The organism is Gilliamella sp. Pas-s27, from assembly GCF_009795865.1.
Lineage (GTDB): Bacteria > Pseudomonadota > Gammaproteobacteria > Enterobacterales > Orbaceae > Gilliamella.
The window spans coordinates 1-57,671 of record NZ_WTEW01000012.1 but is presented as its reverse complement, the minus strand read 5'-3'; the positions used below and the strand labels follow the sequence as shown (position 1 = coordinate 57,671).

Here is a 57,671-nt window from a genome sequence, read left to right as displayed (position 1 = left end):
TTCTTTTTCTTCATGAATGAAGTTAAAAATTTGGCTAAATTACTTGCGATATAAAGGTGACTTAATAAAAAAAATAACTCTATTCATTTTATTACTATTTTTAATAACTGGATGTGTAAAAAGTAGTAACGATCTTGTTCATTTAGAGAATAATCAATTGCAGGCAGTTAACAATGGTTATCTAAAAAATGAAGTCACGAAAAACATAGGGCATATAATAGATGACAAAAAGTAACTCTCAAGTTATCGATGCATTAACAAAAGAAATCAGAACTTTCGAAAAAGACATGTTTAATAATCTATCGACACTTATTTTACTCTAGCCACCTTGCTGTGGCAGAGTATATCCATTTATACTAACATCACACCATTATTTATTAGAATGATTATACTTTTATGAACATTACACAATTCCATACCCTGACCGACCAATTATTTAATAAAATTGAGCTATTTTTAGATAATTATGCAGATGAACATGATATTGATTTGGACTATGAAACCAATGGTAATGTCATTACTGTTAGTTTTCCTAATGGCAGCAAAATCATTGTTAACACTCAAGAACCCCTATTCCAAATTTGGTTAGCTACACGAAAGCAAGGTTATCATTTTGATTATATAAATGATAATTGGCTTTGTAACCGAACCGATCAATCATTCGACCTGATTTTTTCTGAATCAGTAAAAGATCAAGCAGATCAATAAAACAGATAAAAATGGGAATTTAACTACCAATTCCCGTTTAATCACTTAATAGTACAATAGCTTAATAGCGTCTACAATAAAGTTAAATTTGCTAATTTAATAACTAACCACTTAATTCCTTCATTAACGAAAGCAATTTGTGCTCGCTTATGATCACCTTCACCATCAATATTAACAATAGCTCCTTCACCAAAACGGCTATGTAATACTTTACGACCTAATCTATAACCATCATCATTTTGATTTGATTTTTTAGAGTAAACCTTTTTACTGTCATTATATTCTTTTCGATCGGATGCTCTGATAAAGTTTTGATGACTGATTTCGTTTAATACATCAACCGGTAATTCATTTAAAAAACGTGAAGGTAAATTGCGTTCTTCACGTCCATATAAACGCCTTATCTGAGCTAATGATAGTGTTAGGCGTTGACGTGCTCGAGTAATGCCGACATAAGCAAGACGCCGTTCTTCTTCCATTTTTTCAGTATCTTGTGCTGAACGTTGGTCTGGGAATAACCCTTCTTCTAGTCCAACAATAAACACATTATCAAACTCAAGACCTTTCGCTGAATGTAATGTCATTAATTGAATTGAATCTTGTTCATTAATTACATCTCCGCTTTCTAGCGAAGTGTATGCCAAAAATGATTCTAGAATAGTCAATGGCTTACCTGTTTCACTATCTTGAATAACCGTATTTTCATTAGAATGATAAAATTGCTCAGCCGCTGATACTAATTCTTCAAGATTTTCTAGCCTTGATTGTCCTTTTATACCGGGTTCTTGTTCATACATTTGCAATATACCCGATAATTTAATAATCATATCAAGTTGCTTATAAATTGGTTGCGATTCCACTTTATCAAAGATAAATTCCATCAAATCCAAAAAACGACTTAAACCAGAGCATTGCCTTTCGCTCAATGCATTGGTTTGGATCAACATTAAACAAGCATCCCACAATGAAATACCATGTTGCTTAGCGACAGTTCTAACTCTATCTAGCGTAATACTACCAATTCCACGCGTTGGAGTATTAACCGTCGCTTCAAATGCCATATCATTATTGTGATCATGCAATAATCGTAAATAAGCAAGCGCTAATTTAACTTCTTGACGTTCATAAAAGCGAATTGAGCCATAAATTTGGTAAGGTAATCCAGCTTGTAATAATGTATCTTCAAATATACGTGATTGTGCATTACTTCGGTACAAAATAGCACAGCTTGAGTAATTATCACCTTCTTGATGACGCTTTTTAATTTGACCTGTAACAAACCTTGCTTCATCAATATCATTATAACCAATATAAAGCAAAATCTGTTCGCCATCGCCTCTATCTGTCCATAAATTTTTACCCAACCGTTTGGTATTTTGTGCTATCAACTTATTTGCAGCATCTAAAATATTATTGGTTGAACGGTAATTTTGTTCTAATCGAATAATTTCAGTTTCAGGGTAATCATTGATAAACAATTGAAGATTATCTGCATTCGCTCCACGCCAACTATAGATAGATTGGTCATCATCCCCCACAATCATCACATTAGCGGTATTACCTGCCAATTTTTTTACCAATCGGTACTGGATTTTGTTAGTATCTTGAAATTCATCAATTAAAATATTACAAAAACGGCGGTGACAGTAATTTAAAACTTCTTCATTTTGACAAAGGAGTTCATAGGTTCTTAGAATTAACTCCGAAAAATCGAGATAACCAAGCTTATCACAAATAACTTGATAGTCGTGATAAATTCTTTGCCACATAACTTGTTTAGGATCTTCAGGAACAATATCATCGGCACGAAATCCCTTTTCTTTCTGAGCAGAAATAAAAGCGGCACACTGCTTAGCTGACCACTGTTTTTCATCGATTTTCAGCTCACGAAAAATTCTTTTAATGAGGCGAACTTGGTCTTCTGTATCAATCAGTTGAAAATTAGGTGGCAATTTAGCCTGCTCTGAAAACATACGCAATAAGCGATGAGCCAAACCATGAAAAGTGCCCACCCACATACCATTAAAATACCCTTCACCAACTAATGCTTGAATACGTTCTTGCATTTCGGCAGCGGCTTTATTGGTAAAAGTAACCGCAAAAATAGAACCCGGGGAATATTGCTTTTCAATACAAAGCCAAGCAATACGATGAACTAAAACCCGAGTTTTACCACTCCCTGCACCAGCAAGAACAATAGTATATTGATTATCAGTAGTAGTAGCATTTCGTTGTTCGGTGTTTAGATCTTCTAATAATGATTGATTAATTTCCATTATATCCAAACCTATTTTGATAACCAAAAACACTAACCAGCATTAATGTTGAAAATGTTAAGATTTTTATCATATTTAAAGATATTTTGTTGACTGTAATCAAACAGGAATATAAAAACAAAGCTATTAAGCGCAATACAGCATTACACTTAGCACAATTTATTGTTATACAGGTTTACTGTCCATCTATACAGTTAAAAGTAAGATTATAGCAGATTATCCAATTCTAGCAATTGCGTTATTTCAATGTGAGGTAAACATCTTGTATCATCAATTTGAAAAATATCATGTTTATAGATATTAATAAAACAAGCCAAGAAGCCATTATTTATAGCACCATTAACATCAGTCAATAAATTATCACCTACATGTAAAATATGATGCGGTGAGATAGACAACTTGTCAGAAGCCAACTCAAAAATCTCAGGAAAGGGTTTTGAGCGCCCGTGTTCACCACCTCGTAGTGAAAATTGAAAATAATCCCCTAAACCTATTTGATGAACATCTACATTACCATTAGTAATTACAGCTAAAGGGTATTTAGTGGCTAGTTTTGTCAATAACATATGTGTTGACTCTGGGACTTGCATTTTGTGCCGCCAAAAATTAAAACATGTCATTGATTCATCAATAACATCTGCAAATTTTTGTACTGGAATATCAGTTTTATTTAACAGCGATTTGATAGTTTGAGATCGCCAGACATTAACATCGTGATAAATTTCTGGCTCCGATACAAGTACAGTGTGCTTTTCGGACAAATACTCGGATATTGTAAGTGTGTGCAATTGTTCATAACTTTGAAGTGTTTTGAGCATTTCTTCTTCTGCTTTTTCAACGATCATGCTGTTATCGTATAACGTGTCATCAAGATCGAAAGTCAATGCTTTAATCGTATTCATCGTTCGATAAAAGTGCATCGTTATTTTCTCCTTTTAGCTCGTGGATGAGCTGAATCGTAAACTTCAGATAGATGTGAAAAATCCAAGTGCGTATAAACTTGCGTCGTTGATAAATCAGCATGACCAAGCAGCTCTTGTACTGCTCGCAAATCTCCGCTTGATTCAAGCATATGAGTTGCAAATGAATGGCGTAATTTATGGGGATGAACATGACTGCTTAACCCTTGTTTAATACCCCATTGTGCAAATCGTTTTTCGACATTACGCGGTGAAATTCGTTTACCCAATTTTGAAATAAACAGCGCATCATCTTGAGGAACAAACAAATTTCGCATTGACAGCCAATGCTTAATCCATTTAATTGACTCTCGACCTAATGGTAATTTTCGTTCTTTATTACCCTTACCCATTACGCGAATTTCGCCATCGGTAAGGTTTAATTCACGACAATTCAATCCCACTAATTCGGAAAGACGCAATCCTGAACCATACATCACTTCAAGCATCGTTCTGTCACGAACAGAAAGCGGATCATTATATTCAATATCAAGAAGCTGGTTGATTTCATCAATATCAATATTTTTAGGAAGATGTTGCCCCAATTTAGGATTCAAAACCCCACGCGCTGGGTTTGCATTAATAAGATCATTTTTAACCATCCAATCGCAAAAGCTCCGCAATGCCGATAGTCTTAATGATAAACTTCTTGCCTGTAAACCGGTGCGTTTACTGCGACTAATCAATAATCTTACCGCTGATGAGTCTAAATCTTGCCATGTTGAAAGTTCTATTTCTTTCGCTAACGAAATGAGCGCATACAGTTGTCTTTGATAATTAATTTGAGTATTTAAGCTGAGCTGTCGTTCTGACTTTAAATAATTTAAAAACTGATCAACGGGTAATGTTAATGCAGTATTGTCAGTTTGATTAGGCTGTTCCATCGCGCTTCCTTATTTTTTCCGCATAATCCATCTGCTAATTAAAATAGGCAAAATTTCACTCATTTTTTCAAGTAATAATGTACCTTGCCCAGCTTGGTAATGTTGTGGATTAGTGCTAGTAAACATTAGCAATCCTAAATCACCAAATTGCCCCAATAGAGATAAAGCGACCGATCCAACATAACCGTGTTGAGGTAATAAAAAATCGAGTTCAGTTGAATTTAATGATCCTAAATATTGTTGGTTATACTGCAAATGCCTAACACGAATAAAATCAAACTGTGATGAATTTAACGCTAAGTGATGATAATTTGATGGCGCACTAAGCAACCATTTATCGTCAAAAAGATACAGATAAGCACCGCTAAGACCTAACGATTTTGCCCATGTGTTTAATAACGCTATCAATTGATTTAGATCCTGAGATTTAATCAACTCAATTTGTAGATCCATTAGTTGGTTAAACAGCAATTCGTTGGCGCTGGCATGTTCCATTAATAATGAGATTTCACACTCTAACTGATTAATTTTGTTACGCTGACGAGCCATATTCCATTCAGGTAACGAAATAATCCCCCGCACAGGATGAGGGACTCGCATGTATTCAACATGTCTAGCATTTCGTATAAAAAAATCTGGGTTATCAATAAGATATTGCGCCACAATTTCGTCATTTAATTTTACTGATGAAGGCTTTTGCCGAGCTCTTTTAGCGCTTAAACTTCGTGTATTTTTACCAACCATAATTAACGTCTATTATATTATCGTATTATCACATTACGTTATGTTTCTACTGCTTTTTTGCTTTAATTAAAACGCTAAAAACACAAATAAAAACTTCAATAAAATCAATACCTTTCCTGAACGATTTTTGCGTTGTTATTTCTACCAATTTAACCAACAAATGCAGGTGCTTATCAATGAATATGGAATTTAAATTGCAATAAAACCATCATAAACATGTGTTGCAGGTCCTGTCATATAAAGTGGCTGATTGTTGCCTTTCCATTCAATCAATAATTTACCACCTGGTAAATTAACATTAACACCTTCATTTAATAATCCTTGTTTGATGCCAACGGCAACTGCTGCACAGGCTCCTGTACCACAAGCTTGTGTTTCGCCAACGCCTCGTTCAAATACCCGTAAGTTAATATTATTGCGATCAATAATATGCATAAATCCGATATTAGCTCGTTCAGGAAAGCGTTCATGCTGCTCTAATAGTGGTCCTAGTGTTGCAACTTCTGCTGTTACAATATTATCAACTTGAATTACACAATGCGGATTCCCCATTGAGGCTACACCACATAAGACTGTCTGTTCTTGTGCACGGATGATATAGGTCTTTTCTTCTTTGATAGCTTTGAAAGGGATTTTACTGGGTTCAAAAATAGGTTCACCCATATTAACACGTACGGTTTCGTCATCATTTACTGTTAAAACAATATTACCTTTCATTGTGCTAACTTTTAATACCCGTTTTCGGGTCAATCCTTTTAAACGGACAAAGCGTGCAAAACAACGAGCACCATTACCGCATTGCTCAACTTCAGAACCATCAGAATTAAAAATACGATAATGAAAATCGCTATCTGGCACATAAGGTGGCTCAACAATAAGCAGTTGATCAAAGCCAATACCCGTATATCTGTCCGCCATACGTTTAATCATTTCAGTAGAAAGATGAACATTTTGCGTTACGGCATCAATAACCATAAAATCATTCCCGAGCCCATGCATTTTTGAAAAGTTCATCGTTAATTTACCTTCTATTGTCGAACATTTTTATTTCGTTACTTTTAGTTTTGACTGTTAACCAGCATCCACTTAAATCGGAAATACTATTATCATTAAGCATTCCCGATACAATTTACCAATATTATAAAACAGCCTCACCACGCCATAAATCATCAAAGGATTCTCGCTGACGAATTAATTTATGTTGTTGTTCGCCTACAAGCATCACTTCCGCTGGTCTTGGGTGACTATTGTAATTTGATGCCATACTAAAACCATAAGCGCCTGCGCTACAGATAACAAGTAAATCATCTTGCTTAACTGAAAGTTCTCGCTGATAAGCCAAAACATCGCTCGATTCACAAATCGGACCAACGACGTTATATACAAAAAGTTCATCGTCAGATTTTGGTTGTCTTTCAGGTAAAACATTCATCCAAGCATCGTAAAGTGCAGGTCGAATTAAGTCGTTCATACCAGCATCAACGATCGCAAAGTGGTTACCCTCTTGATGTTTGGTATACTCAACTTTAGTAATTAACACACCAGAATTAGCTACAATAGATCGCCCTGGTTCAAACAAAATTTCAATATCAGGGTAGTTGGCCAATTTGTTTTTTAATTCTGTCACAAGTTGCGATGGCGTTGGTGGTTGTTCGTTATCATAACAAACACCTAAACCGCCCCCAAGATCAATATGTTCAATTGCAATATTATCAGCTTGCAATTGGTCCACTAAAGCAAGTATACGATCAGTAGCATCAATAAACGGCGATAACTGTGTTAACTGCGAACCAATATGACAATCAATACCAACAATATTTATATTTATTAATGCGCGCGCCTTTTGATAAACTGATAATGCTAACGGATAGCTAATCCCAAATTTGTTTTCGCGTAGACCAGTTGAGATATATGGGTGTGTTTTAGCATCGACATCAGGGTTAATTCTTAATGAAATCGGTGCAATTTTACCTAATCTTTTAGCGACTTCATCAATTCGATACAATTCAGCCTCAGATTCAACATTAAAGCATTTAATACCCACTTCAAGTGCCCGCTCAATTTCAATGATTGATTTAGCAACACCAGAAAAGACTATTTTTTTAGGATCCGCACCGGCTTTTAATACTCGTTCTAATTCACCTTGTGAAACAATATCAAAACCTGCGCCGAGTTTTGCAAGCAAACTTAAAACAGCCAAATTACTATTCGCTTTAACGGCATAACAGATTAAGTGATTTGTATTAACCAAAGCCTGTTCATAGGCTAAAAACTGCTCACGAATATGCTCGGCTGAATAGACATATAAAGGGGTACCATACTGCTTAGCAAGATCAGCAATCGCTATTTGATTAGCAAATAAGCGATCATGTTGATAATCTAAAAAATCCATCGTTTTATTCCATTATGCAATTTTAATAAATAAATCAGATTGAATTGAGGCAGTTGTTGTTAGCTTGTTTTGTTGAGTTGCCGCTTTTTCATCTGGACGATAAAGTGGACCTTTTAATCCACATCCCTCTAATGCCAATATGACAAAAAAGACAAAGAGTAATTTTATAATTAATTTCATAAAATATTCACAATTTTTTCTATTTTTTAGAATGCCATCTATATTACACGATAGGCACAATGCTGCAAAGCGCAAATAATAACATGTAGGAAAACGTCGAATTGTTTACACTTCATGATTAAAATAATTGGCTAAAAAACACTGTAACGGTATACTTTTCTTGTAGACATTCTTAGCAGTATGATAAATCATCAACAAAGGAGATTACCTGATGACAAGACAACTAAGTAGTGAATTTAAACGAGAGTGTGCAGAATTAGTTCTGAATTATAGTTATGCACATAAAGATGCCACAAAAATAATGAATGTTAGTATGTAAATATCCCAAACTTAGTACACAACTCACGTAGAAAATTAAGCTGCTTGTTTTAGTGTTTTATACTCAATTGGTGTCATGTTATTTAATGCCTCATGCGGTCTTTCGGTGTTATAAATCGTTAACCATTCTTCGGTTATTCTCCTTACCTGTTCCAGATTATTAAAAAGATATAAATCCAATACCTCTGTACGGTACGAACGGTTAAATCGTTCAATATAGCCATTTTGATAAGGGCTACCGGGCTGGATATAATCAATGGCTATATCATGTGATTTAGCCCAGTTTATAAAGGGTTTTCCTGTAAATTCTGGCCCATTATCGACCCGTATTTTTAATGGATACCCATGATATTCGGCCAGTTTATCTAAGTAACGGGTGATCCTTCCTGCTGGTAAGCTTACTGCAATATCAATCCCTAACGCCTCACGATTAAAGTCATCGATGACATTGAATGTTCTAAAGCGACGTTGATTACGGCTACTGTCACTCATAAAATCCATTGACCAACATTCACCTTGTTTATTGGGGACGAATAACCTTTCCGGGCATCGTGGAGGAATACGTTTTTTACGCTTTACCCTGAGATTAAGCCTTAATTCACAATACACCCGATATACCCGTTTATGATTCCATTTATAGCCGAGCTTTCTGATACGATTAAAGCATTTAGGAAAGCCCCAGCGTAAAGGCCGGTCTGTGATAGCATTCAACACCGAAACAATCACCGAATCATCCTGTAACTTAGGTTTATAATAGTAAGCACAACGGCTTAAGCCAACAATGGCACAACTCATAGCAATAGTAACTAAATAATTTTGTTGTCGTTGCTGTGCCCACATTTTACGTGCCTTTGTGGGCACTAAAGCTTTTTTATGATTTCTTCCTGAAGCTGGGATTTTAAACTCAGTTCGGCAAACATCTGCTTAAACTTGCGGTTTTCAGCCTCCAGCTCCTTTAAGCGTTTGATATCCGAAGTTTCCATTCCGCCGTATTTTTCCCGCCATTTATAGAAAGTTGAATTACCCATGCCCTATTTACGGCACAGTTCTTTAACCGGAATACCCGCTTCAGCTTCTTTTAAAATAGCGACGATTTGATGTTCAGTCATTTTTTTCATAATTAAATCCCCTTTTCTTTTATCATAGAGAATTTTCTACTTTTTGCTGTACTATTTTAGGGGATAGTTACAAAAACTTTTATCAGACTTTTTTAGTATGTCATAAATGCTTTAGCCACTGACTATAAAGTGTTTAGCTAAATTGGTGATAATAATTTTTCTTTATGATATCAGCGCCCTATCACCTGTCTGTGGTAAGGCGTTAATTTTGTTTTTTAAGGATATTTATTACTGTGTTTCTTAAATTACTGTAAACAACGTGAGGAATTCCTACAAATAATATATTTTATTTACTAAAAATATTTTTTTACGTTTTCTTTTATTATTGTACCATTTTGTTCTTCATTAACTTGTTTTATAGCAACCTGTCCAATAGCGAGTGATTTTTCTAGTATTAATGAATCCCCTTGCTTAGCAAGCCATGCTTGTAATTTAGCAAAATCGCTACACCATAGTGTTTCTATATCTTTATCTCGTTGTCGATCTTCTTGTTGAGTAAATCTGACCGCTCTAATTTGCATCCGTTGGTTTTCAGCTTGTCCTGTAAATTCAATACCATATCCTGGCGTGGCAGGATTGCGAATGACTAATCGCCCGTCTTTAATCCATTGAGTTTGCATATCACTCCTTACTTCGTAACCTAGTTTAGATAAGCATTGAAGTAAAGTTTGCTGCCTGTAAGTTGCGGTTATGGTGTTGGTTACTTTTATAAGTTGCTGCTCACAATTTTCAACTAATGTTGTTAATTCATCTATAGTTAACTTATCCAATTGTTGAATATCTAACTTTAAAGGTTCTACTGATTTTTGTTTCAACTCCGCTACAATGAGTTCTAATTTAGCCAATAATTGGGTACGCTTTTTGGCTTCTTGTACGGTTTTTGATAAATCTAATAAAATACTATCTAGTAATAAATTTTGTTGTTGTTTTATTGTTTCTGTTTCTGCTATGTTTAATCGTTGCATAAAAGATTGATAGACATTTTTATTTTCTAATGCGAGTTCACTTAAGTAATGATCTATTCGGCTAAAGCGCGGATCCCTTTGTGAGGTTTGATGTTTAGTTAGCCAATCTGTATAAGTTTGTGTTGATTTATCTACATTCATGCTATTTAAGATTGCTTGTTGTTTTGCCGTCAACACATTCGTTTGTTGTTCAGGTACTAAATAACCAAAGACTTGGTTAAATACAGCTGTTGCTGAGCCTTGGTAGTTTCCTTGTATTATTTGTGTCAGTTCATTGTGTAATGCTTTTGGTAGGTGCAGCCCTTTTTGTGCTATTGCATTTATCAACAATTGAGCATTTTCTTTGGTTTGTCTTGCTTCTTCACGTTGCTTCGCTAATGTTGTTATTATGACTTGCTTACGTTCAATAATATCCGCTTGCAGCTGTTTAATTTCTATAGGTACTAGTCGTTGAATATCTGAAAATTTATCTTCAGCTAATAATTTATTAAATTTTTCTCGTGTGTTGATGATGCCTTGCAAAAACGTATCATCGGTAATTGCTAAGTTTTGCATCGCATGCTGCCATTGGTTAATGGCTTGATCAAGTTGGGCTAATATCCCTTGGCAAGTAGCTATTATTTCTTCTCGTGTCACTATGTGTACAACTTTAGGACCGCTCATGGGTTTCTCCTGTGGCAAGCGTTTCATTTATTAATTGCCTAAGCTTGGCTTTAATTTGTTCATTTTGTTCATACCATTCATGGGATGTGATACGAATGATATGAGGAATAGATCTTTTTAGCACCGCCGTACGCCAAATATCTCTAGCCCTAGCATTAGCCAATAAAGGATGTGTTGGAGCATCGCACTCAATGCCCACTATATAAAGTTGCGTTTTAGGATCTTCTATTGCGAAATCTAAAGCAAAAACGCCTGTTCCTGAATTTTTGGTATAAGACACTCCTAGTGATTGTATAAACATTTCTACATCATTTAAAAGCGCATCTTGTCGAGATTCGATTAATTTTGTTGCTTGAGTTTCAGTAGTGGCAATAATACCTTTTAAAAGGCTTTGTGCTGTAACGAAGTCTCCAGCCGACAAGGCTCTAGCATATGCCAGATAACATTGTAAGTAATCTCTTGGGCTTATTGGTTGATGCTGTGATGCTAACATATCTGATATATCTTCAATTGGCATAGAGCAAAGTAATATTACTTTTTTTCTTGCCCGTGTGATGGCAACATTGAGTCGACGTTCTCCTCCCAATTGTCCAAGCACGCCAAAGTTACGACGGAACACGCCTTCTTTGTTTCGACCAAATGTCGTAGAAAATATGATAATATCCCTCTCATCACCTTGTACATTTTCTACATTTTTAATAAAAAAAGACATGTTTTCACCCGACTCTACACGCTGAGTCTCTTCGAGATAAAGGGTTCGAAATATCTCATTTTCTCGGACTTTTTTATTAAATAAGTCTTCAATCAAATCAGCCTGCTTTTTATTAAATGTAACAACACCGAGTGAAGGACGTTGTTCTTTCGGTAATTGCCAAATCTCTGCAACCTTTTCCACCACTTGTTCTGCCTCAATGAGGTTTGTTTGATTGTGATAAATTCCATTAACCTGTAAAAATTCTATAGGTTGAACTTGTTTTATTGTCGATTTTGGATGACGTACTGGCACATTAAGCTGATTATTGTAAAAAGCTGCATTAGAATAAGCAATTAATTCACGATAATCAGAACGATAATGAATTTGTAAGCTTGTACTTGGTAATACTGAACGTGCTAATTGCAACAAATCAGGGCAATCCATAATTTCTTTACAATTCCATTGACCGGTTTGTAATTCTTCTTGTTCTTCATCGCTTAATTCATCATAGGACAGATTTAAATCAGCTTCTTCTATTTCTATTTGATTAGCAAAAAAATTACTAGGTGGCATTTGCTTTTCATCACCACTTACTACCAATACTTTACCACGGTAAAGGGTTGGGATAGCGTATTGTATCGGCATTTGAGAAGCTTCATCATAAATAACCGTATCAAATAAGCCTGCTTTTAAAGGTAATAAACGACTTGCCACATCAGGATTCATCAACCAGATAGATCTAAGTTTCATTAAGCCTAATTTTTCACCTTGTTCTATAAATTCTCTTAAACGCCTAGCTCTAACACCTGTTAGCCTTGTAATATCTTCCCACTGTTTTAATGATCCTAATTCTTTAATAGGAATATTTTGTTCAAGTAATACGCGGTTCAAAGCTCGCATTTCAAGGTCAGCTGCGGCTAATAATTTAATTCGTTTTTGTGTTTCTTCATCATTAATTAATAAGATTGGATAGGCTAATTCTATTCTTTCTTTCCATGCTTGATAAGCTTCTCCATTGACCAATTGCCTAAATACTTTTTCTAAATCGGTTACCGCTATTTGTTTCAATGGTTCTTGGTAACTACGCAATTTAGCTAGCAACTGTAAGGAAGTGGCTGAAAGTTGTTCGGCTCTTTTTCTAAAATATTGGTAGTCAGCCAAGCTAGGTAAAGCTTGCTTGATGTCTAATAGTTTAGGTTCCGTTGACACATTGTTTTCTATCGCTGTTTTACAGCTTTGATAAAGCGAAGGGCTTAAATAGTGTTCAATCCTAGCTAATTTTTCTAGTGCTTCTTTTCGAGCAAAGTAACGATTAAAAGCCGTTGTATAATCAGCTAAAAGTTGTTCAAAGACCAGTTTGCTATTTAATAACGCTGCTTCTACCTCTTCGGTTCTCGGGGCGATCATTATTTTGTTAAATAGTTGCATTACTTCTTCTAAAGCAACTATCGTTTCATTAATGAGTCCAGCCATTTTAATGCCAATTGTATTATCAGGTATCGGTAATTGTAATTGTTTAAAAATACACTGTAATTTATTACGAATAGGGCGATATTGTTGCTCTAAAATCAATGCGTGAAAAAGCATTGGGAAGCGTGTTTCATCACATATTTCACCTTGCTGCATTAAGAAATGTGTTAAATTTTTCTTTGCAGAATATCGCGTAATACTTAAAAAGCTATACCAAGAAGTTGGTGTCATCATGCGGCTAGCTTGCTTTGTTAATTTATCGAGCTGTTGCTGTTCTAACAAACATAGCTTAGGCGATAAATCACACCACGAAGCATTACTAATAACGGCCAATTGTTCTTCAAGCCGCTTTAGCTCTGTTATCAGTATATAACCTTCTGATGAACTTTGTTGTTTAGCAGCGTCGACTTTAAAAAGCGAAGACCATTTATTTAGTTGTATTCTTACACTGTCAGAAATTGCTAAAAACATCTGTCCATCAGTTTCTATCCAGTATTGATAGGGGGTAGGATCATTTAAATCAAATCGTGCTTGGTTAATGTTTAATACAACTGTACGATTATGTTCCGCTTCCATAAAATCAGTAAAGAAATGATTAAAATCACTGAGGGTTGCTGGCTCATGCGAAAAAGCACGCAACTCACTTAATGCCGTATGCTCGTAATTCGCTGGTAGCCAATAACGTATCAGTAATGCACATTCATCTTCTAGCTCGGCTAATTGTACTTTATTTAATGCACTTAATACGGATCTAAGTTGTGGTGCTACAAATGTACTCAGCTGCTTATTTAAACTGATCAATTCAGCTATTAATTCTCTATAAGTTAATCCTGTCTGTTCATCTACATGATGCAAAGCTTGGTGATAACTATCGAGTTGATGTTCTAACTGAGTAATTTGGTTTGCAATTTGTTCTCTTTTAGCTTCCCAGTGAGTATCTACTGGTGACTTAAATAGTCTATCAAGTTGCTCTCGGATACTACTAATCACTATATTGCGGTCAGCATTCACATCATTGATCATTATTGCGCGATTATTAAGCCCCTCAGCTACAAGTCTTTTATAAACAACTTCAAGCGCGGCTTTTTTCTGGCAGACAAGCAAAATTGTTTTATTACGACCAATCGCATCGGCTATCATATTGACAATGGTTTGGCTCTTTCCTGTGCCTGGAGGTCCTTCAATCAATAGTCCAGGATATTGTCTTGATTGAAGTACTGCATTTTCTTGAGAGGGATCGCTTGCAACGGTAAAATAGTGCTCTAGCTCAGGTGTTTTTTCAGGAATATCCGCTAAAGTTTGGTAAGGTTTTAATCGTAATGCGGTTTCTAATGCAGTGCCAATAGGAGATATTTTTTTCAATTTATTTAATTCTTCACCTATCGATTGCCCCATAAAATTAACATTAAAAAACACAGCTGAGCAACTTAAGTATAGCTTTCCTCGCTCTATCTCTTGCTTAAATGGTAAGGCTTGTACTTTTCTTGATAAAGGGTTCCCCAATATACTAAGAGCATCGATAATTTCCTGTGTAGATAAAGCGGAACGGGTTAATAATTCATCTAATGTATTTTTCCATGTTTGATATAAGCTCTTACCTAATATTCCTTCCAAAGCAGGATTAATTCTAATTTCTTCCCGATCATGATCGAAGGAAAAGGCAATATGATTTCTTGCACCAAGCTCGTAATGAAGTTTTATCGGCCATAACAGCAATGGTGCAATGCGAGGTAATCTATATGCTGTGGGTTCTTGATAAATTAAGAAAGGAAACCCCATATACAAATCATCAATGCCGGTATCTCTTTTGTACAAAGAAGATTGTCTATATAAATTACTTAATCTACGCTCTAAATATTGATCTTGTTGAAATGCCATCAGATCGATACTTATTTGACGGCTATTACGTGCAACAAGATGATCTAATAATGCTTCTGCTGGCTTACGCTCTGTACCTAGTAAATAAATATCGATTCGTGGCATGTACAGCCCTAAATGCATTCGAACTAAAGGTCCTTGCAATACTGAGGCAGAAACTTTTTTATGGAAGAAATCAATAATCTGTGAAATATATTGCTGTTTATGCGGTTTTATCCATTGCTCTGCCGGCACACTTAATAACAGTAACAACTGGTGAAAAGGCATTCTTTTTTCTAATCGGTATTGCTCAGTCCAAGCATCTAGCTGCTCATGTCCTATACAAGCAAAACCTTCAATACGCTCATTAAGCATTTGATAAAGTGCTAATCTAGGTTGGCGCATTAATTCTTTTAATTCTTGCTCATCCACCGTTACTACTGAATGCTGATCACTTAATTTTAAAACTTCTTGCGTTACATTATCTATCGATTTGAATTGCCCGATCTGAGCGCTTAGCAATACAATCAAATCTTCTTCACTGATTGCTCGTCGCTCAATTAATGATAAAATTCCAACATTATTGGCATCAGGAAAAATAGCTAATCGCTCCTCCCATAATGCAGTTAATTGAGCGCGCGATGTAGAAAGCAGATGAATTTTTAGCGTTTCTTCATCCAAACGAATTTGCAAATTATCTGCTCGTCTTCTAACTGTATTTGCTCTTTCTTGTAAACGCCACAGCCAAATCTCCAAATCTTGTAAAACATGGGGGATAAATCCCTCAATAAATAGACATCCTTGTAATGGATGCTGTAATAGCCAACTTGGTGTAATAATATCGCCTTTGAGTACCAATGGCATATCAGGATTTAATATCTTAAGTACTAACATCAATTTTAAATCGTTGCTTAAATCAAGTTGACGTAGAACTTCTCTTACTTTAGCTAGTATTTGCTCATCAAACTCAGCCTTTTCTAACCATGTTGTGACTAAACCTCTTACAAGGTGATCACATGCTTCTTGCCAATAAAGCGGATCAGCTGCAGCTAAGGCAAATAATTTAATATCAAAATAATGTCGCTCTCCTAGCTGAATTGTTGAACCTAATTCGTGTTGAGTGCTTGATAAGGCTTCTGGCACGGCAACCATTTTATCTTGTAGCCATGCCTGCACTTGTGGCCATTGCCAACGTTCATGGTGGTTTTTAGCCAATAACCCCTTTAATAATTGTTGTAATTGTGTTGGTAAGTTATCAGGAATTGTTACTCCATTGGTTAATATTTGTATTAAAAAAGCTTGATCATTCACACCAGCAAAGCATTGCCCTTGGGTTAATTGCTCTAATAGAATAATCCCCAGACTCCACCAATCCGATGCAACACTAACGCCACCAGCAATAACTTCAGGTGCCATATAGCGAGTTGTTTTTAAAGGCGATATAACCTCTAAATCAAATTCTGATAAACGAGCAGATCCAAAGCCTGTAATCACCAAATCTAAAGGATCTTTAGTTCTTACTAACAATGTTTCAGGTCTTAAATCACAGTGTCTTAATCCTACTTCGGTAAACGCCTGTAAAGCTTGACCTAACTCTGCCATAACATGCTTAATGCTAACAAGATCGGTCATAACAATACCAAGATCTGATAAGCTTCCTCCTGTTAGTTCTTCCGCCACCACATAAGCTTGAGCATTCCAACGACCTGCGGTAATAATTTCAGGAACGTGCTCTTTAGGTAGTTGTTTTAATACATCATAAATCGCCACGTCAGGCTCGGCACCGGCATGATAAAGTGTTAAGACGGCTCTTTTTTTATCTTCAATTCTCTCGGCTAAATAGCGCTCTCTAGTTCCATCTGTGGTACTTAATGTATTTAATATTCGCCAGTTATCAATTGTTGTTTCCAATGCTTGTGACGCAGATTCTAAGGTTTGAGTTGCCGCAGATATTACCTCTTGTTCTATAACATCTAACTCGGCTAAATCCCCACCGCACACCATGCACATCAAATCCCCCTCATCCATCCGGTGACCATTAACACAATGTGGCAATGAGCTTATTTGCTCGGTTAACTCCTCGGCTGTAACAATAGACAACGGTCGCCAACCTGATTCACGAATCGGTTCGTTCGACAAATCCCAACCGCAAACTTCTGTCTCAATAGTTCCTTCGCAAAAAATCTCATAAAGTGATCTTTCTGTTTCACAATGAGGACAAAAACGCATCATTGCCATAATTGTTTTTCCTTAATCTCGGGGTTTATCGATTGTTAATACTATACGGTGGCCTTGTTGTGCTAACATATCTTGTAATAGCTGCATGTCATTTCTTTTAGGAATGCCTGCCAACCAAACCGTTCCATCTTCATCAAACATTACATCCAGTGCTTTTTCTTGTTCGTTCACGGTGGCTTGATAAGATCTAAACCGTTTTTCTCCTAAAGGTGTGAAAAAGTGTAGCCGTTGATTGTCACTACCTCTAAGTTGTAACGTTTGCACTGTTTGGTATTGAAAGGGATCGGTTATCAATGCATCTATATAAGGTTTAATCGTAATTAAATGTTCGGTTATTTGCTCTAATGAATAACCGGTATACACTAAAATATCAATGGCCGTTTTTTGTTTAAGCAGTTGTAGTAAGGTAGATAAGGCATTCACTTGATCAAAAGGCTCGCCACCTGAAATAGTAATGCCATCAGCTTGTGCTAACCAAGGTGTTAGTTTATCGACTAATTCGTCAACATCAACAAACTCTTTGGCAGTACCCCATGTGTCAGCTGAAATACAACCTTTACACCTTAAACGACATCCTTGAAACCATATACCTATTCTATTACCTGGTCCTAGTGTCGTCACCGGAAAATGGATACGAGATAAACCTAATTTTACCATTCTACAACTCCAATGTTATTGCATTAGCTTGCACTGAGGTAATAGTTACATGCTGCCCAACTTGAGGATTTAAAGCAAACAACTCACGTGCCAGTGGATTTAAAAGATGTGCTTCTAATTGATTACGAATACCTCGCCCCCCATTAGAAAGATCAGTTAAAGCTAACATTTTTAGGCTATGCATGGCATTAGGGCTAAAGGTTAATGTCAGTCCTGTTTGCTTAAAATCATTTAAAATATTAGCCACCATTTGTTCAAAAATCTGTTCAGCAATTTCTGGGCGGATAAAATCAAATACCACAATATTTTCCCCGATCCTGTTCAAAATTTCAGGACGATTTAGTACCACCTTGAAATAATGATCTATCTCATTTTTTACTCTTAGTTGTACCACATCAAAAGAATCATCGGCACTAACATTCACCTCTCGTTTTCCGCTTTCTGTCATTTTATAAATGCCTAAGTTAGATGTAAAAATAATCAGCGCTTCAGAAAAATAAACTCTATCTCCTCTTCCTGAAGTCAACTCACCATCATCTAAAATCTGCAAAAATTTATCCAAAATACGGGGATGCGCTTTCTCAATTTCATCAAATAACACAACACTAAAAGGTTTTTCTCGAATTGCATTAGTCAGCTCGCCGCCTACGTCATACCCCACATAACCAGGAGGTGCACCAATTAAACGTTGATCTGAATGCTCTGAGCTAAACTCAGACATGTCAAACCGGATATATGCGCTTTCATCATTAAATAATAGACTGGTGATAGTTTTTGCTAACTCTGTTTTACCAACCCCTGTAGGCCCAGCTAAAAACACTACCCCTCGAGGTCGATTCCCCTTACGGTTAACTCCGATTCCCGTAATTGCACGCTTAACAATATCTAACATATGTGTCACAGCATGCATTTGCCCTTTTACGCGCTGCGAAATAAAGGTTTCTGCCTGCTGTATTTTTTCTCTATCTATTTTTTGCCAAGGATCCTCTGTCACCCCCACCTTATAACGCCGTACAGCATCAGCAATTACGTTAACACCTATATTTTCTACTCGTGCCAATGTAGCAATTGCGTTCATATCCAATAACAGCATACCTTCTGTACTATTTACGAATGTTTTTTCGGCTTGAGTTAAAATCTCATCTGGTAATTGTTGGGCATGAGCAATTCCCTTAATTAATGCACCTGCCAAAGCTCGGCGAGCAATATGATCTGGTTTAGCGACAGAAATAGATCTTACTTTAGGATTATTCACCAAGAACCAATCCGGTAAATCCCCCTCCTTTTCCACGACCCATAGCACTGTATTAAAAAAAGGTTGGCGATTTTCCCCTGCAGGACGTACTTTTGCCTGATGAGACAAAATCAATGCTCGTGTAAATAATTGATGTTCAGCTGGCGTTAAATTATCGGTGCGCACACTTAATTGAGAAGCAAAATCCACCAATAAAGCAATGGGATCTCCAACAAAATTAACAAGCCGTTCTAATACAGAACTCAATAAATCAACACCACCTGTGGCTTTGCCATTTTCTGGTGTTAAACCTAACTTTTGTAATAATTGATCGGTATTATTGGCAGGAAAGTCGGCTGTTTGTAAACATCGAAAGCCCGACAAGGGATCCCATATCACAACATGCTCATAACCGACTTGTTTTAAGCAACGATAAACGGTTAATTCAAAAGATTGTGGTGTAATAACAGAAGGGACTATCTCGCAAGCTTGTAAATCTCGGATATTACCTGATAATACAAATTGACTTTTAAGTGGTAAAAAACGTAACAAATCTCGTACCCATCGAGGATTTTCAAACATGCTTGACTCCCTTAAAAATAAAACTTATTAACTCATAATTATAAGGCACATTGGTATAAAATGATTTATTGGCGTATTTTTCTTTTAGCTGATTGTTCCTGACCAAAATACTAGACAGTGCCCATCTCTATCATTTTACTGTTTTGGTAATATTGTTGTTCACATTGTTGTAGCAATACCCAACCATTGGCCCAATAACAACCGATACGATTATAATAGATTTCAATATGTTGAATATAAAAAACACATAAAAAGTATATAATTTAGAATAATGTGCTCGTAATGAGTCCAATTCTTTAATTAAATGCAAGCGTATCCATTTTATATTAAGCCCAAATAGCCTCTGTAATAAACCAATAATCAGTTATAATAAAATTATTATATAGATGATTACATTATACAACTTACATTTATCATAATTTATGATTAAACTAAAAATAAGAACCAGTGCAAATTTATGCATTTTAATGGTTCTTTGTTAGACTAATGAATTTACTTATTACGTTGAAAGATAAAAAAAGAAAAACCACCATGACTAATAAAGACAATTTAGCCAACCACACCCCAATGATGCAGCAGTATTTAAAACTTAAAGCTGAAAACCCTGATATTTTATTGTTTTATCGTATGGGTGATTTTTATGAGATGTTTTATGATGATGCTAAACGGGTATCAGGGCTTTTAGATATTTCGCTCACTAAACGTGGTTCTTCAAATGGTGAACCAATTCCAATGGCTGGTGTGCCCTATCATGCGGTTGAAAGTTATTTAGCTAAGTTAATTTCGCTAGGCGAATCCGTTGCTATTTGTGAACAAGTTGGTGATCCTGCGACAAGTAAAGGACCAGTTGAACGAAAAATTGTCCGTATTGTGACGCCCGGAACCGTCAGTGACGAATTATTACTAGAAGATCGCAAAGACAATTTACTGGCTTCAATTTGGCAACATAAAAAACATTATGGCTATGCCACGCTTGATATTAGTTCTGGTCGCTTTTATGTTTTTGAATGCGATAGCTTTGAAGCAATGCAAGCTGAACTGCAACGAACAAGTCCAGTTGAATTGTTATATCCTGAAGATTTTGAATCGATGCCTTTAATTGAACATCGCCATGGTTTGCGTCGTCGTCCACAATGGGATTTTGATCTAGAAACAGCAAAGCAACAACTCAATTTACAATTTGGTACGAATGATTTAGTCGGTTTTGGCGTAGAGGCATGCCAATATGCACTTTGTGCTGCTGGTTGTTTATTGCAATACGTTAAAGATACCCAACGCACAGCTCTACCTCATATACGTTCAATTATCAAACAGTCAACATATGACTTTGTGATATTAGATGCCGCAACTCGTCACAACTTAGAAATCACCGAAAACTTATCGGGCAGTACATCAAATACGGTTGCAGAGGTATTAGATAAAACACAAACCCCAATGGGTAGCCGAATGCTTAAACGCTGGTTGCATTCACCGATTCGTCATATTGAAACTTTGCAAAACCGCCAAGATGCCATTGCTGAATTACAACAACATATTGATGACGCATTACCATTATTAAAACAAATGGGCGATCTTGAACGTGTTTTAGCAAGACTGGCGCTACACACAGCTCGCCCACGGGATTTTGCGCGTTTGCGTGATGCCTATAATTTATTGCCACAATTACATTTTTTATTAGGACAATTTAGTTCGCCTTATTTACAAACTTTACGAACCAAAATTAACCAATTCGATCATATTGCCACGTTATTAAATAGTGCAATTGTTGAAACGCCACCCGCTATTATTCGTGATGGCGGTGTGATGGCAACAGGCTACAATAGTGAATTAGACGAATTGCGTAATCTTGCCGATGGCGCAACCAATTACCTTGAACAGCTTGAAATAAGAGAACGTGAATCACTTGGCATTGATACGTTAAAAGTTGGATTTAATGCAGTGCATGGTTATTACATCCAAATTAGTCGTGGACAAAGCCACCTAGCGCCAATTCATTATACTAGGCGCCAAACATTGAAAAATGTGGAACGTTATATTATCCCTGAACTCAAAGAATACGAAGATAAAGTGCTTACCTCAAAAGGTCGAGCATTAGCGCTTGAAAAGCAGCTATACGAACAACTATTTGATCAATTAATGCCAGACTTAGCTGATATGCAAACGAGTGCTGAGGCAATTGCAGAGCTTGATGTTTTAACTAATCTTGCCGAACGAGCACTAACGCTTAATTATCAACGCCCAACATTATCAACACAAGCAGGTATTAAGATCAAAGACGGACGTCATATTGTTATTGAACAAGTTCTACAAACACCGTTTATTCGCAATTCGCTGCACCTTTCACCTGCAAGGAGAATGCTGATTATTACTGGCCCGAATATGGGTGGAAAGAGCACTTACATGCGCCAAGCGGCATTGATTGTTCTACTTGCTTACATTGGTAGCTTTGTTCCTGCATCAAAAGCAGTAATTGGACCTGTTGATCGTATTTTTACCCGTATTGGGGCTTCTGATGATTTAGCTTCGGGGCGCTCTACCTTTATGGTAGAAATGACCGAAACAGCCAACATTATGCATAATGCGACAGAACAAAGCCTTGTTTTAATGGACGAAATTGGTCGAGGAACTTCAACTTATGATGGGCTTTCACTTGCTTGGGCCTGTGCTGAAAATCTTGCCAACGAGATCAAATCAATGACACTATTTGCCACGCACTACTTCGAACTCACTCAACTTCCTGAGCATATGCAAGGCGTTTATAACATCCACTTTGATGCCATTGAACATGACAACACAGTGGCTTTTATCCACGAAGTATCAGAAGGTGCTGCTAGCAAAAGTTTCGGTATTGCCGTTGCAGGGCTTGCTGGTGTACCTAAACCGATTTTGAAACGTGCTAAACAAAAATTAAAAGAGTTAGAAGTCATCTCAAAACAATCGGCTAATAGTAATGTCGACCAATCTCAACTCTCCTTTATTGACGAACCTGAACCGTCAGAAGTTGAAGAAGCCTTAAAACAGATCGACCCTGATGCATTAACACCAAAACAAGCATTAGAAATGTTATATCAACTAAAAAAATTACTGTGATTAAATAGTATGATAGTGAGGTTATCGCATTATGATACTAAAATAAAAAACCACTAGGTGGATTCCTAGCGGTTTTTTATTGTTAATAACCACTAAAATTTAACAGTAACAACAAGGAATTAAACCCAATTTTTCTTCTTAGAGGTTTTACCTATACCTGGGTTAAGGCTGTTTGTTGGATCAAGTTCTTGATAGAATTTTTTCAAATCCGCATTGGCATGATATAAATGCCCAACATTATGCTCGGCTGGGTATTGCGCACCACGCTGATCAAGCAATGCTAAAATCTGTTCCTTAACTTTATTACAATCCACCCCTTTTTTTGCAATATAATCTTGATGAAACACATAACAAAAAAAGTGTCCATAATACATTTTGTAAACGAAATTTTGATCGACGTTTTCTGGTAGTGTTTCAAACCAATCGGTATCATTACGCTTTAATGCAATATCTAATGCAACGATATCTTCTACCGTTTTGCTATGTACATTACGATAAGACGTTGCCGCACCTGCTGCTGCAAAACGGTGTAGCATGGCTGCTTCGGCTTCTCTTTCGTTACATAAAAAGTAATTACCACTTCTATTTTGAAAATAGTCTTTCAAAAAAGTCTCGGCTTCTGCAATTCCATCATCTGCCATTTTTAAAATAAGATGATGTTCATAACGATCACGATAATCACGCATTGATTTTGGTAAATGATTTGGCAAAAATTTGCAAACAAAGATAGAAAATCGATCCGAAAAATTCTTTGGAAAAAATGGAATTTTAGCCGTAACACGATCAACAAAATTTTTAAAAGCAAACATGCGTGGCATCATATCCGTACCTAGCTTTTTAATAGCTAAAAAAGACGGTTTGCCATAAACCGCGGCAATATCGAATGCCACGCGATGAATATACTCCCCCGACACTGGTAACGTTTTAAATTGACCTAAAATATGGCGACGAATACCATTTAATTCGTTGATATCATTTGTACCTATGTAAAATACGGCTGATTTTTTTTCTAGAGGAAAAGTATCAAGCCGCACAGCAAAAACCATCAAACGCCCAGCACTGCCAGAGGCTTCATAATGACGAGCAGGATCGGCATTATACCGTGCAGGCGTATCAGCATCAATTTCACGAACATGATCACAATAATGATGATCATGGCCTAAGCCTGCATCACGCTTAATGTCTTTATCACTATAAGCATGACTTTGCAGATTTTGCAAAATCGTTTCTGGATCATCGCCTAGCTCAATACCTAAATGATTTACCAAGTGCAACTGACCTTGCGCATCTAATTGAGCGAACACAGCCATTTGCGTATAAGCAGGACCACGCTGAATAAGCGCACCACCCGAATTATTACATACACCTCCCATCACAGATGCACCAATGCAAGATGACCCAATAACCGAGTGAGGACCTCGATGATATTTTTTTAACTCTTTTTCCAACCTAAATAACGTACTACCTGGCAAACAAACAACTTGTTCACCATTTTCAATCACATTAATGCCATCCAAACGGCGAGTACTGACAATTACAATAGGACGATCATAATCATTACCATCCGGTGTTGACCCCCCTGTTAAGCCTGTATTTGCTGATTGTGTAATAACAATTACATCCGCCTCAACACACGCTTTTAACACTTGCCACTGCTCAACTAACGTTCCGGGCAACACAACAGCCAATGCATCACCTTCACCAAAACGAATACCTTGGCGATAAGCTAGCGTATGGTTAGGATTCGTTAACGTGTATTTCTGTCCAACAATACCTTGTAGCTGCTCAATGAGCTGAGCTGTTTGATTACTATTCATATCGGTATTTCCTATGCTTATTGAAGATTAAGGTGAGTTAATAGTGGTGATTAAATAATAACCTATCTTAACCAAAAGCAAGACAATAAGCTATCGGAATTTTTATAGAGATGAACTAAACGTACTCAAGCAATATTTCATCAAAAAATCATTTAAAAAATATTTAGTTATAATTTTTAAACCTCTATTTTTGAGGTGTTTTTTGATAAAAGTTGTTGGCGTTCATGTTGATTAAAGAAAGTCCATGCGACAAATCGGCTGATTTTTTGCCCCTGAGCCATAGGAACAATATGGCTTTCAACAACATTGGCTTGTTTTAATTTTTTGTTGATTACCGACAAGGTCTCTTTTTTCGACACTAATGAAGTAAACCACAAGCATTGAGTTTTATATTGAATACTTTCGTTAATCATATTACTAATAAAAGCACTTTCACCACCTTGACACCAAAGTTCGGCATGTTGCCCACCAAAATTAAGCACAGTTTTTTGAGTGGAATGCGTTAACTTGCCTAACTTCTTCAGTTTGGTTTGCGTACTTGCCAACGCATCTTGTGCTGAAGCATGAAAAGGCGGATTACACAGCGTTAAGGTATAAAACTCGTTAGGTTTAATAATATGCCTAAAAATCGCTTTATAGTCTTTTTGTAATCGACACCGCAAAGTGCTTTTTAATAGCGCATTAGCTTGTGTTATTAACGAAGCAACTTTGATCGCCACAGGATTAATATCACTCCCAACAAATGACCAACCATATTCGGCACAACCAATAATAGGATAAATCACATTGGCACCAACGCCGATATCCAATACATGAATTTGCTTACCTGTAGGGACATGATTTTGATTGTCTCGCGCTAATAAGTCAGCTAAATGGTGAATATAATCCGCTCTACCAGGAATGGGCGGGCATAAATAACCGTCAGGAATATCCCAATAACTCACCTGATAATAGCTAAACAACAAAGCTTTGTTTAACATTTTAACCGCCATCGGATCGGCAAAATCGATCGATAAATTACCATAGAGATTCTGATTTACATAGTGAGATAGCTCAGGCAGTATATTGATAAGTTTTGCAAAATCATAACCGTCTTGATGTTTGTTTCGGCAATGTAATTGAGGCTTTTTTAATGACGTTTGCACGATTGTCCTATTTTATTCAAAATCAAATAACCGCTATTATAACGACTTAACAACAATATATGAAAACTGAACAGATAAATTAATCAAATTGATACTAATTAGTGTTGTTTTTTAATAAAAAACGTTCAGGAAAGGCATTGATTTTATTGAAGTTTTTTTGACGATATAATTTAAAAAAAGTTGAATAAAATCAATACCTTTCCTGACTGATTGTGGGTGTATATTCTTAATAAATGTTTAACATAAAACATACTAAAACCTATTAAATAATTTCAATAATATAACGCTTATAAATCGGTTTTTGAAAATAAGTGTATTAATTCTGTACGTTTGAAATGGTAATATTTGCTAAAATGAACAACAAAGGCTAATGGCAAGCAACGACTGCTTAGAGTGTTTAGTAATGGCAATTATTTCTTATCAAGTTCAAACAATTTCAGATTTATTAAATCTGGCTTTAACTATTCCGGAATATCAACGTCCATATAAATGGGATACCAGACATGTTAATCAATTGATCGATGACATTTTAGCTTATAAAAAAAAGACGCGTTATCGCTTAGGTACAGTAGTGCTTCATCAAGAAAAAGAGGTAAAATTCAATATTGTCGATGGTCAGCAACGATTATTAACGTTAACATTAATTTGTACAATTTTAGGGGAAAATCAAAAAACAGTAACTTCAAACTTATTGAAAACCCGTTTTACTTCTCCTGTTAGTATCAAAAAACTCAAGAATAATACTCAAGTCATTTATAGCCGATTTGCTAACTTAGATAACCACGATAAACAACAACTGCTTTCCTTTATTTTGAATCAATGTGAGCTGATAACAATAACGCTCGATGACCTTAATGAAGCTTTTCAGTTTTTTGATTCACAAAATATCCGTGGCAAGGCACTCGCACCGCATGATTTACTCAAAGCATATCACCTTCGTGAAATGATGGATAACACAGAACAAATCGATAGGATAAAACATGTCGAGCTGTGGGAACAAAGCATAAATCCTTATAATAATTTACCTAACCTAAATACTATTATAGGAGAATTTTTATTCCGTATTCGCTGTTGGATAGAGGGCGATTGTGGTATTCAATTTAGTCGTCATCATATTGATGTGTTTAAAGGAATCAGCCTTGGCGATATCAACTATCCCTATATTAATCCTATGTATATTACTGATAACGCAATAAAAAACGATAATGCCGTTTTAGTAAATCGAGGGAGTAAACAGTACCAGTCGTATCCATTTCAGATTGATCAGGTATTGATCAACGGTAAGCATTTTTTTGAGTATATTCAGCATTATATCGCCATGTATTGTAAATTATTCATAGATGAAGACGCATTACTTAAAGGGTTTATGGACAAGTACACCGTATATGAAAACAGTAACAGAAAGGGAGATCGTTATGTCAAAAATTTGTTTATGTGCACCATTTTGTATTATTACGATAAATTTGGTGATGTTGAATTAAAACAAGCTGCCAAAATTTGCTATTGTTGGAGTTATTTTTTACGATTAAAGTTGCAATTAATCAGTATGCAGTCTATAGATAACCATGCTAAGGCAGCCAATAGCTTATTTCGAGTTATTCGTAAAGCTCTTCACCCTCAGCAAATACTTAACTTTATTCCTCCATATAACACAAAAATTCGATTTAAAAATGCACCAAGTGTTGAAAATGCAATAAAAACCATGATAAATGGAGGGCGCGATGAATAAAAATGTCACTCCTTCTCAAGATCAAGCACTTACCTTATTGAATATTAAAGCGCTTTTTACCGAATCCGCTCAATACGTTATCCCCATTTATCAGCGAAATTACGCTTGGGGAGTAATCGAAATAGAGCAATTAATTCAAGATATCTATGATGTATCGACTAATGATACTAAAGGCACCCCCTCCTATTTCCTTGGCTGTTTAATTGTTTATGAACGCAAAAATCAACCCTATGACGGTAAAAAGAGTTATGAAATAATCGATGGACAGCAACGCCATACCACGTTATGCATTTTATTAGCTTATTTAAAAAATGAATTAGCAATAAATGATGATGAGTTGAACCATTTAACGTTCAATTTAACATTTGATAGTCGTCCTCGTTCAATCAATGCGTTTAAAAATCTGTATACCAATGGAATAAACTGTGACATTGAAGAGCCAAATATATACTCCGCTTATAATATTATTGATCGCTACTTTAAAACACATAAAGTCAATATTGAACAGTTTTATCGCTATTTATTTGAAAATGTTAAATTATTGAGAATAACCGTACCTCACGATACGGATCTAAACCATTACTTCGAAATCATCAATAACCGTGGTGAACAGCTTGAAAAGCACGAAGTACTCAAAGCCAAAATGCTTTCTGAGTGTGCTAAGGATGCTAAAGTTCGTCACTGTTTTTCAACAATTTGGGATGCTTGTTCCAATATGGACGGTTTTGTTCAACTTAATTTTAGTGCAGATATAAGATCAGCAATTTTTGGTAAAGATTGGAGCGATTTTCCAAACTCTTTTGCCGATATTCAGGCTCATTTATCACAATCAAGTTCAATACAAAATGGCGTGACGATTGAGGATATTATTGCTGATAAGCGCTTCCACCCTATCGATACCGATAATAATCTTGAAAAAAAAGAAAGGTTCGGCTCAATTATTGATTTTTCAAACTTCTTGTTACATGTTTTAAAGTTAACCATAAATAATCAGACGAAAACGTCACAAAACAATAAAATGCAACAAGGCGATGAGGTTTCGCTAGATGATAAAAAATTATTGAAACAATTTTACTATTCAAACAACAAATTAAAAGTCGAACCGACAGAATTTGCCTTTAATCTATTAAAATATCGAGTTTTGTTTGATCGTTATATAGTAAAAAAAGACACAGAAAACCGATGGCGCTTACTCACATTAAAAAAATACACAAATGACTTTAATTATGTCAACACTTTTGATGCAATTAATGAACAATTAGTGATGCTTCTTTCCATGTTTGATGTATCTAACCCGTCTTCGACATATAAACGCTGGTTGTATCGAGCGCTTGAAATTTTAAATAAAATTGCCGATAAAAAAGCGCTGATTGACAGTCCTCTAAATTATTTAGAAAAGCTAGAAAAAATAAGCCAAGAGTACCTAAGTGAAATTTGTAAAATAAATGGCAACTTTAGTGATGACAAACTACATCAAGGAATAAAAGTACACAATTTTATTTTTAACCTATTGGACTACTTGCTTTGGAGACACCTGTCAAAAGGTAAACGTTTTAATGGTTTAGGTAAATCCGAATTGGGTGACCACTTTGATAATTTTCAATTTACTGTCCGCTCTTCGGTAGAGCATTATTTTCCACAAACCGATCCATCGGGGGAAAAAGTCATGAAAAATGTGGATAGGTTTGGCAATCTTTGTCTTATTTCGCCTAGTACAAACTCAAGGCTCAGCAACTATTCTCCTGCCGATAAAAAGAAGTTTTATCGTGAGAAAAATAGAATAGAGAGCTTAAAACAAGCAATTATGATGAGTTACAACGATTGGGGACCTGAAGGACAAGGTCTTGAAAATATAAAAAAACACGAAGAAGAAATGATTAATATTTTGCGCAGTTTTATGTTTATCCCTGCCTAGTCAGGCTTAAATCCGAGCGCTTAGTTCTTTTCTATATTGACCTTAATTAACACCATCAACCCAACAAGCATTAAGGCTAAACGCTAAGATCTAAGGTATGCAAAAGTTACACTACTTTAACAGCTCAATAGTATCATACTGATTTAAATAATTTAATAATCAAAAGCGTTATTAATAAGTGAATTATTAAGATATTTTTCTTTTCCAAATACAAATTTCCCATACCACTACGCCCAATTCATTGCGTTCAACAAAATAAAAAAAAGGCTTATCTTACGAGAAAATCCAGAAAATATATTGATTTTATTTATATTTTTTTGTTGTTATTTTTTAACAAAAAACTACCAGTAATGACACACTCTTCCCCAAGCTTCCTCAATATAGTATCCTATTAACTATTATCTCATTTAAAGTTCATATACCCGTGCACGCATTCATTTTTGCTTTACGCAAAGTCTTTTATAGCAGTAATCTTCTTTTTAGTCTTCGAATGTTAATTAGTTTGACTGGGTCAACCTTGGTTCCTTGGTATTTTGGACAAACATCCTTAGTTATTCCGCTTACACTTGGCGTGGTGGCTGCAGGTTTAACCGAGATCGATACCCGTTTATTAAGTCGCTGTATTAATTTAGTTCTTACACTAATCTGTTTTGCTATTGCGACTTTTTCGGTTGAGTTGTTATTTGATGAGCCAGTGTTTTTTATTGTTGGTTTGGTGTCTTCGACGTTCATTTTTATTATGCTTGGTTCGCTTGGACAGCGTTATGGCGTGATTGCCTTTGGGTCACTTTTGATTGCTGCTTATACTATGCTTGGGCATAATCTATACACTGACAATTATACGCTGCCTTGTTTTTTATTGCTTGGTGCGCTTTGGTATAATGTTGTTTCATTAATTGAATCTATTATCCAACCCATTCGTACAACCCAACAATCGCTATCACAGTGTTTTATTCATTTAGCACAATATCTTGATGCTAAAGCCGCTATGTTCGATCCTGATGAATCGGATGGTTTTAAAAAACAAACATTACAATTAAATAATGCTAATAATCAACTTATTAGTGCATTCAACAACGCTAAGCGTTCATTGTTTAATCGATTAAAAAGCTATCGTGGTCAAGCTTATATTAGAAAACTACTCAGCTATTATTTTGTAGCGCAAGATATTCATGAGCGAGCTAGTTCAGCGCATGGACATTATCAAGCACTGAGTGTTCATTTTAAGCATAGTGATATTTTATTTCGATTTGCACGTATTTTAAATTTGCAGGCTAAAGCATGTGCTCAGTTGGCAATAGCAATTAAATTAAATCAAACTTATCAGCATGATCCGTTATTTTCACGCTATTTTTCTTATCTTCAAGAAGCAATTAATCAATATCACACTAGTAGTAACTCTAATATGCTAATGGTTAAGGCTATCAAAAGTTTACATCAAAATTTGTTATCTATCGATCTGTTACTTGCCAATATTGATACCGAACAGCATCTGTCAAAAGAGCAAGAAGATAACCAGTTAATTGATGAAGAGTTAACTTGTTTCCATGATGTTTTTGTTAAAATTAAAAGTAATTTGACCGTTAAGTCAGCACTATTTCGCCATGCAATTCGTATGTGTTTGGTATTTTTTGTGGGATATATGATTATTTATGCTTCTGATTTGTCGCATGGATATTGGGTTATTTTGACTAGCTTGTTTGTGTGCCAACCAAACTATTCCACGACAAAACATCGGTTAAAATTACGCGTACTAGGGACGATTTTGGGGATTGTTGTGGGAATTCCGTTAACATTTTTATTCCCAAGTATACCCGAGCAGTTGGTATTAATTATTATTACTGGTTGGCTGTTTTTTCTATTTAAGAATTCACAATACGCTTATGCAACTGCATTTATTACGTTGCTGGTGTTTTTTAGTTTTAGTTTGATTGGTGAAAGCAGTATTGAAGTTGCGGTTTTACGCATTATTGCAACGTTAATTGGTTGTTTTATTGCTTGGTTTGCTGTGAGCTTTATTTGGCCTGATTGGCAGTTTAGAAATTTGCCTAAACTTGTCGATCGTGTCTGCCATGATGATAGTCATTATTTGGCGTTAATTGGTCGTCAATATCTGACTGGAAAAACTAATGATGTCATGTATCGTTTGGCAAGGCGTGCAGCACATGATAGTAATGCAGATTTATCATCATTAATTAGTTTAATGACCAAGGAACCCCATATGAATCCTGTCGTTATTGATAAAGGATTTCGTTTATTAACACTAAATCATACATTGATTAGTTATCTTTCAACTTTAGGTGCACACCGCGATAAACCGCTTTCAAAACAGACGTTCGAGCTATTTGATGATCTGTCGGTCTATATTATTAATCTATTAAATGATAAAAAGATCGACAGCGAATACCAAGCTATTAAAAGATCCGTTACTGATTATATTGAAACAATTTCAGTCAATTCAGTAGATGACGATAAAGCCAATAATGATCTGTTAGTTATGCAACAATTGGCTTTGATTTTGGATATTTTGCCGGAGGTTGTCATGCTTGCAAATGAATTAGAACATTAAATAGGTTAATAAGGAAATTGACCTTTAAGCCACGTTACTAGCATTTGAGGAATCATTTACTCTTTCATTGGTAAAAATGTTAAGTACACATAAATACTAACACATTATTTTTTGAGTACTATCAAACTAACTCATCACGCCAAATCTGAGTTGATTTCTGTTTAATATTGCAACAGGTAAACCTAGACCTACATTCACTATTGCCATCGAATTTTTTCAATTAACTGACATTTGCAATGATATCGCTCAAAATAATATTGGGTATTATCATATACCACTATTTTGTTACGCGTATTAAATATAAACACCTTCAAAGCCTATTAACAAGTCTTAAAGGTGTTTGTAGTCGTGGAGTTTGAATTTTCAATTTAAAAATAGAAAATAGAAAATAGAAAATAGAAAATATTTTTCTATTCTCGGTTTATCTGTTCCTTTAACCAGCTTATTTCTTGTGCCCAAATATCAGGATCAATGGTTTCTAAGATAAGAGGAATTTCGTCAATTCTTGGATCTTGCATAATATATTTAAATGCCACTTCGCCAATATTGCCTTTGCCTAAACTGTGATGGCGATCGACATGGCTAGCAAATTCACTTTTGGCATCGTTTAAATGCATACCGCGCAAATATTGAAAACCGACGATTTTTTCAAATTCTGCAAAGGTCTCTTGGCAGGCTTTTTCAGTACGGAGGTCATAACCTGCGGCAAAGGCATGGCAAGTGTCAATGCAGACGCCAACACGGCTTTTGTCTTCAACTTGGTCTATGATTTGCGCAAGATGTTCAAATTTATAACCTAAGTTAGATCCCTGCCCTGCAGTGTTTTCAATAACAGCAACGACGTTTTGTGTTTTATCAAGCGTGATATTGATTGATTCGGCAATGCGTGCAAGGCATTCATCTACAGAAATTTGTTTTAAGTCACTTCCTGGGTGAAAGTTAAGCAATGTTAGTCCAAGTTGTTCGCATCGTTGCATTTCATCTAAAAAAGCAGTGCGTGATTTTTCAAGTTGCTCTCTATCAGGGTGACCTAAGTTAATTAGGTAACTATCGTGTGGCAAAATTTGTTTGCTGGTAAAGCCATATTTTTCACAGCGTTTTTTAAAACTATCAATAGTGGCTGTTTCAAGCGGTTTGGCGTGCCATTGCCGTTGGTTTTTGGTAAATAGCGCAAATGCGGTTGCGCCAATTTGATAGGCGTTAATTGGAGCATTGTCTACCCCACCTGCTGCGCTAACGTGCGCACCAATATATTTCATTTTTGAATTTCCTGCTGATATTAGTTTGAGCCACTGTTTCGTTGTAATTGATCACGTAAGTTAGGTGGTACACCTTTTATTACCAGTGAGTCGGTTTGTGGATCCCATTTGATGCGTTCGCCAAGTAGTTCTGAATCGAAGCTTAAGGTTAGTCCTCCACCACTGCCCGAGAATTTTTTGAGTTGTCGCAATGCACTACGATCAACGGGAAAGGTGTCTTCTAAGTCATATTCGCTGTTTTTAATAAATTCGATAAAGTTGTTATCACCGCTTGTTGGTAATTCGTTAGCTAGGTTTTTTAGCTCTATTTCTTCACCCGCTTGGTGTTGAGCTTGGCAGTAGTTGTAAACACTTTCACGCGCGTTGGTTTTGTCTTGTTTGTCAAATTGCATTTCTTGGCAGTATTCGTCAACCGCTTTAACCAGTGTTTTGTTTTGCGCTTTGGCATCTAACCCTTCGCTTGCGCCTAAATAGTCCATGAAAAAGTCCGATACTTTGCGCCCTACTCGACCTTTTAAGAAAGTTAGGTATCGTTTTGAGTCGGCTTGGGTTTCCCATTCTGTGATGTCTATGCGAGCAATAATGTCTGCATGGTCAATATCAAGGTGTTGGGTTTCGCTGATATCTAGATCTTCATTAACTAGCATACTTGAACAGCTGTTTAATACAGCAATAATTAAGTATTCGACAGCTAAATAACGGTACTGACAAAATACGACTGTTCCCCCTTCTGCAAAAGGGTATTTAGCAAGTTCATTGCGTAGCTGTTTGGTTGATTCTTGGCTAAAATGTAAAAAATCTTGGTTACCTAAGCGTAACTCTTTTAGGGATAGTTCAAACAAACTTTCGCTATTAAAAAGCCCATATGCTTTGCTTTTATTGTTATAAATTCGGTTGATATCTTCAATCAGATTTATAACGGCTTGCTCATTACCTAGCGTTGAGTCACGCAATTGTAGTTCGATCTCGGTATCACTTTTTCTAACCAATTTATGCAATATGATATTTTCGATTTGTACACTCATTAGGCATCCCTGTTTAGATCTTGAAAAAATAGTGTTCATTTTATCAAAACACGAAAAAAGTGCTATCAACAATTAATAAGTCTGTTAGACTAGTAAGGCATAATTTCAAATTTATACTCAAGCGTATATCTTATCTGAAACTTCTTTACAATATCTAACGATAGGAATAAAAAAATATGGTGAAATCTCACGATATTTATCATGATTTTAGGCAAAAAAAAATTAGTGCTTTGTTTTGGCAATATGCGTTACCCGCCATTATTGGGACAATTGTTAACACTCTTTATAATATTATTGACGGTGTTTTTATTGGCCATTGGATTGGGCGCGAGGCATTAAGTGCCGCCGGTCTTATTTTGCCGGTAATGAATTTGGCAGCAGCAATTGGTATGTTAGTTGGGATTGGTTCGGCCAGTCGAATTTCGATTTTTTTAGGTCGTGGCGATAACGACAAAGCCGAAAAAGTCGCTGGTACGTCATTTATGCTAACTGCAGTACTGAGTGGTTTTACGTTATCAATGCTGCTTATTTTTATTGATCCTGTGTTGCGATTTGTTGGTTCTAGCCCTGTTAACCATGTTTATGCCAGAGAGTTTTTAGAGATTTTTTTACCTGGTAGTATCTTTTTAACCCTGACTTTTAACTACAATAATATGATGCGTGCAAGTGGTTATCCATTTAAGGCAATGGTCACCATGTTTGTTAGTGTGATTGCCAATATTATTTTAGCGCCAATTTTTATTATCGGTTTAGGCTGGGGTATGCGTGGGGCTGCATTCGCAACAACATTGTCGATGATGATTAGCTTTGTATTTGTTATGCAACATTTTTTAAATAAGAATAGTAATATCAAGCTTTATCGTCGTAATTTTAAGTTAGATTTTTCAATTGCAAAGTCAGTTATATCAATCGGTTTGTCACCTTTTTCAATGCAAATGGCCGCTTCAATCGTTGTGGTGTTTATTAACTGGCAACTTAATCGTTATGCACCACTTGCTGGCGTATCTGGCGATGATTCAATTGCTGCTTATTCTAATGCTAACCGGCTTATTACTTTAGTGATTATGATTGTCATTGGTATCAATCAAGGTATGCAACCTATTATTGGTTATAATTATGGTGCTAAAAATTATGATCGCGTTAAAAAGACGTTCTTTTATGCAGTTAAAGTAGCAACCGTTGTAACTTCACTCGGTTTTGTCCTTGGATTTTTTGTTCCTGATACGTTGGTGCGAGCATTTAGTTCAGAAGAAGATCTTGTAGCATTATCCGCCATTGCTCTACGTTTTACTACATTGTCTTTTGTTTTTGTTGGTTTTCAAATGGTAACTACTAGCTTTTTCCAATGTATTGGTATGGCAAAAATTTCGATTTTACTGAGCCTTTCAAGGCAGATTTTGATTTTGTTACCAGCGCTTTATATTTTGCCATTATTTTTTGGTTTCAATGGCGTTTGGGTAGCAGCACCAACAGCCGATCTGTTATCTACTGGTACAGCTTGTATTGTGCTTTACTGGTATTTTAAATCACTCAAAAAAAGACATTGCTGTGATTAATGCTATTGTTTAAGCTATTAAAATAGAAAGGGGCTAAATGCCCCTTTCTATTTGACTCAATTTTATTTACTGCAATAACGATTTTTATTTTTGTTTGCATAAGTCATGCTCAATTCCATTATCACAAGCTTTTTGAAATAATTCTTTTGCTTTTTGATCATCTTTTGTAACACCATAACCATTAGAATATATCACGCCAAGATTCCATTGAGCGTAAGGATCATTTTGCTCGGCGGCTTTTTCAAACCAAATTTTAGCTAAATTATAATCTTGTTCAACATTTTTACCATCAAAATACATATCGCCTAAGGCATATTGAGCATCACTATTACCATTTTCAGCCCCTTTTTGGTACCATTTTTGAGCTTTTGTTAGATCTTCTTCAACTCCTTGGCCTTTTTCGTACAAAACACCTAAATTATATTGAGCTTCAGCGTTTTTATCAGCCACTTTGAGATACCATTCAAAAGCTTTGCTGTAATTTTGTTCTACTTCTTCACCTTTATAATATAAGTTACCGATATTTAAAGCGGCCTCTACAATACCTTGTGCTGCGGCCTTTTTGTACCATTCTATTGCTTTTTGTGCATCTTTTGTAACAGAAATACCATAAAGGCACCTAACGCCAAGATAAAATTGTGCTTCTGGATTATTTTCTTCTGCCGCTTTTTTGTATAGGTCGTCAAAACTCAAATCTCGAAAATTTTGAGCATAAGATGGGCTTGAAAAACAGATGAACAATAAAAGTAACGCAACTAATTTTTTCACGTTATATTCCTTATTACTAAATAATTATAGAGCTAAATATATATTTTTAATTATTATAAGCTAAAGTTATTAGACTATCTTTAGTAAAACTAAAAGAAAACAAAGCTCTTTTAATTTCGTTCTATGTCGAAGTTGAAATTTTTATGACGCTTGATAGAGTCACAAAAATAAGACATAGAAAAACCAATATAATACCAACCCACCCAATCAAAGATATTTGTTCAGCAATAATTAGCATCGCTAATATAGTCGCAATAACAGGCTCTAATAAGCTGATAGTAATAGCCGAGCTAGCCGATATTTTAGATAATCCATAACCATAACATAAATACCCCATAAACATGGGGATCAATGCCATATAAATGCAAACAGTAATATTGATTAGTGAGTCAAATAATGTAGCACCTGTGAGTAGCATAACCGGTATGAGTAAGATACCACCACACCCAAAAGTTGCTCCCATGGACGATTTTGTTGAGATGCCTTTTAACATTAATTGTCGTGCAGACCATGAATATAAGGCATAGGTAAATCCAGCAATTAATCCTAATAAAATACCTATAGTGGTGTGTTCATATTGTGTTGTGGTGGAATTATCTTCTGAAAAGGCAAGTAAAATTATCCCCAAAATACCACAGGCAGCTCCTATTACCCATTGTTTAGTTAGGCGAAAATCGCGACTAATATATTCAATGAGGGCCGAAAGGATCGGCGCAGACCCAATAGAAACCACCGTTCCAATTGTTACACCTGATAAGCGCATAGAGCTATAAAAAGCTAAAGGATAAATCATAACAGCAATAGCACCAACAATAAGTAGGCAAAGATGTTTGATTAACAAATGACGCTCTTTGATTATTTTAGATATCGCCAATATGCATTGTAAAATTCCGCCGATGCCCATCGCTAGCGAACCAATAAGCAAAGGAGAAAGCGAGGGCGCAAATGTAGCAGCTGTGCCCGTTGTCCCCCATAAAATAGATGCTAATATGACAGCTAAAATACCAAGTACTTTATTCATTAGTTCGGTGATTACTCAATGTTTTGTACTTGCTCTCTAATTTGTTCAATAAGCACTTTGAGTTCAATCGCACTGGCTGTCACATCAGCATTAATTGATTTAGATGCAATAGTGTTAGATTCTCGATTAAACTCTTGCATCATAAAATCAAGTCTGCGCCCTACTGCTTCGTTTTTCTTTAAAATAGAATATGTCTCTTTGACATGTGTCATTAAACGATCAAGTTCTTCAGCGACATCAATACGTTGTGCAAGCATAACTATTTCTTGCTCAAAACGAGAATTATCAAGCTCAATATTGGCTTCTTCTAATTTACTTTTTAGTCTCTCTTTTTGCCATTCAAGAATTTCTGGCATCCATTGACGGATTTTGCCAACTTCTGCTGTGATCGCTTCTAATCGTTTGATAATAAGATCACAAAGCGCTTTACCTTCGCGTTCACGTACTGTAATAAACTCATCTATCGCAGTATCAAGTAGCGCTAAAATTTCTTGCGAAATAGTATCTAAGTTTTGCTCTTTTGCCGACATTACACCCGGCCAGCGTAATACATCAATAGGGTTAATTTGAGCTGAGTCGTGTTCGGTTTGCACCCAACTTGCAGCGTTAAGTATTTGTTTAGCTAGCTCTTTATTTAATGAAAGCTCTTGATGTTGTGTTGAAGGATCTAATTCAAAGCGTAAATTACATTCGATCTTTCCTCGAGTCAGGCGGCTTCGTAATCTTTCGCGAATGATAGGCTCAAGTGAACGAAATTGCTCTGGCAAACGAATATACGTTTCTAAGTAACGTTGGTTAACTGAACGTAATTCCCAAGAAGCAGTCCCCCATGGTTGGTTTAGCTCTTTTCTTGCATAAGCAGTCATACTTGAAATCATAATAACATCCTAAAATTGTAAAAAACTTGCTGGGCATTGTACCATAAATTCTGTATAATGCGCTCTTAGCTTAGGCTAAACATTGACTTATCTTGTTGATGTCCTCCTAAATGATTAACTCAAAACTAATTTTAAACAGAAACTGTTGGAGATATGCATGCGCCCTTCTGGTCGATCTGCGGAACAAGTCCGCCCAATCAAAATAACCCGTCATTATACTAAGCATGCAGAAGGTTCTGTATTAGTTGAATTTGGTGAAACCAAAGTACTTTGTAATGCCTCTGTTGAAGATGGGGTTCCTCGCTTTTTAAAAGGACAAGGCCAAGGGTGGGTAACCGCTGAATACGGTATGTTACCTCGTGCAACCAATTCAAGAACACAGCGTGAAGCCGCTAAAGGTAAGCAAACAGGCCGAACAATGGAAATTCAACGCCTTATTGCTCGCTCATTACGAGCAATGATTGACTTAAAGCTACTAGGCGAACATACCATTACACTTGATTGTGATGTTATTCAAGCCGATGGCGGTACTCGAACAGCATCAATTACTGGTGCTTGCGTTGCTTTAAATGATGCTATTAATCAAATGCTAGCAAATGGAAAAATCAAACAAAACCCAATAAAATCGTTAGTTGCGGCTGTTTCTGTTGGTATTGTTGAAGGGGAAGCGCTTTGTGATTTGGAATACATAGAAGATTCAAACGCCGAAACCGATATGAATGTTATTATGACCGATGATGGACGAATCATTGAAATACAAGGCACTGCAGAAGGCGAGCCATTTAGCCATGAAGAGTTATTACAATTATTAGCATTAGCAAAAAATGGGATAGCGACCATTATTGATGCTCAAAAACAAGCCTTAAAAGATTAATTGGAGAAAATCAATGAAATCATACAAAAGTGAATTTATTGAATTTGCATTAAATAGACAAGCCTTAAAATTTGGTGAATTTACTCTAAAATCAGGTAGAAAAAGCCCTTACTTTTTTAATGCAGGTTTATTTAATACAGGAAAAGATCTTGCATTGTTAGGCCGTTTTTATGCTGCCGCATTGATGGATGCTCATTTAGAGTATGATGTAATTTTTGGTCCTGCTTATAAAGGTATTCCAATCGTTTCATCAACCGTGGTTGCCCTTTCTGAACACCATAATGTTGATGTGCCTTATTGCTTTAACCGCAAAGAAGCCAAAGATCACGGTGAGGGTGGTAACTTAGTCGGTAGCTCTATTTATGAACAACGCGTCATGTTAGTTGATGATGTAATTACCGCCGGTACCGCAATTCGTGAATCTATGCGGATCTTAGAAGACAATAAATCTAAACTTGCTGGCGTATTGATCTGCCTTGATCGCCAAGAAAAAGGACGCGGTGAATTATCAGCCATTCAAGAAATTAAACAAACTTATCACTGTGATGTTATTTCAATTATTACGTTAGATGATTTGATCCAATATCTTTACAAAGATCCAACTCGCAAAGATCAAGTGGGGCTTGTTGAAGCATATCGTAATGAGTATGGAATAAAATAAACCCTCTCCTATTTGGTATACTTTTTTGTTGTATACTTCTGCTCGATAAAAAAGCATCGAAAGGTGCTTTTTGTTTTTTAGGCTATAAAACTCTACTTTTATAATTTACTTTTGGTTAAAATACCTGTCTATTTGAATACAATAAAAAATAAATATTTATTATTTGTTTATCGCATTTAAAATAATGTAAAACTAATGTTGACACATAAAGTTAATTTACATTGACTAGATATACTCCATTTCATACAGGAAGATAAAAAATATGAGTTTAATTGATTCCCAATCAAGCAACAGCAGTCAACAACGCGATCAGCTACAACGCCAAATATGGAAAATTGCCGACGAGGTAAGAGGTGCTGTTGATGGGTGGGATTTTAAGCAGTATGTGCTTGGCTCTCTGTTTTACCGCTTTATTAGTGAGAATTTTGCCAATTATATTCAAGCTGACGATGACAGTATCGATTACAGTACATTACCTGATGATGTTATTACCGATGAAATAAAAAAAGACGCAATAAAAACTAAAGGTTATTTTATTTATCCTAGCCAATTATTTTGTAAAATTGTAGCGGAAGCAAACACCAATCCCAGTTTAAATACTGACTTAGCTAATATTTTTAATGCCATTGAAAGCTCAGCTATTGGCTACCCTTCAGAAAGCGATATTAAAGGATTATTTGCCGATTTTGATACCACCAGTAATCGATTAGGAAATAACGTTGCCGATAAAAATAAACGATTAGCTGCAGTACTTAATGGTGTGGCCGAACTTGATTTTGGTGATTTTAAAGATAATCAAATCGATCTGTTTGGTGATGCTTATGAGTATTTGATCTCTAATTATGCTTCGAATGCGGGTAAATCAGGAGGCGAATTTTTTACACCGCCGAATGTGTCAAAATTAATCTCACAACTCGCTTTACATAACCAAAAGACTGTAAATAAAATCTATGATCCAGCAGCAGGTTCTGGTTCTTTGTTATTACAGGCAAAAAAGCAGTTTGAAGATCATATTATTGAGGATGGATTCTTCGGTCAAGAAATCAACCATACTACCTATAACCTTGCCCGTATGAATATGTTTTTACATAATATCAATTACAATAAATTCGAAATCGCACTAGGTGACACGCTAATTAACCCTCATTTTGGTGATGAAAAGCCATTTGATGCCATTGTGTCTAATCCGCCTTATTCAATTAAATGGATTGGTAGTGATGATCCAACATTAATTAACGATGACCGCTATGCACCTGCAGGTGTGCTTGCGCCAAAATCCAAAGCTGATTTTGCTTTTATTATGCATGCATTAAGTTATCTATCCGATCGCGGTCGCGCAGCAATTATCACCTTTCCCGGGATTTTTTATCGTGGCGGTGCAGAACAAAAAATTCGCAAATATTTGGTCGACAATCATTATGTTGAAACCGTAATATCGCTCGCTCCAAACTTATTTTATGGTACATCAATTGCGGTTAATATTCTGGTGCTTGCCAAAAATAAAACCGTCAAAACCACACAATTTATTGATGCCAGCAAACTGTTTAAAAAAGAGACCAATAATAATGTTCTAACCGACGAACATATTCAAGAAATTATGCAAGTATTTGCTAGTAAGCAAGATATCCAATATTTCGCTAAATCAGTTGATAACCAAACCATTGCCGACAATGACTATAATCTATCAGTCGGCTCGTATGTTGAAGCCGAAGATACTCGAGAAATAATTGATATCACTCAGCTTAATATCGAAATAAAAGAAACTGTGGCTAAAATTGATAGCTTACGCACTCAAATTGATGCAATTGTGGCGGAGATTGAGGGATGATTAAGCATAATAATATAATTGAATTTCTGAAAGGTGTTGAGGTTGAGTGGAAGGCTTTGAGCACTGTTGCCCAATATGTTAGAGGGCTAACTTATAACAAAAAAAATGAAAGCGACAATAGCATAGGATATAAAGTACTACGTGCAAATAATATTACACTATCAAACAGTACGCTAAACTTTAATGATGTTAAAATTATCAATTTGGATACAAAAGTTAAAGATACACAAAAACTTTATAAAAATGATATTTTAATAAGCGCTGCAAGTGGAAGCCGTGAACACGTTGGGAAAGTTGCTTTCATAACTAATGATATAGATTACTATTTCGGTGGATTTATGGGCGTGATTAGAAGTTCAAACAAAATCTACCCTCGTTATTTATTCCACATTTTAACAAGTAAAATTTTTCAAAATTATCTAAATGAAATGTTGAATAGCTCAACTATAAATAATTTAAGTTCAAAGATTATGGAGGGATTCCAAATCCCCATTCCCCCTCTACACATTCAAACTGAAATAGTCCGTATTTTAGACACATTCACAGCCCTCACAGCAGAGCTCACAGCAGAGCTCACAGCAGAGCTTACTGCACGGAAAACACAATACAACTATTATCGAGATAAATTGTTGACCTTTAAAGAGGAGAAGGTTGAGTGGAAGGCTTTAAAGGAGGTTGGTCAATTAATTCGTGGTAATGGATTACAAAAGAAAGACTTTACCGAAACAGGCGTGCCTGCTATTCATTATGGGCAAATTTATACTTACTATGGAACTTTTGCTACTGAAACTAAATCATTTGTTTCATCTGAATTAGCAAAAAAATTAAAAAAAGCTAAATATGGCGATATTTTACTTGCGGGAACAAGTGAAAATATTAAAGATGTGATGACTCCTTTAGGATGGCTTGGTGGAGAAATTGTTTTTTCTGGAGATATGTACGCATTCAGACCTAATAATGCAGTTAATACTAAATATTTAACATATCTTTTACAGACAACCCATTTCCAGAAGTTTAAAAAAAAATATGCTAACGGTACTAAAGTAATTCGTATCCAATCTGAAAAGTTTTTAACCTTTAAAATCCCCATTCCCCCACTCAAGGAACAAGCCCGTATTGTCAAAATTCTAGATAAATTCGATGCGCTCACCAATTCAATCACCGAAAGTTTACCGCGTGAGATTGCATTACGTCAAAAACAGTACGAATATTACCGTAATTTATTATTGGATTTTCCTAAAGTAGAAGAATAAATAACAGATAAAATACAAATAACTAACTAGTAGAATAAAATTACAATTTTAAACATTTGGAATAGACTATGACGACTTATACAACCCCCATCGCCGAAACCAATGGTTATATTATTTTAGATAACTACAACAAGCTTGAAGAGCCAGCTGCTGCTTATCAAACCGAAAATCAATTAGAAAACGAATTTATTCATGACTTAACTCGGCAGGGTTATGAATATTTGCCAAACTTAAATACGCACGAAAAGTTGTTGGCAAATATTCGCGTTCAGTTACAAACACTTAACAATATGCAGTTTACTGATGCGGAATGGCAGCGGTTTGTTTTGGAATATTTGGATAAACCCAATGAGTCGATGGTTGATAAAAGTCGTAAAATCCACCACAATCATATTTATGATTTTGTGTTTGATGATGGTCATATTCAAAATATTTATCTACTTGATAAAAAAACACTTAAAAATAATAAATTACAAGTTATTCACCAATTTCAACAAGCGGGTAGTTATGCCAATCGTTATGATGTTACTATTTTAGTTAATGGCTTGCCTTTAATACAAGTCGAATTAAAAAAACGGGGTATTGCGATCCGCGAAGCATTTAATCAAGTCCATCGTTATAGTAAAGAAAGCTTTAATCAAGATAATTCGTTATTTAAATATTTGCAAATGTTTGTGATTTCAAACGGTACGGATACTCGCTACTTTGCTAATACCACCAAGCGTGATAAAAATAGCTTCGACTTTACCATGAATTGGGCAAATGTAAAAAACGAACCGATTAAAGACTTAAAAGATTTTACTGCAACGTTTTTTGCTAGTCGTACTTTGTTGAGTGTACTTATTACCTACTCAGTTTTGGATGTCAATGATACTTTGTTAATTATGCGTCCTTACCAAATCGCCGCAACCGAACGGATTTTGTGGCAAATTACTAGTGCATATCATGCCAAAAATTGGAGTACGCTTCAAAGTGGTGGCTTTATTTGGCACACAACGGGATCAGGTAAAACACTAACCAGTTTTAAAGCAGCTCGTTTAGCCACTGAACTTGAATTTATCGATAAAGTCTTTTTTGTGGTGGATCGTAAAGATCTGGATTATCAAACCATGAAAGAGTATCAAAAATTTTCAAAAGATAGTGTGAATGGTTCAAACAGCACCGCTGGGCTTAAGCGTAACATTGAAAAAACAGACAATAAAATTATTGTTACTACCATTCAAAAACTCAATAATTTGATCAAAAGCGAAGATGACTTAGCGATCTATGATAAACACGTTGTATTTATTTTTGACGAAGCTCACCGCTCACAATTTGGCGAAGCTCAAAAAAACTTAAAGCGTAAATTTAAAAAATATTATCAATTTGGCTTTACTGGTACGCCAATTATGCCTATTAATGCTCAAGGAGCACAAACAACAGCAGATGTATTTGGACGTGAACTACATGCTTATGTATTAACCGATGCAATTCGTGACGAAAAAGTATTAAAATTTAAAGTTGATTATAACGATGTGCGTCCGAATTTTAAATCAATAGAGCAAGAACAAAATCTTGAAAAACTCAGCGCTGCCGAAAATAAAAAAGCCCTGCTTCACCCAAACCGTATAGAGCAAATCACACAATATATTTTGAATAATTTTAAACAAAAAACCCACCGCTTAATGGGCAAGGACAAAGGGTTCAATGCCATGTTTGCAGTGAGTAGTGTGGACGCAGCTAAACTCTATTATGAATCATTCAAAAAATTACAAAAAGGTGTAAACCAACCGTTAAAAATAGCCACGATATTTTCTTATTCTGCTAATGAAGAACAAGATGCTCAAGGTAATTTTGCCGATGAAAGTTTTGAAATAGATGCCTTAAATCAGAGTGCCAAAGAGTTTTTAGCAATGGCTATTGATGACTATAACCAGGAATTTAAGTCAAACTATGATGTCAGCAGTGAGCAGTTTCAGAACTATTATCGCGATTTATCTTTAAAAGTAAAAAATAAAGAAATTGATTTATTAATTGTGGTTGGTATGTTTTTAACTGGCTTTGATGCGCCAACGCTTAATACTTTATTTGTTGATAAAAATTTACGGTATCATGGGTTAATTCAAGCCTTTTCACGCACTAATCGTATTTATAATGCGACCAAAACCTTTGGTAATATTGTGGCGTTTCGTGACTTAGAGCAAGCAACTATTGATGCGATTAAAACATTTGGTAAAAGTAACACTCGTGAAGTAGTGCTAGAAAAAAGTTATGATGAATATATGCATGGGTTTACTGATAATTCAGGTCAGTTCCATCATGGATATTTAGCAATCGTTACAGAATTACAAGAAAAATTTCCTCACCCTGATGAAATCATTACCGAAAAAGATAAAAAAGCGTTTGTTAAATTGTTTGGCGAATACTTGCGCGCTGACAACGTATTGCAAAATTATGACGAATTTGTTGCATTAAAGGCTTTTCAACAGTTAGATATGACAGACGAGCAAGCAGTTTTAGAGTTTAAAAATAAGCATTATGTGACAGATGAAGATCTGCAAAAAATGCAAACAGTTAAACTACCTACTGATCGTGCAATACAAAATTATCGTTCAACTTATAATGATATTCGCGATTGGCTACGCCGAGAAAAAGAAGCCAATCAGCAAGATAATCAAAGAATTGATTGGGATGATGTGGTTTTCGAAATTGATCTATTAAAATCACAAGAGATTAATTTGGATTATATTCTTGAGTTAATTTATGAACAAAATAAACAAGAAAAAACCAAACAAGATATTGTCGAAGATGCTCAGCGCTTAATTCGTTCAAGTTTAGAAAATCGTGCTAAAGAAGAACTTGTTGTTGAATTTATTAAACAAACGGATCTTGATGCTATTCCAAATAAAGCCTCAATTATTGATGCATTCTTCTTGTATGCACAGCAAGAGTTGCTAGCAGAACTAAATGCCTTAATTGTAGAAGAAAACTTAAATGAAGCTGAAACCAAACGTTATATTACCTCATCATTAAAACGAGAATATGCATCTGAAAATGGCACAGAGTTAAATGAAATTCTACCAAAAATGAGCCCACTCAATCCGCAATATTTAATCAAAAAGCGCAGGGTATTTGAAAGAATAGCCGCATTGGTTGAAAAATTTAAAGGTGTCGGTGGTAAAATTTAACTTTTTAGCAATTATAAGAACAGGAGCCTGATATTTGGCTCCTATTCTTAATTAAAACTTAATAGATAAAATCACTTAGAATGATTTTGTACACAAAATCTTGCATTTTCGTAGTGGTAAATGATGGTTGAAAAGTCAAAAGGTTCGCCTGCTGTGGTATAAAAGACCTCTTCTACGTAGAGTGCGGGTTCCCCCGCTTGTAGACCAAGATATTGAGCGGTTTCGGTATCAAGTTTGATTACTTGGAAATATTTATCAGAAAAACCAATATTGATATTATAATTGTCTTGAATGTAACTAAAAATTGAGTTCTCAACAATTTCTTTATTCAAGTAATTGATTAATTTTTTTCGATAATAAGATTTCTCGAGGCCATATAATTTACCATCAACATAGCGCAAGCGTTTAATAAAATAAACGTCTTCACCGTCATCACACTGTAAATTATCTTTTACCTTTGAATTTGGTTTAATAAGATCAACATTAAGAACTTTGGATATGCCATAAGTGTCATCTAAATCAACCGTAAACCCATGGCTTTGTAAAAAGTTTAGGTAGCCTCTTTTTTTACGTTGACGTACAAAAATACCACTACCTTGCACTTGGTAAATCACCCCTTGTCGCTCAAGACAATCAAGTGCTTTGATAATTGTGCTACGACTAACCTGATATTGGTTAATTAATCCCTCAATATTATCAAGTTGCGCCCCTTTGGGTAATTGTTGTTGATAAATCATTTGTTTAATTTTTTTTGCAACGTATTGATATTTAATCATTTATGTTTTTTGTTATTCAATGGAGACTTGATAGTTATTCTATATAGGTTATATTGAGTTTTAAATTAAATTAACTAAAAAAGAGATCTAGATCACAAACAATATAATTGGTCATTAACAATTTAAAATTTCAGACTAAGATAAACGCATTATCTTGCTTTAAGGAGCTAAATCAATGTCATCAAAAATTAGAGACTATAACAAACTAGCTGTTGATATTTTAAATGAACTAGGAGGTGAAAATAATATTGTGACGGTTGCGCGTTGTGCAACGCGTCTTCGCCTTGTAACAAAAACAACCCCAGATCAAGCAAAAGAAAACATAGCAAAATTACCTGGTGTTATCACTGTGGTTGAAAAAGGAGGACAAATTCAAGTTGTAATTGGTACTAACGTTGATAAAGTCTATAATGCATTTATTCAGCTTGTTAATACGAATAACAATATTGAAGCTAGCAGTGATAATAACATCTTAAATCAAATCATTGCGACAATGTCGGCAGTATTTGCCCCATTTGTCTATATTCTAGCTGCATCAGGGATTTTGCAAGGTATCTTGATTTTAATCAAATTGGCTTGTCCTGAGCTAGAGAAAACTGGAACTTTTCAGATATTCAATTTTATCTCTTGGGCACCTTTTGTTTTTTTACCTATTTTTATTGCCATTACTGCTTCACAGCATTTTCGTTGTAATTTATATATCGCAGTTGCATGTTGTGCAGCACTGTTATCACCAACATGGACTGAATTTGCAAAGCTAATAAGCGAAGGGCAAGAAATTGATCTATTTGGTATTGCGCTATCAAAAACCACTTATGCCTCAACCGTTTTACCGCCGCTATTTTTAGTTTGGTTGCTCTCTTATTTAGAGCGGTTTTTGGAACCTCGCTTGCACAGCATTATCAAACCTGTTTTACTACCATTATTTAGTCTTGTTATTATGGTTCCACTAACATTACTTATTGTTGGTCCATTAACTGCCTATGGTGCACAATACATTGCTAATGGTTATAATTGGTTTGTCAGTCTAGCACCTTCAGTTGCAGGCGGAATCATAGGTGCAGTTTGGCAAGTTTTTGTAATTTTTGGGGTACATTGGGGTATCACGCCAGTTATCGTTGAAAACTTTAAACAATATGGTCAAGATTCTTTCCAAGCATTCCAAACCATTGCCGTTATTGGTCAAGTCGGTGCAGCATTAGGGTTTTATTTAAAAACAAAAACACAAGAGATGAAAGGCATTTCATTATCCGCTTTTATCACTGGATTATTTGGTATAACCGAACCTGCTATTTATGGTGTTAATTTACGTTTTAAAAAGCCATTTATTTATGGCTGTATCTCAGCTGCTTGTGGTGGTATTGTTGCTGGATTCTTTGCGCCTCACTATGTTGCCTATGCGGGCTTACCAGGTCCATTGACTATTGTCAACGCAATTAGTCCTCATAATTCAGGTTCATTTTGGGGTGTTTTAATTGGATCAGGTATTGCTTTATTTGGACCTGTTTTATTAATCCAAATATTTGGTACAGGTGAAACAGAACAAGATATAGCTAACATTAAAGATGATACCCCCAAAGTATTACTAGACGAGGTTGAAATTACAAGTCCAATGACAGGTAAAGCCTTACCGCTAAGCGAAGTGCCAGACCCTGCTTTTGCGCAAAAGCTAATGGGTGAAGGAATTGCCATTGAACCAACCGATAACCACGTTTATGCACCTTTCGATGCCGAAGTCACAGCCGTGTTTGAAAGTTCTAAACATGCCATTGGTTTAACATTAGATAACGGTGTTGAGTTATTAATTCATGTCGGTATTGATACCGTTAATTTAACTAATAATGAGTTTGAATATCACATTGAATTAAATCAAAAAGTGAAAAAAGGAGATTTGCTAATTAGCTTTAATCCTGATGCTATTAAACAAGCAGGTTATCCATTAATTACGCCAATTATTATTGTTAACACTGATCAATACCAATTAATTTCATTAACCGATAAAACTGACGTAACGATTGATGATATCATATTTAAAATTAAGCAATAACAAGGAATCAAAAATGACAAAAAAACCATTTTTATGGGGCGGTGCTTTAGCTGCTCACCAATTTGAAGGCGGTTGGAACGAAGGCGGTAAAGGCCCAAGCGTTGTTGATGTCATGACAGCAGGCGCACATGGTGTACCAAGGCAAATCACGCAAGATATTGAAGCGGGTAAATTTTATCCAAACCATACAGCAATTGATTTTTATCATCATTATAAAGAAGATATTAAGCTTTTTGCTGAATTAGGCCTTAAATGTTTACGCACTTCGATTGCTTGGACACGAATTTTTCCAAAAGGTGATGAGCTTGAACCAAATGAAGAAGGTCTACGTTTTTATGATAATGTTTTTGATGAATTGATTGCTAATGGAATTGAGCCTGTCATTACCTTATCGCATTTTGAAATACCTTTACATATTGCTCGCCATTATGGTGGCTTCCGTAACCGAAAAACAGTTGAATTTTTTGAGCGTTTTGCCATTACTTGCTTTGAACGTTATAAACATAAAGTAAAATATTGGATGACGTTTAATGAAATCAATAACCAAATGGATACCAGTAATCCAATCTTCTTTTGGACAAATTCTGGCGTGCAAGTCAAACCAGGCGAAAATCGACAAGAAGTACTTTACCAAGTTGCTCATTATGAACTTTTAGCCAGTGCTAAAGCAGTAATAGCTGGTAAAAAAATCAATCCTGATTTTCAAATTGGTTGTATGATTTCTCATGTACCAATTTATCCATTTTCATGCAATCCTGAAGATATGATGGCATCAGAAATTGCAATGCATCAACGATTCTTCTTCCCTGATGTTCATGTTCGTGGCTATTATCCAGCTTATGCATTAAAAGAGTTTAAACGAGAAGGTTATAAACTTGATATTACTGACGAAGACTTAGCCTGTTTGAAAAAAGGTACTGTTGATTACATTGGTTTTAGCTATTATATGTCCACTGTTGTGAAAGCTGATGCAAAAAATGATAACCGCGATAATATCGTTAACGGTGCCTTACCGAATGCAGTTGAAAACCCTTATATCAAAAGCAGTGATTGGGGATGGCCAATTGACCCAGAAGGCTTACGTTATACATTAAATCGCCTGTATGATCGTTACCAATTACCTTTATTTATTGTTGAAAACGGTTTTGGGGCTATTGATGAACTCGAAAACGGCAATCAAGTACATGACAAACCGCGTATTGAATACCTAGGCGCGCATATCAAAGCTATGCAAACAGCTATAGATTATGATGGCGTTGATGTTATGGGGTATACCGCTTGGGGAATTATTGATGTTGTTTCATTTACTACCGGCGAAATGAAAAAACGTTATGGTGTGATTTATGTTGATCGTGACAATGAAGGAAACGGCAGCATGAAACGTTATAAAAAAGATTCATTTGAATGGTATAAGAAAGTCATTAGCACCAATGGGAAAAATTTAAAATAATAATTATCGATTAATTATTATTGTATTATGAGGATGTTTTAAGGCTTTACCAACATCCTCTTTTTTTAAGAGCCAACAACTAAAATGGAAAAATCAGTTGCTTTTCAACTTGAGGATCGATTAACGTCACATGAAACCCAATTAGCCGAACACCTCGACCATTACGCCGTTCTAACCAAACTTTATGTGCTTGCTCAATTAAATCGGCTTTATCTAATTTAGACCACACATGTTCTTGTGTTGTTAGTTGAAAATCATCAAACTTAAATTTGACACCTTGCCGAGCTATAGACAGATCAGCACGCACTTTGCCTAATCGTTTTTCAAGCTCTTCAAATAATGGGTCAAACTCCAATAAACACGCATTCCAAGTATGAATATCATCAGTTAAAGTACGCTCTACCCCAACCGATTTACGTTGTCTATCACTACAAACTTCACGACCATCAATGCCTTGGCATCGTTCATGCAATATTCGCCCAAATTTACCAAATTGATTAAATAGTTTTGTGATATCGTAATTAACGACATCCTTACATACAAATAATCCCAACTGTGCTAACTTCTTTTCTGTAACTTTACCCACTCCAGGAATTTTTTTTAAAGGAAGCTTTTCAATAAAGCTATCAACTTCATCGGGTGTTATCACATATTGACCATTAGGCTTGTTCATATCAGAAGCCACTTTGGCAAGAAATTTAAGTGGCGCAACGCCAGCTGATGCTGTTAATTCAAGTTCATTAAAAATAGCTTGGCGAATGTCTTGAGCAATCAGGGTAGCAGAACCATGACAAAGTTTGCAATCAGTCACATCAAGATAGGCCTCATCAAGCGATAGTACCTCAATAGAGTTAGTATACCGTTTAAAGATTTGATGAATCTGTTTTGACACTTCTTTATAAACAGCATGCCTACCGGGTATTATTTTAAGATTAGGACACTGTTTTATAGCCTGTGCCATTGACATAGCACTATGTATACCGTATTGGCGAGCTAAATAATTAGCGGTAGCAACCACTCCACGTTTACGAGGATCCCCCCCTACCGCAATAGGCATATTACGATAACGGGGATTATCCCTCATTTCAACAGCGGCATAAAAACAATCCATATCAACATGAATGATTTTTCGCATAAATTGGTTCACAACATCTAAAAAACACACTGTATAAATATACAATATCACAATTTGAACTGTTGTGTAAATAACCTTTGTAATTACTTATCTAATTTATCAAAATCAATTAAACCATTTTTATCATAAGGATCACCAATCCAACGTATTGATTGATGAAAATTAGGATTAACAACACTTTTTTCAGGAACATATAAGTTATAACTTAATCCTGCTAAATCAGACCAAGTGTGAATCAAATCTTGTGTACTAAATTTGCGATCCACATAATTTTGATAATTATTTGGATGCGTTTTTGCCCATGTTGGTGATTGCCAAAGCATAAATGGTATAGTATACATAGTGCGTGTTGGTGCTTTTTCGTTCCGCCCCAAAATATTGTGCGGTGGTGTTTGATAAACATCTTCGCCATGATCTGAAAAATACAATATAAACCCATTTTCTTGACTATTTTTAAAAATATTAAAAAGCGTTGTTGTAACGTAATCGTTATAACTTATTGCGTTATCGTAGGTATTGTAGATACTCACTTTATCGTTATCTATATTAAATGAAATGCCCGTTTTATCTTTAAAACGATCATGCTCACCATCTTTTGGATAACGAAATTCGTATTTCATATGCGTTCCGAGCAAGTGAATAACAATAAATTTCTTTTCACTTGGATCAGTTAATACTTTTTTAAATGGTTCAAATACAGACTCATCATATCGTCTTGCGCTTTGATTACGATCATTATTCATATAAAATTGTTCATCAGTTTGCTGAGAAAACATTGTTAACATCGTATTACGTCGCGTCATTGTCTGTTGATTGGTGATCCAAAACGTCTTATAACCCGCCTGTTTCATTAAATGCATTAAAGAAGGTGTTTTTAAGTATAAATCAGGATGTTGCTCATCAGCAAAAGTTAACGCCTGTTGCAAAATTTCAATGGTATAAGGTCTTGATGAAATCACATCATTAAATATCACAAAATCTGGATTATCTTTTTTGAACTGCTCAATTTGTGGTGTGGTATCCCGTTCATAGCCATAAATCCCCATTCGATTACGTGTTGTTGACTCACCGATTACGAGCACTAATGTTCTTGGAGTATTGCCGTTAGCATCTGTTAAGTTTTCTAACGGTGGTAACGTTTGTAAATGGTTTAAAATATCTTCCATATTAGATAGTTGTGTCCGATAAGCCAAATAACTATTAAGAAGTTGCCATGGTACGGTTGTTTCCATACGGGTTAACAAATGAGATCCCGCTTTCCTAATAGAGGAGTTTTTGATTGTAACGCTAATAAACACCGGCATAACGGCATAAATCACAATTAATAGTGATGTAATCCATTTAGTATGTTTTTTGACATAAACTGGTTTTACTTTAGTCCAAAGATAAACACCAACCAAGCTATAAATAATCAGAACAGCCACTAATTTAAAGCTCAAATATTGTTGAATAAACTCACTAGATTCCGTAAAGTTTGATTCGGCCATAATAAAAAACACACTTTGCGAAAACTCCTGCCGATAAATAATAAAATAACCAACAGGAATTAAAGATAAAATTCCCACAATCCCACCAAAAACAGTCGCAATTTTTCGTGTATAATTAGGAAAAATCAAAATAGGAATAAGCCAAATCAGACTATAAATAATAGAATCACGCAACCCAATGACATTAGAATGACCAGAAAAGAAAATATACAGTTGTAATGCACTAGAAAAATAAGTAAAAAATAAAATATCAAAGATAAGCGCTGACCAACTAAGTGAACGATTTGCTTTAGTATTTTGCATAGAGATTGAATAAGTATAGTTATTAATCATTTGTAACAATCTACACAAAATAGATTAATAAAACCTTAAGATATAACTGTATGAATTTAAATTAACAACAAACTAAATAATTGGAAGTTAATTTATAAAAAAATAGACAAACAAATAGCAAAAAGCCTTTATTTAGGCTCTAGCAACTACTCTTTATTGAAATTAAAACCCAACATTTTGGCAATATGATTATTTTCAGATTGTTTTAATTGATTTGGCAAACCATTAAAGACAATCTGCCCATTATCTACCACCAAACAATGTGAAAAATAACCTAGAAAATCACCTATATGATGCGATACCATCATTAATGTCAAATTAAACTCATCACAAATTTGATTAACTAGTGCTAACATTTCAAAACGTAAGGCTTGATCGAGTGCAGAAAACGGTTCGTCTAACAATAAAATAGGACGCCGTTGAATTAGGCAGCGAGCTAAAGCAACACGTTGACATTGCCCACCAGATAACTGTTCAGGATAACGATTATTAAAGCCCATTAAACTGACTTTTGCTAATATATCATCAATGGTTTTCCGTTCAGACTCATTGAGTTTTAAACAAGGCCTAATACCTAGGCCAATATTTTGTTCAATAGTTAAATGACTAAATAAATTATTATGCTGGAATAAAATTGAAACAGGACGTTTACCTGGTAAAGTATTAGTCATGTTTTGATAATTAAGTAAGATATTACCAGAATTAGGTAAAATAAATCCCGCAATCAAACTTAACAGTGTACTTTTACCCGCACCACTTGGTCCCACAATCAGCACCTTATCTTTAGATGCAATTTTGATATCAAAATGCATTTTAAAATTATCATAATGATAATTAATTTTATTCAGTTCTATCATAATCTATCACTATCAATAAACTAAAAGATAATATTAACAATAAAGCAGCCGTTACGGTACTTTCTTGATAATGATAATGTGATATCTGCTCATATAAATAATAGGGTAGCGTAGTGACAGATTGACCACCAAACAACGCAATAATACCAAAATCCCCCAATGACAATATTGCTGCAAAAGCAAAACTCTGGACAATTAATTTTTTTAGTGCTTTATATTCAATTAAATAAAAATGCAAAAATCCATTAATATTAAGTGATTGGCTTAATTGCCAGTAACGTGATGTGACATCATACATAGGCATGGCAAGATTTTTTAATATAAAAGGTAATGCCATTAAACCATTACATAACATCATTAACCCACAAACAAAGGCTGAGCTATAAGCAAAAGGAAACAACAATAAAAATAAACCCGATGCTAATACCATACTTGGAATAATTAAAATCAGTGAACCAACTAACATTAACTGATTACTCCAACGTGTTTGCTGATTAATCAATAAACGGCTATTTGTATAAAGTAACAATAGCGCAAGCAACATAGCAATAATGGCAGAACCAAAGGCAATTAACAATGAAAACATGATAGCACGTTGAAAATCCATCGTTAAAAATACCCACTTAAAAGAACAAATACCCTCAACTAATATAATAACAATTGGTAGTAAAATAAATAATCCACCAATAGCAACAATTACCATACTCAACAACTTCAAATTCCACGAAACAGGCAAGTAGTAATACTTCCTAACGTAACGAACATTGATTTTTGGATGATGATTAATTTTTTGTATCAAGCACATAAAAAAGACACAACAAACTAGCTGCAAACAAGCCAAAAGCACAGCTTGAATTAAGTCAAAATCACGAATAGCTTGATAAATAGCAACTTCAAGTGTGGTATATTTAGGTCCACCGCCAAGTGCCAATGCTATAGCAAAACTAGAAAAACAAAGCATAAAAATAAGTGTCGCCATCGGAAATAATTGACGACACAATAGTGGCCATTCAACCAACTTAAAATAAGCAAAACTTGAAAAATTTAATTGCGCTGCTAATTGTTTTTGTTCAACCGGCACACTATTTAACGTTTGATAAAATAAACAACAAGCATATGGAAAATTGAGAAATACATGCGCCAGTAAAATACCTTTTAAGCCATAAATTGCCCCCCAAAATGGCACACCAAAATAATCAAAAATTGATGCAAATAAGCCATGTTGGCCATAAACAGACAATAACCCCGTAACCACAACCAGTGTAGGTAAAATGAAAGTAATAGGCATAATACGTAACAATATCCCCTTACCCCAAAAATTAACCAGAGATAAAGCCTTTGCCATTACTATAGCAAAAAAAATAGATAACAATGTCGATAATATTGCCTGATAAATTGTTATCCAAATAACATGCAACAAATAACCATCAAAATAGATAGTTAAATTACTAGATTTAATTGCATCTATGCAAAGTACAAATAACGCCGTACCTAATACAATTAAGATCAAGCTTGCAGCGCTAATACCTGGAAGTAACGTTTTTAATTTCAACATTAAACTAAATAAAATAAAGCTACTGGCTAATCGTGGTTTTCCATTCTCGTACCCATGCTTTTTGTTGATTTTCAATTTGCTTTGCATCAAACTCAAGTGCTTTATTAACAGGCTTAATTTGGTCAAAAGCATCAGGTAATGGAGCATTAACAATCGGATACATGATATTTTTTTCTGCAAATTGGCGCTGTACTTTAGAAGTTAATAAATATTGCAAAAAAGCACGCGCTAATTCAGGCTGCTGACTATACTTAGTAATGCCTGCCACTTCGACTTGACGGTAATGTCCTTCGTCAAAAATCGCAGCAACATAACGATGTTCATTATTATTCATAATATGCGCAACAGGCGAAGTGCTATAACTCAGCACAAAATCAGCCTCACCTTTCAAAAATAGACCATAAGCCTCACTCCAACCTTTTGTGACGGTCACTGTATTTTTAGCTATTTTTCTCCATGCTGATGAAGCATCATTACCGTATATATTCTTAACCCAAAATAACAGCCCCAAGCCAGGAGTACTAGTTCGAGGGTCTTGATAAATAATCTTCCAATTAGCTTTATTATCCACTAGTTCATGCATACTACGTGGGGGATTAGTGATCTTTTGTTGATCATAAATAAAAGCAAAATACCCAAAATCATAAGGCATAAAATCAGTATCCCACCAATCAATATTCAAATTATCAGGTTTACTTATTTTGTGGGGAACAACAATATTAGCCTTTTTAGCTTGCTCTAAAAGGTTACTATCTAATCCTAAAATCACATCAGCATTAGTTTTATCACCTTCAAGACGAATTCGATTCAAAATCGACACCCCATCGCCTAATGTAACAATCTCAAGTTCACAGTTACACTGTGCTTCAAATCCTTTTTCAATATCTTTCCCTGGTCCCCATTCTGAAATAAATGAATTGTAACTATAAACTGTCAAAATAGAACGTGTATTGGTAGCGTTGGCACAGCTGACCATAAAAAGAGTAGATAAGCCTAAAAATAAAAAATTATGCTTAAAAAACATTTTGCCTCCAAAATAGCAAATAAAAGACAAAAGGTTTGAGTAGGTGCAATAACTCAAATCCCTCCGCTGGCATGATCCAGTTCAGGTTCGACGGGTTACGTTAGTCAATCTAACATTCTCAGCCCTTCTGGGCACCCCGTTGAGAACGTTGAGTAGTTTAGTTGTTATAGAGAGGATTGTAAATAACGGAACAGATAAACTAAAAATATTACCTTTTAAACCCTAGATTAAAACATGAAATGCAATTTTAAACACGGTGGAGTGAAGAAAGTAGAAAGGTGATTTATACTAGCACCTTCGCACCACCACAGTTTGGAGATTGCTATGCATTATAATCACCTTTCTAGGCAGGAAAGAATAAAAAGATATAACCCTGCGACTCAATAGATATCCTGTAACGGTATACTTTTCTTGTAGACATTCTTAGCGGTATGATAAATCCTCAACAAAGGAGATTATCTGATGACAAGACAACTAAGTAGTGAATTTAAACGAGAGTGTGCAGAATTAGTT

Annotated in this window: 37 protein-coding genes, 1 pseudogene and 1 riboswitch; of the genes and pseudogenes, 13 read left to right on the top strand and 25 right to left on the bottom strand. The window is 35.4% G+C overall.

The window, feature by feature from the left end:
• Positions 1-396 precede the first annotated feature (396 nt).
• Positions 397-708, top strand: a complete 312-nt coding sequence (gene cyaY, locus GQ589_RS06160; protein WP_160411660.1) for an iron donor protein CyaY — start codon at positions 397-399, stop codon at positions 706-708.
• A 71-nt stretch (positions 709-779) separates the two neighbouring features.
• On the opposite strand, the gene uvrD is transcribed toward cyaY, so the two are convergent.
• The 12 genes and pseudogenes from uvrD to GQ589_RS06100 form a co-directional block, all read right to left on the bottom strand.
• Entirely contained in the window at positions 780-2,984 is a 2,205-nt protein-coding gene (gene uvrD / locus GQ589_RS06155; RefSeq protein WP_160425160.1) for a DNA helicase II, read from the bottom strand.
• Positions 2,985-3,190: 206 nt separating this feature from the next.
• Positions 3,191-3,904 carry a 5-amino-6-(5-phospho-D-ribitylamino)uracil phosphatase YigB gene (gene yigB, locus GQ589_RS06150; protein ID WP_160425158.1) on the bottom strand — a complete coding sequence of 238 codons (714 nt, stop codon included), beginning with the start codon at positions 3,902-3,904 and terminating at the stop codon, positions 3,191-3,193.
• 2 nt (positions 3,905-3,906) lie between these two features.
• Entirely contained in the window at positions 3,907-4,827 is a 921-nt protein-coding gene (gene xerC, locus GQ589_RS06145; RefSeq protein ID WP_160411657.1) for a tyrosine recombinase XerC, read from the bottom strand.
• Between the two features lie 9 nt (positions 4,828-4,836).
• The gene (locus GQ589_RS06140; protein ID WP_160425157.1) at positions 4,837-5,571 is read right to left on the bottom strand and encodes a DUF484 family protein; all 735 of its coding nucleotides are present in this window, start codon (positions 5,569-5,571) and stop codon (positions 4,837-4,839) included.
• 189 nt (positions 5,572-5,760) lie between these two features.
• A complete protein-coding gene (gene dapF / locus GQ589_RS06135; RefSeq protein WP_160425155.1) occupies positions 5,761-6,585 on the bottom strand; it encodes a diaminopimelate epimerase in 825 nt (274 codons plus the stop codon).
• 124 nt (positions 6,586-6,709) lie between these two features.
• Positions 6,710-7,963, bottom strand: a complete 1,254-nt coding sequence (gene lysA, locus GQ589_RS06130) for a diaminopimelate decarboxylase (protein ID WP_160425153.1) — start codon at positions 7,961-7,963, stop codon at positions 6,710-6,712.
• 12 nt (positions 7,964-7,975) lie between these two features.
• Entirely contained in the window at positions 7,976-8,143 is a 168-nt protein-coding gene (locus tag GQ589_RS06125; RefSeq protein ID WP_160425152.1) for a lipoprotein, read from the bottom strand.
• 354 nt (positions 8,144-8,497) lie between these two features.
• Positions 8,498-9,579: pseudogene (locus tag GQ589_RS06120) on the bottom strand (IS3 family transposase).
• A 293-nt stretch (positions 9,580-9,872) separates the two neighbouring features.
• A complete protein-coding gene (locus tag GQ589_RS06115; protein WP_160425150.1) occupies positions 9,873-11,207 on the bottom strand; it encodes a hypothetical protein in 1,335 nt (444 codons plus the stop codon).
• On the bottom strand, positions 11,194-17,460 hold the full coding sequence (locus GQ589_RS06110) for an AAA domain-containing protein (RefSeq protein WP_160425193.1): 6,267 nt from the start codon (positions 17,458-17,460) through the stop codon (positions 11,194-11,196). Before GQ589_RS06110 ends, GQ589_RS06115 begins: the two co-directional genes overlap by 14 nt.
• An 18-nt stretch (positions 17,461-17,478) precedes the next feature.
• Positions 17,479-18,123, bottom strand: a complete 645-nt coding sequence (locus tag GQ589_RS06105; RefSeq protein WP_160425148.1) for a 4Fe-4S single cluster domain-containing protein — start codon at positions 18,121-18,123, stop codon at positions 17,479-17,481.
• Position 18,124: 1 nt separating this feature from the next.
• Entirely contained in the window at positions 18,125-19,939 is a 1,815-nt protein-coding gene (locus GQ589_RS06100; protein WP_160425146.1) for an AAA family ATPase, read from the bottom strand.
• Positions 19,940-20,470: 531 nt separating this feature from the next.
• On the opposite strand from GQ589_RS06100, the gene mutS reads away from it, so the two are divergent.
• The gene (gene mutS / locus GQ589_RS06095) at positions 20,471-23,029 is read left to right on the top strand and encodes a DNA mismatch repair protein MutS (RefSeq protein ID WP_160425145.1); all 2,559 of its coding nucleotides are present in this window, start codon (positions 20,471-20,473) and stop codon (positions 23,027-23,029) included.
• Between the two features lie 119 nt (positions 23,030-23,148).
• On the opposite strand, the gene dld is transcribed toward mutS, so the two are convergent.
• Together dld and rlmF are read right to left on the bottom strand one after the other, a co-directional pair.
• Complete coding sequence (dld, locus tag GQ589_RS06090) at positions 23,149-24,846, bottom strand: D-lactate dehydrogenase (protein WP_160425143.1); 1,698 nt, start codon at positions 24,844-24,846, stop codon at positions 23,149-23,151.
• Between the two features lie 176 nt (positions 24,847-25,022).
• Positions 25,023-25,991 (bottom strand): 23S rRNA (adenine(1618)-N(6))-methyltransferase RlmF, encoded by a 969-nt coding sequence (rlmF, locus tag GQ589_RS06085; protein ID WP_202115036.1) that lies wholly within the window; start codon positions 25,989-25,991, stop codon positions 25,023-25,025.
• 403 nt (positions 25,992-26,394) lie between these two features.
• Here rlmF and GQ589_RS06080 point away from each other — a divergent pair, with 403 nt between their 5' ends.
• From GQ589_RS06080 to yccS, 3 genes are all read left to right on the top strand, one after another.
• Positions 26,395-27,720, top strand: coding sequence for a DUF262 domain-containing protein (locus tag GQ589_RS06080; RefSeq protein WP_160425141.1), 1,326 nt, complete (start codon positions 26,395-26,397; stop codon positions 27,718-27,720).
• Positions 27,713-29,635: a DUF262 domain-containing protein gene (locus tag GQ589_RS06075; RefSeq protein WP_160425140.1), complete on the top strand. Its 1,923-nt coding sequence runs from the start codon at positions 27,713-27,715 to the stop codon at positions 29,633-29,635. Before GQ589_RS06080 ends, GQ589_RS06075 begins: the two co-directional genes overlap by 8 nt.
• Positions 29,636-30,059: 424 nt before the next feature.
• The gene (yccS, locus tag GQ589_RS06070; RefSeq protein WP_160425137.1) at positions 30,060-32,204 is read left to right on the top strand and encodes a YccS family putative transporter; all 2,145 of its coding nucleotides are present in this window, start codon (positions 30,060-30,062) and stop codon (positions 32,202-32,204) included.
• Positions 32,205-32,614: 410 nt separating this feature from the next.
• Here the strand turns inward: yccS and nfo are convergent, their stop codons facing one another.
• Together nfo and yejK are read right to left on the bottom strand one after the other, a co-directional pair.
• The gene (gene nfo / locus GQ589_RS06065; protein WP_160400839.1) at positions 32,615-33,463 is read right to left on the bottom strand and encodes a deoxyribonuclease IV; all 849 of its coding nucleotides are present in this window, start codon (positions 33,461-33,463) and stop codon (positions 32,615-32,617) included.
• Positions 33,464-33,483: 20 nt separating this feature from the next.
• The gene (yejK, locus tag GQ589_RS06060) at positions 33,484-34,488 is read right to left on the bottom strand and encodes a nucleoid-associated protein YejK (RefSeq protein ID WP_160400840.1); all 1,005 of its coding nucleotides are present in this window, start codon (positions 34,486-34,488) and stop codon (positions 33,484-33,486) included.
• 176 nt (positions 34,489-34,664) lie between these two features.
• Between yejK and GQ589_RS06055 the strand changes: the two genes are divergently transcribed.
• Positions 34,665-36,044: an MATE family efflux transporter gene (locus GQ589_RS06055; RefSeq protein WP_160400841.1), complete on the top strand. Its 1,380-nt coding sequence runs from the start codon at positions 34,665-34,667 to the stop codon at positions 36,042-36,044.
• Between the two features lie 84 nt (positions 36,045-36,128).
• On the opposite strand, the gene GQ589_RS06050 is transcribed toward GQ589_RS06055, so the two are convergent.
• The 3 genes from GQ589_RS06050 to GQ589_RS06040 form a co-directional block, all read right to left on the bottom strand.
• Positions 36,129-36,812, bottom strand: coding sequence for a tetratricopeptide repeat protein (locus GQ589_RS06050; protein WP_160425134.1), 684 nt, complete (start codon positions 36,810-36,812; stop codon positions 36,129-36,131).
• A gap of 121 nt (positions 36,813-36,933) precedes the next feature.
• Complete coding sequence (locus GQ589_RS06045; RefSeq protein WP_160400843.1) at positions 36,934-37,833, bottom strand: DMT family transporter; 900 nt, start codon at positions 37,831-37,833, stop codon at positions 36,934-36,936.
• 11 nt (positions 37,834-37,844) lie between these two features.
• A complete protein-coding gene (locus tag GQ589_RS06040; RefSeq protein ID WP_160412221.1) occupies positions 37,845-38,711 on the bottom strand; it encodes a YicC/YloC family endoribonuclease in 867 nt (288 codons plus the stop codon).
• 157 nt (positions 38,712-38,868) lie between these two features.
• Here GQ589_RS06040 and rph point away from each other — a divergent pair, with 157 nt between their 5' ends.
• The 5 genes from rph to GQ589_RS06015 all read left to right on the top strand — a co-directional run bounded on the left by rph (position 38,869) and on the right by GQ589_RS06015 (position 46,494).
• Positions 38,869-39,585: a ribonuclease PH gene (rph, locus tag GQ589_RS06035; RefSeq protein WP_160400845.1), complete on the top strand. Its 717-nt coding sequence runs from the start codon at positions 38,869-38,871 to the stop codon at positions 39,583-39,585.
• Between the two features lie 13 nt (positions 39,586-39,598).
• Complete coding sequence (gene pyrE, locus GQ589_RS06030) at positions 39,599-40,246, top strand: orotate phosphoribosyltransferase (protein WP_160400846.1); 648 nt, start codon at positions 39,599-39,601, stop codon at positions 40,244-40,246.
• Positions 40,247-40,508: 262 nt separating this feature from the next.
• Positions 40,509-42,074, top strand: coding sequence for a type I restriction-modification system subunit M (locus tag GQ589_RS06025; RefSeq protein WP_160425131.1), 1,566 nt, complete (start codon positions 40,509-40,511; stop codon positions 42,072-42,074).
• Positions 42,071-43,327 (top strand): restriction endonuclease subunit S, encoded by a 1,257-nt coding sequence (locus tag GQ589_RS06020; RefSeq protein ID WP_160425129.1) that lies wholly within the window; start codon positions 42,071-42,073, stop codon positions 43,325-43,327. The genes GQ589_RS06025 and GQ589_RS06020 overlap by 4 nt, the downstream gene beginning before the upstream one ends.
• A 68-nt stretch (positions 43,328-43,395) precedes the next feature.
• A complete protein-coding gene (locus tag GQ589_RS06015; RefSeq protein WP_160400849.1) occupies positions 43,396-46,494 on the top strand; it encodes a type I restriction endonuclease subunit R in 3,099 nt (1,032 codons plus the stop codon).
• 71 nt (positions 46,495-46,565) lie between these two features.
• Here GQ589_RS06015 and GQ589_RS06010 read toward each other — a convergent pair whose 3' ends face one another.
• Complete coding sequence (locus GQ589_RS06010) at positions 46,566-47,270, bottom strand: GntR family transcriptional regulator (RefSeq protein ID WP_160425128.1); 705 nt, start codon at positions 47,268-47,270, stop codon at positions 46,566-46,568.
• A 175-nt stretch (positions 47,271-47,445) separates the two neighbouring features.
• Here GQ589_RS06010 and GQ589_RS06005 point away from each other — a divergent pair, with 175 nt between their 5' ends.
• Together GQ589_RS06005 and GQ589_RS06000 are read left to right on the top strand one after the other, a co-directional pair.
• Positions 47,446-49,317, top strand: a complete 1,872-nt coding sequence (locus tag GQ589_RS06005; protein ID WP_160412875.1) for a glucose PTS transporter subunit IIA — start codon at positions 47,446-47,448, stop codon at positions 49,315-49,317.
• A gap of 13 nt (positions 49,318-49,330) precedes the next feature.
• The gene (locus tag GQ589_RS06000) at positions 49,331-50,767 is read left to right on the top strand and encodes a 6-phospho-beta-glucosidase (RefSeq protein ID WP_160425126.1); all 1,437 of its coding nucleotides are present in this window, start codon (positions 49,331-49,333) and stop codon (positions 50,765-50,767) included.
• A 79-nt stretch (positions 50,768-50,846) separates the two neighbouring features.
• On the opposite strand, the gene dinB is transcribed toward GQ589_RS06000, so the two are convergent.
• From dinB to thiB, 5 genes are all read right to left on the bottom strand, one after another.
• Positions 50,847-51,902, bottom strand: a complete 1,056-nt coding sequence (gene dinB, locus GQ589_RS05995; RefSeq protein WP_160425124.1) for a DNA polymerase IV — start codon at positions 51,900-51,902, stop codon at positions 50,847-50,849.
• 83 nt (positions 51,903-51,985) lie between these two features.
• Positions 51,986-53,692, bottom strand: a complete 1,707-nt coding sequence (gene cptA, locus GQ589_RS05990) for a phosphoethanolamine transferase CptA (RefSeq protein ID WP_160412881.1) — start codon at positions 53,690-53,692, stop codon at positions 51,986-51,988.
• Positions 53,693-53,868: 176 nt separating this feature from the next.
• Entirely contained in the window at positions 53,869-54,579 is a 711-nt protein-coding gene (gene thiQ, locus GQ589_RS05985; RefSeq protein ID WP_160425122.1) for a thiamine ABC transporter ATP-binding protein ThiQ, read from the bottom strand.
• Positions 54,563-56,209: a thiamine/thiamine pyrophosphate ABC transporter permease gene (thiP, locus tag GQ589_RS05980; protein ID WP_160425120.1), complete on the bottom strand. Its 1,647-nt coding sequence runs from the start codon at positions 56,207-56,209 to the stop codon at positions 54,563-54,565. Before thiP ends, thiQ begins: the two co-directional genes overlap by 17 nt.
• Positions 56,154-57,158 (bottom strand): thiamine ABC transporter substrate binding subunit, encoded by a 1,005-nt coding sequence (gene thiB / locus GQ589_RS05975; RefSeq protein WP_160425118.1) that lies wholly within the window; start codon positions 57,156-57,158, stop codon positions 56,154-56,156. The genes thiP and thiB overlap by 56 nt, the downstream gene beginning before the upstream one ends.
• A gap of 40 nt (positions 57,159-57,198) precedes the next feature.
• Positions 57,199-57,307: riboswitch (TPP riboswitch) on the bottom strand.
• Positions 57,308-57,671 lie beyond the last annotated feature (364 nt).

Excerpts from the sequence above, each read along its gene's own strand:
- cyaY (WP_160411660.1), top strand. The coding sequence starts at position 397 with ATGAACATTACACAATTCCATACCCTGACCGACCAATTATTTAATAAA.
- uvrD (WP_160425160.1), bottom strand. The coding sequence starts at position 2,984 with ATGGAAATTAATCAATCATTATTAGAAGATCTAAACACCGAACAACGA.
- yigB (WP_160425158.1), bottom strand. The coding sequence starts at position 3,904 with ATGCACTTTTATCGAACGATGAATACGATTAAAGCATTGACTTTCGAT.
- xerC (WP_160411657.1), bottom strand. The coding sequence starts at position 4,827 with ATGGAACAGCCTAATCAAACTGACAATACTGCATTAACATTACCCGTT.
- GQ589_RS06140 (WP_160425157.1), bottom strand. The coding sequence starts at position 5,571 with ATGGTTGGTAAAAATACACGAAGTTTAAGCGCTAAAAGAGCTCGGCAA.
- dapF (WP_160425155.1), bottom strand. The coding sequence starts at position 6,585 with ATGAACTTTTCAAAAATGCATGGGCTCGGGAATGATTTTATGGTTATT.
- lysA (WP_160425153.1), bottom strand. The coding sequence starts at position 7,963 with ATGGATTTTTTAGATTATCAACATGATCGCTTATTTGCTAATCAAATA.
- GQ589_RS06125 (WP_160425152.1), bottom strand. The coding sequence starts at position 8,143 with ATGAAATTAATTATAAAATTACTCTTTGTCTTTTTTGTCATATTGGCA.
- GQ589_RS06115 (WP_160425150.1), bottom strand. The coding sequence starts at position 11,207 with ATGAGCGGTCCTAAAGTTGTACACATAGTGACACGAGAAGAAATAATA.
- GQ589_RS06110 (WP_160425193.1), bottom strand. The coding sequence starts at position 17,460 with ATGATGCGTTTTTGTCCTCATTGTGAAACAGAAAGATCACTTTATGAG.
- GQ589_RS06105 (WP_160425148.1), bottom strand. The coding sequence starts at position 18,123 with ATGGTAAAATTAGGTTTATCTCGTATCCATTTTCCGGTGACGACACTA.
- GQ589_RS06100 (WP_160425146.1), bottom strand. The coding sequence starts at position 19,939 with ATGTTTGAAAATCCTCGATGGGTACGAGATTTGTTACGTTTTTTACCA.
- mutS (WP_160425145.1), top strand. The coding sequence starts at position 20,471 with ATGACTAATAAAGACAATTTAGCCAACCACACCCCAATGATGCAGCAG.
- dld (WP_160425143.1), bottom strand. The coding sequence starts at position 24,846 with ATGAATAGTAATCAAACAGCTCAGCTCATTGAGCAGCTACAAGGTATT.
- GQ589_RS06080 (WP_160425141.1), top strand. The coding sequence starts at position 26,395 with ATGGCAATTATTTCTTATCAAGTTCAAACAATTTCAGATTTATTAAAT.
- GQ589_RS06075 (WP_160425140.1), top strand. The coding sequence starts at position 27,713 with ATGAATAAAAATGTCACTCCTTCTCAAGATCAAGCACTTACCTTATTG.
- nfo (WP_160400839.1), bottom strand. The coding sequence starts at position 33,463 with ATGAAATATATTGGTGCGCACGTTAGCGCAGCAGGTGGGGTAGACAAT.
- yejK (WP_160400840.1), bottom strand. The coding sequence starts at position 34,488 with ATGAGTGTACAAATCGAAAATATCATATTGCATAAATTGGTTAGAAAA.
- GQ589_RS06055 (WP_160400841.1), top strand. The coding sequence starts at position 34,665 with ATGGTGAAATCTCACGATATTTATCATGATTTTAGGCAAAAAAAAATT.
- GQ589_RS06045 (WP_160400843.1), bottom strand. The coding sequence starts at position 37,833 with ATGAATAAAGTACTTGGTATTTTAGCTGTCATATTAGCATCTATTTTA.
- GQ589_RS06040 (WP_160412221.1), bottom strand. The coding sequence starts at position 38,711 with ATGATTTCAAGTATGACTGCTTATGCAAGAAAAGAGCTAAACCAACCA.
- rph (WP_160400845.1), top strand. The coding sequence starts at position 38,869 with ATGCGCCCTTCTGGTCGATCTGCGGAACAAGTCCGCCCAATCAAAATA.
- pyrE (WP_160400846.1), top strand. The coding sequence starts at position 39,599 with ATGAAATCATACAAAAGTGAATTTATTGAATTTGCATTAAATAGACAA.
- GQ589_RS06025 (WP_160425131.1), top strand. The coding sequence starts at position 40,509 with ATGAGTTTAATTGATTCCCAATCAAGCAACAGCAGTCAACAACGCGAT.
- GQ589_RS06020 (WP_160425129.1), top strand. The coding sequence starts at position 42,071 with ATGATTAAGCATAATAATATAATTGAATTTCTGAAAGGTGTTGAGGTT.
- GQ589_RS06015 (WP_160400849.1), top strand. The coding sequence starts at position 43,396 with ATGACGACTTATACAACCCCCATCGCCGAAACCAATGGTTATATTATT.
- GQ589_RS06010 (WP_160425128.1), bottom strand. The coding sequence starts at position 47,270 with ATGATTAAATATCAATACGTTGCAAAAAAAATTAAACAAATGATTTAT.
- GQ589_RS06005 (WP_160412875.1), top strand. The coding sequence starts at position 47,446 with ATGTCATCAAAAATTAGAGACTATAACAAACTAGCTGTTGATATTTTA.
- GQ589_RS06000 (WP_160425126.1), top strand. The coding sequence starts at position 49,331 with ATGACAAAAAAACCATTTTTATGGGGCGGTGCTTTAGCTGCTCACCAA.
- dinB (WP_160425124.1), bottom strand. The coding sequence starts at position 51,902 with ATGCGAAAAATCATTCATGTTGATATGGATTGTTTTTATGCCGCTGTT.
- cptA (WP_160412881.1), bottom strand. The coding sequence starts at position 53,692 with ATGCAAAATACTAAAGCAAATCGTTCACTTAGTTGGTCAGCGCTTATC.
- thiQ (WP_160425122.1), bottom strand. The coding sequence starts at position 54,579 with ATGATAGAACTGAATAAAATTAATTATCATTATGATAATTTTAAAATG.
- thiB (WP_160425118.1), bottom strand. The coding sequence starts at position 57,158 with ATGTTTTTTAAGCATAATTTTTTATTTTTAGGCTTATCTACTCTTTTT.